Annotated in this window: 60 protein-coding genes, 1 pseudogene and 2 riboswitches (2 of these 63 running past the window's edge); of the genes and pseudogenes, 37 read left to right on the forward strand and 24 right to left on the reverse strand. The window is 58.1% G+C overall.

The window, feature by feature from the left end:
• The 3 genes and pseudogenes from TQ39_RS02475 to TQ39_RS02485 all read left to right on the forward strand — a co-directional run.
• On the forward strand, nt 1–650 hold the end of the coding sequence (locus TQ39_RS02475; RefSeq protein WP_270248419.1) for an aldehyde dehydrogenase. 781 nt of this gene lie to the left of the window's left edge; the window shows 650 of its 1431 coding nt (coding positions 782–1431); its start codon lies beyond the left edge, outside the window; it ends in the stop codon at nt 648–650.
• 182 nt (nt 651–832) lie between these two features.
• Nucleotides 833–1735 (forward strand): annotated as a pseudogene (gene pyrB, locus TQ39_RS02480) (aspartate carbamoyltransferase); the annotation flags it as partial.
• A 326-nt stretch (nt 1736–2061) separates the two neighbouring features.
• Nucleotides 2062–2634 carry a hydrolase gene (locus TQ39_RS02485; RefSeq protein ID WP_050004434.1) on the forward strand — a complete coding sequence of 191 codons (573 nt, stop codon included), beginning with the start codon at nt 2062–2064 and terminating at the stop codon, nt 2632–2634.
• Nucleotides 2635–2741: 107 nt separating this feature from the next.
• On the opposite strand, the gene TQ39_RS02490 is transcribed toward TQ39_RS02485, so the two are convergent.
• The 3 genes from TQ39_RS02490 to TQ39_RS02500 all read right to left on the reverse strand — a co-directional run bounded on the left by TQ39_RS02490 (nt 2742) and on the right by TQ39_RS02500 (nt 5284).
• Nucleotides 2742–4073: a redoxin domain-containing protein gene (locus TQ39_RS02490; protein ID WP_050004558.1), complete on the reverse strand. Its 1332-nt coding sequence runs from the start codon at nt 4071–4073 to the stop codon at nt 2742–2744.
• 189 nt (nt 4074–4262) lie between these two features.
• Nucleotides 4263–4745, reverse strand: coding sequence for an RrF2 family transcriptional regulator (locus tag TQ39_RS02495; RefSeq protein WP_009326032.1), 483 nt, complete (start codon nt 4743–4745; stop codon nt 4263–4265).
• Nucleotides 4746–4960: 215 nt separating this feature from the next.
• Complete coding sequence (locus TQ39_RS02500; RefSeq protein WP_009326033.1) at nt 4961–5284, reverse strand: winged helix-turn-helix transcriptional regulator; 324 nt, start codon at nt 5282–5284, stop codon at nt 4961–4963.
• Nucleotides 5285–5487: 203 nt separating this feature from the next.
• On the opposite strand from TQ39_RS02500, the gene acgA reads away from it, so the two are divergent.
• The 6 genes from acgA to TQ39_RS02530 all read left to right on the forward strand — a co-directional run bounded on the left by acgA (nt 5488) and on the right by TQ39_RS02530 (nt 9745).
• Nucleotides 5488–5682, forward strand: coding sequence for an ACGX-repeat peptide (gene acgA / locus TQ39_RS02505; RefSeq protein ID WP_050004435.1), 195 nt, complete (start codon nt 5488–5490; stop codon nt 5680–5682).
• Between the two features lie 98 nt (nt 5683–5780).
• The gene (gene acgM, locus TQ39_RS02510; RefSeq protein WP_050004436.1) at nt 5781–6812 is read left to right on the forward strand and encodes a radical SAM/SPASM domain protein, ACGX system; all 1032 of its coding nucleotides are present in this window, start codon (nt 5781–5783) and stop codon (nt 6810–6812) included.
• 2 nt (nt 6813–6814) lie between these two features.
• Complete coding sequence (locus tag TQ39_RS02515) at nt 6815–7393, forward strand: nitroreductase family protein (protein WP_050004437.1); 579 nt, start codon at nt 6815–6817, stop codon at nt 7391–7393.
• Nucleotides 7394–7402: 9 nt separating this feature from the next.
• Entirely contained in the window at nt 7403–8017 is a 615-nt protein-coding gene (locus tag TQ39_RS02520) for a 4Fe-4S binding protein (protein WP_050004438.1), read from the forward strand.
• A gap of 59 nt (nt 8018–8076) precedes the next feature.
• Nucleotides 8077–8961, forward strand: coding sequence for an SIR2 family NAD-dependent protein deacylase (locus TQ39_RS02525; protein WP_050004439.1), 885 nt, complete (start codon nt 8077–8079; stop codon nt 8959–8961).
• Nucleotides 8954–9745, forward strand: coding sequence for a protein-ADP-ribose hydrolase (locus TQ39_RS02530; protein WP_050004440.1), 792 nt, complete (start codon nt 8954–8956; stop codon nt 9743–9745). The genes TQ39_RS02525 and TQ39_RS02530 overlap by 8 nt, the downstream gene beginning before the upstream one ends.
• 62 nt (nt 9746–9807) lie before the next feature.
• On the opposite strand, the gene TQ39_RS02535 is transcribed toward TQ39_RS02530, so the two are convergent.
• Nucleotides 9808–10644 carry a deoxyribonuclease IV gene (locus TQ39_RS02535; protein ID WP_009326040.1) on the reverse strand — a complete coding sequence of 279 codons (837 nt, stop codon included), beginning with the start codon at nt 10642–10644 and terminating at the stop codon, nt 9808–9810.
• Between the two features lie 133 nt (nt 10645–10777).
• Between TQ39_RS02535 and TQ39_RS02540 the strand changes: the two genes are divergently transcribed.
• Nucleotides 10778–11470 carry a DNA alkylation repair protein gene (locus TQ39_RS02540; protein ID WP_050004441.1) on the forward strand — a complete coding sequence of 231 codons (693 nt, stop codon included), beginning with the start codon at nt 10778–10780 and terminating at the stop codon, nt 11468–11470.
• Nucleotides 11471–11536: 66 nt separating this feature from the next.
• On the opposite strand, the gene TQ39_RS02545 is transcribed toward TQ39_RS02540, so the two are convergent.
• Nucleotides 11537–12160, reverse strand: a complete 624-nt coding sequence (locus TQ39_RS02545; RefSeq protein ID WP_009326046.1) for a DUF6198 family protein — start codon at nt 12158–12160, stop codon at nt 11537–11539.
• A 143-nt stretch (nt 12161–12303) separates the two neighbouring features.
• Between TQ39_RS02545 and TQ39_RS02550 the strand changes: the two genes are divergently transcribed.
• From TQ39_RS02550 to TQ39_RS02565, 4 genes are all read left to right on the forward strand, one after another.
• Nucleotides 12304–13140: a MerR family transcriptional regulator gene (locus TQ39_RS02550; protein ID WP_050004442.1), complete on the forward strand. Its 837-nt coding sequence runs from the start codon at nt 12304–12306 to the stop codon at nt 13138–13140.
• Nucleotides 13130–13441, forward strand: coding sequence for an MGMT family protein (locus TQ39_RS02555; RefSeq protein ID WP_117472325.1), 312 nt, complete (start codon nt 13130–13132; stop codon nt 13439–13441). Before TQ39_RS02550 ends, TQ39_RS02555 begins: the two co-directional genes overlap by 11 nt.
• A gap of 105 nt (nt 13442–13546) precedes the next feature.
• On the forward strand, nt 13547–14422 hold the full coding sequence (locus TQ39_RS02560; protein WP_050004443.1) for an AraC family transcriptional regulator: 876 nt from the start codon (nt 13547–13549) through the stop codon (nt 14420–14422).
• The gene (locus TQ39_RS02565; protein ID WP_050004444.1) at nt 14419–14655 is read left to right on the forward strand and encodes a hypothetical protein; all 237 of its coding nucleotides are present in this window, start codon (nt 14419–14421) and stop codon (nt 14653–14655) included. The genes TQ39_RS02560 and TQ39_RS02565 overlap by 4 nt, the downstream gene beginning before the upstream one ends.
• Nucleotides 14656–15052: 397 nt before the next feature.
• On the opposite strand, the gene TQ39_RS02570 is transcribed toward TQ39_RS02565, so the two are convergent.
• Complete coding sequence (locus TQ39_RS02570; protein WP_050004560.1) at nt 15053–15985, reverse strand: DUF1848 domain-containing protein; 933 nt, start codon at nt 15983–15985, stop codon at nt 15053–15055.
• A 400-nt stretch (nt 15986–16385) separates the two neighbouring features.
• Between TQ39_RS02570 and TQ39_RS02575 the strand changes: the two genes are divergently transcribed.
• Nucleotides 16386–16949 carry an MntP/YtaF family protein gene (locus TQ39_RS02575; protein WP_050004445.1) on the forward strand — a complete coding sequence of 188 codons (564 nt, stop codon included), beginning with the start codon at nt 16386–16388 and terminating at the stop codon, nt 16947–16949.
• A gap of 103 nt (nt 16950–17052) precedes the next feature.
• Nucleotides 17053–18891 carry a 1,4-alpha-glucan branching protein GlgB gene (glgB, locus tag TQ39_RS02580; protein ID WP_050004446.1) on the forward strand — a complete coding sequence of 613 codons (1839 nt, stop codon included), beginning with the start codon at nt 17053–17055 and terminating at the stop codon, nt 18889–18891.
• Nucleotides 18892–18943: 52 nt separating this feature from the next.
• Here the strand turns inward: glgB and TQ39_RS02585 are convergent, their stop codons facing one another.
• The 3 genes from TQ39_RS02585 to TQ39_RS02595 all read right to left on the reverse strand — a co-directional run bounded on the left by TQ39_RS02585 (nt 18944) and on the right by TQ39_RS02595 (nt 22788).
• Complete coding sequence (locus TQ39_RS02585) at nt 18944–20179, reverse strand: BaiN/RdsA family NAD(P)/FAD-dependent oxidoreductase (RefSeq protein ID WP_050004447.1); 1236 nt, start codon at nt 20177–20179, stop codon at nt 18944–18946.
• A gap of 435 nt (nt 20180–20614) precedes the next feature.
• Nucleotides 20615–21775, reverse strand: a complete 1161-nt coding sequence (locus tag TQ39_RS02590; protein ID WP_050004448.1) for a tyrosine-type recombinase/integrase — start codon at nt 21773–21775, stop codon at nt 20615–20617.
• Nucleotides 21776–22377: 602 nt separating this feature from the next.
• Nucleotides 22378–22788: a helix-turn-helix transcriptional regulator gene (locus tag TQ39_RS02595; protein ID WP_050004449.1), complete on the reverse strand. Its 411-nt coding sequence runs from the start codon at nt 22786–22788 to the stop codon at nt 22378–22380.
• A gap of 139 nt (nt 22789–22927) precedes the next feature.
• Between TQ39_RS02595 and TQ39_RS02600 the strand changes: the two genes are divergently transcribed.
• From TQ39_RS02600 to ytvI, 15 genes are all read left to right on the forward strand, one after another.
• Nucleotides 22928–23128 carry a helix-turn-helix domain-containing protein gene (locus tag TQ39_RS02600; RefSeq protein WP_050004450.1) on the forward strand — a complete coding sequence of 67 codons (201 nt, stop codon included), beginning with the start codon at nt 22928–22930 and terminating at the stop codon, nt 23126–23128.
• 60 nt (nt 23129–23188) lie between these two features.
• Nucleotides 23189–23476, forward strand: coding sequence for a hypothetical protein (locus TQ39_RS02605; protein ID WP_050004451.1), 288 nt, complete (start codon nt 23189–23191; stop codon nt 23474–23476).
• Nucleotides 23473–24771, forward strand: coding sequence for an AAA family ATPase (locus tag TQ39_RS02610; RefSeq protein WP_050004452.1), 1299 nt, complete (start codon nt 23473–23475; stop codon nt 24769–24771). Before TQ39_RS02605 ends, TQ39_RS02610 begins: the two co-directional genes overlap by 4 nt.
• 469 nt (nt 24772–25240) lie before the next feature.
• A complete protein-coding gene (locus TQ39_RS02615) occupies nt 25241–25471 on the forward strand; it encodes a hypothetical protein (RefSeq protein ID WP_050004453.1) in 231 nt (76 codons plus the stop codon).
• 73 nt (nt 25472–25544) lie between these two features.
• Nucleotides 25545–25745: a hypothetical protein gene (locus TQ39_RS02620; protein ID WP_050004454.1), complete on the forward strand. Its 201-nt coding sequence runs from the start codon at nt 25545–25547 to the stop codon at nt 25743–25745.
• Complete coding sequence (locus TQ39_RS02625) at nt 25742–25948, forward strand: helix-turn-helix domain-containing protein (RefSeq protein ID WP_082052093.1); 207 nt, start codon at nt 25742–25744, stop codon at nt 25946–25948. Before TQ39_RS02620 ends, TQ39_RS02625 begins: the two co-directional genes overlap by 4 nt.
• A gap of 174 nt (nt 25949–26122) precedes the next feature.
• Entirely contained in the window at nt 26123–26326 is a 204-nt protein-coding gene (locus TQ39_RS02630) for a hypothetical protein (protein ID WP_050004456.1), read from the forward strand.
• A 1-nt stretch (nt 26327) separates the two neighbouring features.
• On the forward strand, nt 26328–26534 hold the full coding sequence (locus TQ39_RS02635) for a hypothetical protein (protein ID WP_050004457.1): 207 nt from the start codon (nt 26328–26330) through the stop codon (nt 26532–26534).
• Nucleotides 26535–26608: 74 nt separating this feature from the next.
• Entirely contained in the window at nt 26609–26872 is a 264-nt protein-coding gene (locus tag TQ39_RS02640; RefSeq protein ID WP_050004458.1) for a hypothetical protein, read from the forward strand.
• The gene (locus TQ39_RS02645; protein WP_050004459.1) at nt 26869–27279 is read left to right on the forward strand and encodes a sigma factor-like helix-turn-helix DNA-binding protein; all 411 of its coding nucleotides are present in this window, start codon (nt 26869–26871) and stop codon (nt 27277–27279) included. Before TQ39_RS02640 ends, TQ39_RS02645 begins: the two co-directional genes overlap by 4 nt.
• A gap of 64 nt (nt 27280–27343) precedes the next feature.
• A complete protein-coding gene (locus tag TQ39_RS02650; RefSeq protein ID WP_050004460.1) occupies nt 27344–27913 on the forward strand; it encodes a hypothetical protein in 570 nt (189 codons plus the stop codon).
• Nucleotides 27914–28025: 112 nt separating this feature from the next.
• The gene (locus TQ39_RS02655) at nt 28026–28613 is read left to right on the forward strand and encodes a phage scaffolding protein (protein ID WP_156146155.1); all 588 of its coding nucleotides are present in this window, start codon (nt 28026–28028) and stop codon (nt 28611–28613) included.
• 698 nt (nt 28614–29311) lie between these two features.
• Nucleotides 29312–30535 (forward strand): helix-turn-helix domain-containing protein, encoded by a 1224-nt coding sequence (locus TQ39_RS02660; protein ID WP_050004462.1) that lies wholly within the window; start codon nt 29312–29314, stop codon nt 30533–30535.
• A gap of 225 nt (nt 30536–30760) precedes the next feature.
• Complete coding sequence (locus TQ39_RS02665) at nt 30761–31972, forward strand: S1C family serine protease (protein WP_009326058.1); 1212 nt, start codon at nt 30761–30763, stop codon at nt 31970–31972.
• A 156-nt stretch (nt 31973–32128) separates the two neighbouring features.
• Nucleotides 32129–33202: a sporulation integral membrane protein YtvI gene (gene ytvI / locus TQ39_RS02670; RefSeq protein WP_009326059.1), complete on the forward strand. Its 1074-nt coding sequence runs from the start codon at nt 32129–32131 to the stop codon at nt 33200–33202.
• A gap of 74 nt (nt 33203–33276) precedes the next feature.
• Here the strand turns inward: ytvI and TQ39_RS02675 are convergent, their stop codons facing one another.
• From TQ39_RS02675 to TQ39_RS02705, 7 genes are all read right to left on the reverse strand, one after another.
• Nucleotides 33277–34161 (reverse strand): AraC family transcriptional regulator, encoded by an 885-nt coding sequence (locus TQ39_RS02675; protein ID WP_050004561.1) that lies wholly within the window; start codon nt 34159–34161, stop codon nt 33277–33279.
• Nucleotides 34162–34312: 151 nt separating this feature from the next.
• Complete coding sequence (locus tag TQ39_RS02680) at nt 34313–34990, reverse strand: ComF family protein (protein ID WP_050004463.1); 678 nt, start codon at nt 34988–34990, stop codon at nt 34313–34315.
• Between the two features lie 17 nt (nt 34991–35007).
• On the reverse strand, nt 35008–37218 hold the full coding sequence (gene recD2, locus TQ39_RS02685; RefSeq protein WP_050004562.1) for an SF1B family DNA helicase RecD2: 2211 nt from the start codon (nt 37216–37218) through the stop codon (nt 35008–35010).
• 253 nt (nt 37219–37471) lie between these two features.
• Nucleotides 37472–37792 carry a hypothetical protein gene (locus tag TQ39_RS02690; protein WP_050004464.1) on the reverse strand — a complete coding sequence of 107 codons (321 nt, stop codon included), beginning with the start codon at nt 37790–37792 and terminating at the stop codon, nt 37472–37474.
• Between the two features lie 75 nt (nt 37793–37867).
• A complete protein-coding gene (locus TQ39_RS02695) occupies nt 37868–39628 on the reverse strand; it encodes a glycosyltransferase family 2 protein (protein WP_117472339.1) in 1761 nt (586 codons plus the stop codon).
• A gap of 292 nt (nt 39629–39920) precedes the next feature.
• On the reverse strand, nt 39921–41063 hold the full coding sequence (metK, locus tag TQ39_RS02700; protein ID WP_050004466.1) for a methionine adenosyltransferase: 1143 nt from the start codon (nt 41061–41063) through the stop codon (nt 39921–39923).
• A 73-nt stretch (nt 41064–41136) separates the two neighbouring features.
• Nucleotides 41137–41236: riboswitch (SAM riboswitch) on the reverse strand.
• A gap of 44 nt (nt 41237–41280) precedes the next feature.
• The gene (locus tag TQ39_RS02705; protein ID WP_009326066.1) at nt 41281–41847 is read right to left on the reverse strand and encodes an ECF transporter S component; all 567 of its coding nucleotides are present in this window, start codon (nt 41845–41847) and stop codon (nt 41281–41283) included.
• Between the two features lie 110 nt (nt 41848–41957).
• Nucleotides 41958–42115, reverse strand: a riboswitch (FMN riboswitch).
• A gap of 152 nt (nt 42116–42267) precedes the next feature.
• On the opposite strand from TQ39_RS02705, the gene TQ39_RS02715 reads away from it, so the two are divergent.
• The 6 genes from TQ39_RS02715 (at nt 42268) to TQ39_RS02740 (ending at nt 46483) form a co-directional block, all read left to right on the forward strand.
• Nucleotides 42268–43386 (forward strand): mechanosensitive ion channel family protein, encoded by a 1119-nt coding sequence (locus tag TQ39_RS02715; protein ID WP_009326067.1) that lies wholly within the window; start codon nt 42268–42270, stop codon nt 43384–43386.
• On the forward strand, nt 43383–44111 hold the full coding sequence (locus TQ39_RS02720; protein ID WP_050004468.1) for a hypothetical protein: 729 nt from the start codon (nt 43383–43385) through the stop codon (nt 44109–44111). The genes TQ39_RS02715 and TQ39_RS02720 overlap by 4 nt, the downstream gene beginning before the upstream one ends.
• Before the next feature lie 269 nt (nt 44112–44380).
• Complete coding sequence (locus TQ39_RS02725) at nt 44381–44755, forward strand: GntR family transcriptional regulator (RefSeq protein ID WP_009326069.1); 375 nt, start codon at nt 44381–44383, stop codon at nt 44753–44755.
• Between the two features lie 3 nt (nt 44756–44758).
• The gene (locus TQ39_RS02730) at nt 44759–45622 is read left to right on the forward strand and encodes an ABC transporter ATP-binding protein (protein ID WP_050004469.1); all 864 of its coding nucleotides are present in this window, start codon (nt 44759–44761) and stop codon (nt 45620–45622) included.
• Nucleotides 45619–46260 (forward strand): ABC-2 transporter permease, encoded by a 642-nt coding sequence (locus TQ39_RS02735; protein ID WP_009326071.1) that lies wholly within the window; start codon nt 45619–45621, stop codon nt 46258–46260. The genes TQ39_RS02730 and TQ39_RS02735 overlap by 4 nt, the downstream gene beginning before the upstream one ends.
• Nucleotide 46261: 1 nt before the next feature.
• Nucleotides 46262–46483: a hypothetical protein gene (locus TQ39_RS02740; protein WP_009326072.1), complete on the forward strand. Its 222-nt coding sequence runs from the start codon at nt 46262–46264 to the stop codon at nt 46481–46483.
• 104 nt (nt 46484–46587) lie between these two features.
• On the opposite strand, the gene TQ39_RS02745 is transcribed toward TQ39_RS02740, so the two are convergent.
• The 8 genes from TQ39_RS02745 to TQ39_RS02780 form a co-directional block, all read right to left on the reverse strand.
• On the reverse strand, nt 46588–47289 hold the full coding sequence (locus TQ39_RS02745) for an L-ribulose-5-phosphate 4-epimerase (RefSeq protein ID WP_050004470.1): 702 nt from the start codon (nt 47287–47289) through the stop codon (nt 46588–46590).
• A 15-nt stretch (nt 47290–47304) separates the two neighbouring features.
• Complete coding sequence (locus TQ39_RS02750) at nt 47305–48888, reverse strand: xylulokinase (protein ID WP_117472347.1); 1584 nt, start codon at nt 48886–48888, stop codon at nt 47305–47307.
• A gap of 125 nt (nt 48889–49013) precedes the next feature.
• Complete coding sequence (locus TQ39_RS02755) at nt 49014–50489, reverse strand: L-fucose/L-arabinose isomerase family protein (RefSeq protein WP_050004472.1); 1476 nt, start codon at nt 50487–50489, stop codon at nt 49014–49016.
• Nucleotides 50490–50521: 32 nt separating this feature from the next.
• Complete coding sequence (locus TQ39_RS02760; RefSeq protein WP_009326076.1) at nt 50522–51157, reverse strand: DUF4867 family protein; 636 nt, start codon at nt 51155–51157, stop codon at nt 50522–50524.
• Nucleotides 51158–51202: 45 nt separating this feature from the next.
• On the reverse strand, nt 51203–52696 hold the full coding sequence (gene xylB, locus TQ39_RS02765; RefSeq protein WP_009326077.1) for a xylulokinase: 1494 nt from the start codon (nt 52694–52696) through the stop codon (nt 51203–51205).
• A 240-nt stretch (nt 52697–52936) separates the two neighbouring features.
• Nucleotides 52937–53887, reverse strand: coding sequence for a helix-turn-helix transcriptional regulator (locus TQ39_RS02770; protein ID WP_009326078.1), 951 nt, complete (start codon nt 53885–53887; stop codon nt 52937–52939).
• A gap of 152 nt (nt 53888–54039) precedes the next feature.
• Nucleotides 54040–54468, reverse strand: coding sequence for a PPC domain-containing DNA-binding protein (locus TQ39_RS02775; RefSeq protein ID WP_333492280.1), 429 nt, complete (start codon nt 54466–54468; stop codon nt 54040–54042).
• Between the two features lie 635 nt (nt 54469–55103).
• On the reverse strand, nt 55104–55878 hold the 3' portion of the coding sequence (locus TQ39_RS02780) for a LysR family transcriptional regulator (RefSeq protein ID WP_009326080.1). Its footprint extends 77 nt past the window's final position; the window shows 775 of its 852 coding nt (coding positions 78–852); its start codon lies beyond the right edge, outside the window; the stop codon is at nt 55104–55106.

Consider the following 55878-nt stretch of genomic DNA (forward strand, 5'->3'; position numbering starts at 1 on the left):
AGACCTGCGTCGCGCCGGATTATGTGCTCGTGCACAGGGACGTTCATGACGGGCTGCTGGCGCTTCTGGCCGGGGAGATTGCCGCCTTTTACGGCAGCGACCCGCTGGCCTGCCCGGATTACGGACGCATCGTGAACGAAAAGCATTTCCACCGCCTGATGGGCCTGATGGACAGCGGACGCGTGGTATGCGGCGGCACGGGCAGCGCCGAAACGCTGCAGATCGCGCCCACGGTGCTGGCGGACGTTTCACCCGACAGCCCGGTGATGAGCGAGGAAATTTTCGGGCCCGTCCTTCCCGTGCTGGCCTATGAAAGCCTGGATGAGGCCGTGGCGTTCGTGAACGCGCGGCCGAAGCCCCTGGCACTGTACCTGTTTACCACCGACAAAGCCGCAGAGCGCCGCGTGCTGCGGGACTGCAGCTTCGGCGGCGGATGCATCAACGACACCATCATCCACCTTGCCACCAGCGACATGGGCTTTGGAGGCGTGGGTGAAAGCGGCATGGGCAGTTACCACGGCAAGCTCAGCTTCGATACGTTCACACATTACAAAAGCATTGTCAAAAAATCAAACCGGCTCGATCTTCCCGTGCGTTACCAGCCCTATACAAAGGAAAAGGAGCGCATGCTGCGGCGTGTTTTAAAATAAGAAACGCCCTTTACAACCGCCGCCCGGCGCGGTATAATGTCCAAGAAATTGCCGCTGCACGGCAAACATGTCTGCCCGGTGAATGCGAGGTGCAGGCCGGGAAGCATGGCGTGTCACCGCGCGGCCTGCAGCAAGCCGGGCGCGGCTGCCGTGCCCGCAAGGGATTCTTGGAGGGAATGTATATGCGCCATTTGATCGACCCGCTGGACTTTACCGTGGAAGAGCTGGACAGGCTTCTGCGGCTGGGCGAAGATATCCGCCGTGAGCCGGGAGCCTACTCGGAAAGCTGCAAAGGCAAAAAGCTTGCCACTCTGTTTTACGAGCCAAGCACCCGCACCCGTCTTTCGTTTGAAGCCGCGATGCTCAATCTGGGCGGCAGCGTGCTGGGCTTCCCCAGTGCCAACGTATCCAGCGTTTCCAAGGGCGAAAGCGTGGCCGATACCATTCGTATCGTCTCCTGCTACGCGGACATTGCCGCCATGCGCCATCCCTTGGAGGGCGCGCCCATGCGCGCGGCACGCTTTTCGCGCATCCCCGTCATCAACGCGGGCGACGGCGGCCACCAGCATCCCACCCAGACACTGACGGACCTGCTCACCATCCTGACGCGCCGGGGCCGCCTGTCCCACCTGAAGATCGGCTTCTGCGGCGATTTGAAATACGGGCGCACCGTGCACTCGCTGGTGAATGCGCTGGCCCGTTACGAGGGCAATGAATTCGTGTTCATCAGTCCCGAGGAGCTGCGCGTGCCCGGCCACCTTATCGAAAACGTTGTCAAGCCCGCGCACATCCCCTATGCCGAGGTGACGGGACTGGAGGAAGCCATGGCGGACTTGGACATCCTGTATATGACGCGCATCCAAAAGGAGCGTTTTACCGACGCCGGCGAATATGAACGCCTGAAAGGCAGTTATGTGCTGGATATGCCCAAAATGGTGCTGGGCAAAGCAGACATGGCGGTGCTGCACCCGCTGCCCCGCGTAAATGAGATCGCGCTGGCGGTTGACGACGACCCTCGCGCCGCCTATTTTGAGCAGGCGCAGAACGGCGTGTATGTGCGTATGGCACTGATCCTGACGCTGCTGGGCCTGGCGCCCTCCGGCCCGCTGGCCGAGCAGGCTCTTTCCGCACAGCGCGCCGCCGAGGCAACGGGTGCGCCGTGCCGGAACCCCCGCTGTATCACGGTTGCCGAAGAAGAGCTTGTGCCCCTGTACGTCCCCGACGCTCACGGTGTGCCGCGCTGTGTGTACTGCGAGCACAAAATGCCGTGATCTCTCCTCTGCGCGCTGCGGCGTAGGACGCAAGGCCGTCCTCTCTGCGGCGCGTTTTGTTCAGTTCCCCTCTTTTGTTTTTGCGCAGTATCTGCTACAATAAAGCCAATTTCCAAATTTTTTGAAAAGGGGTCTTTTCCATGACGCGTGAAGAAGCGCTTGCACTTTTAAAAAAATACAACAAAGAACCGTTCCATTTGCAGCATGCTTTCACGGTGGAGGGCGTCATGCGCTGGTATGCGAACGAGCTGGGGCACGGCGACGAAGCGGATTTCTGGGCGCTGGTCGGCCTGCTGCACGACGTGGATTTTGAGCAGTGGCCGGAACAGCACTGCAAAAAAGCGCCCGAGCTGTTGGCTGAGATTGGCGCGGACGATGCGTTCGTACACGCGGTTTGCAGCCACGGCTACGGCCTGTGCAGCGATGTGGAGCCCGTGCTGGAAATGGAAAAAGTGTTATTTGCCGCGGACGAGCTGACGGGCCTTGTCGGCGCGGCCGCGCTGATGCGCCCCTCGAAGAGCGTGCAGGATATGGAGCTTTCCAGCCTGAAGAAAAAATTCAAAGACAAAAAATTCGCCGCGGGCTGCTCCCGCGACGTCATCCGCCAGGGCGCGGAACGCCTTGGCTGGGAGCTGGACAGGCTTCTGGACAGCACGCTGCAGGCCATGCGGGCCTGCGAGGATGATATTGCGGCACAGATGGCCTCTCTGTAAGCCTTTCCTGCGGGACATCCGTTCCCGGCCCACCAACCAGATGAAATCAAGCAAGGCGCCCCGGGCATTTTCCCGCCGGGGCGCCTGCTTATTTCCCGCCGGCTCCGTCAGCCCGCGCGTCTGCCGTCCAACGTCTTCTGAACGATGCTGTCCATGATGTCCCGCGTCAATGTGCTTTCCACGTAACCAAACACATTGCCCTCCCGGTCGATCATAAACGTTGTGGGAAAGGCCCGCACACCGTATGCCGCGAACACCTCGCCCGTGGTATCCATCGCCACGGGATAGGTATAGCCGTTTTCCTCCAGAAACCGCTTCACCTCGTCTTCGCTTACATCCTGATTATACGGATATTGATCGGACTTTGGGTTCGCCACGGCCAGAACGACCACGTCTTCCTCGTTCAGCCCCAGATCCTCATACATCGCCTGGATGTCCGGCATCTCCCGCTGGCAGGGGCCGCACCAGGTCGCCCAGAAGTTCAGGAATACGACCTGGCCCTGATAATCCGAAAGCGTGTGCGTCTTGCCGAACTGGTCCGTCAGCGTGAAATCCGGTGCGGGGATCTCCGGCTGCTCCGAGCTGGCTGCAGAGCCGGAAGACGCCGACGCATTATCCGGCCCGGACGATGCATCGCCTCCCTGTCCCGCCGCGCTGTCTGACGGCACGGAAGACGAAGGGGCGGCGGAAGACGCCGACGTCCCAGCGCCGCCCAAGCCGGAGAGATAGCTGGTAAAGCCGTTCATCCAGCCTGTCAGCATCATTACGCCCATCAGGATCATCAGCACACCGCCCGCCTTGACGGTATAACGCACCGCTTTCTGGTGTTTTTTGAAAAAATCCAGCAGCGAGCCCGTGAAAAGCCCTACCGCCAGGAACGGCAGCACGAACCCCAGCGTATATACGCCGATGAGCAAAAAGCCCTGTGCGGAAGAGCCAGCCGACGTTGCCATGATGAGCACGCTGCCCAGTGCCGGGCCGACGCACGGCGTCCACGCAAAACTGAACGTGAAGCCGAAAAGAAACGCCACCGCGGGATTCATTGAGAGACGGTCAAGACGGATGGGCAGGCGACGTTCGGTGCTGAGCGCGCGGGAACGGAACACGCCCAGCTGGTACAGGCCGAACAGAATGATCAGCACGCCGCCGATGCGCGCAAACAGCGCGCGGTTATCGGAGAAAAAGCGGCCCAGCGCCGTAAACCCCAGCCCCAGCGCAAAAAAGGTAAAGCTGACGCCCAGCACAAAAAACACCGTATTGCGCATTACACGGCCGCGTTTGTAGCGCACTGTGCCGTCGGCGTCCACACTTTTCGCGCCGCCCGCCAGATACCCGATGTACAGTGGTACCAGAGGCAGCACGCACGGGGAAAAGAAGCTGAGGATGCCCTGCAAAAATACCGCTGCGGCGGAAACGCCTGTTTCAAGAGTAAAACCCATAGAAGTCTCCTTTTTGTTATATTTAAAAAATTCCGCAATAAAAAGGTTCATCTTGATGGCCGCGGGCCGGGGACGGCCCTCATGGCCTAAAAAATAGCCTCCGGCCATTTTTTATTGTTTTTCAATAAAATCCTTTCCCGGCAGCCCTCTAAAAAAGACACCGGAATGAAAACCGCCTGCGGGAGCCTTTTACTTCGCCCCGCCGTGCGCCGCGGCAGCTTTTTCTTTTTTTGCCCGGCCGCACGGCCCGGCCAGCGGCTTGCCGTCGAACAGCCGCGCCTCCAGCGCGGCTACCGTGACGCTTTGCAGACGTTCCTTGCACAGCGCGTCCAGGCCTGTGTACACTTCGTCCATCAATGCGCCCATGCCGCTTGCCACAAGACAGGGCTTATCCACGTCGCCGCTGCGCCACGATGCCGAAACGAACGCAGCACCTACCGCCTGCGCAATGTCGCACAGGGTCACGGTATCCGCCGAGCCCGCAAAGCGGTAACCCCCCACAGCGCCCTCGTGCGTTTCCACCAGCCCCGCCCGCTTGAGCTGGGCCATCACCTTGCGCACCCGGGCCGGGTTTGTACAAATATTCTCCGCCAGCACCTCGCTGGATACCATATCCCCCTTGTGATGCAGAAATACCATCGCGTGTACCGCGATGCCGAATTCGCTTGTCATCTTTCCGCTCCTTTTTAATTCCGCTATAAGTGCTCCGCACGGCCATTGCCGCCGGACAACTGTAACTTTTGTTATCTCAGTTTAATTGTTATACTATCAGTTACAGTTTGATTTGTCAACTCCTTTCGGCGCACAGCCTTTCCCCTCGCGGCAGTTTTATAGAAAAGGAAAAGCCCGGATGTCCCACCTGCAAAGGCGGGTATCCGGGCTTTTTCTCATCCCTGGTTTTTGTAGTTGTTTCCCCACACTTCCATCGCGTCCATGATAGGCCGCATGGATTCTCCCAACGCACTCAAGGCATACTCCACGCGGGGCGGAACTTCGGGATAAACCGTTCGGGTAATGATGCCGTCCTCTTCCATAGAGCGAAGGCTGTCGGTGAGCACTTTCTGGCTGATGCCCTCCAAATTTTTCCGCAGTTCATTGAAACGCCACGGCCGCTGCAGCAGATTCCGCATGATCAGCAGCTTCCATTTGCTGCCGATCAGCTGCACGGTGGTCGCGACCGGACAGGCCGGCATTTCTTCCTTTGTCAACATCAGGGAGTGCTCCTTTCCAATGCTTTAAATATGAATATTGCATTCAAATTATAATACAAAGGTGCTTTCACCGCAAGCGAAGGTCACCAAAAGGTAACTATGTAATAAAAAAGTGCGTACTTTTTTTCTTTGCCGCCGGCTTTTACAATACAGTCAGAGGGACAAACAACATCCCTCAAATAAAAAAGACGGAGGTAACGATCATGGCACTATCCAATCTGTTTGGCTGGGCACAAAAAAATGGGGAGGCTGCCGCCTCGGCCTGCGGTTCAGCCTGCGGCGCCGGGGACAAGCCCGAAGAAAAGCCCGCGGCCTGCGGTTCAGCCTGCGGCGCCGGGGACAAGCCCGAAGAAAAGCCCGCGGCCTGCGGTTCGGCCTGCGGCGCCGGGGACAAATAACTTCCCTGTTTTCCCGGCCGGGTTTCGGCCGGGTTCCTGAAAGTATAACCGGCCCCGGCCGGAGCAATAGAATTCGCCGATGGAACGGAGAGATCAAGATGAAAGAATATTTTGCCTTTCAATGGCACATAACGGACGAATGCGACCAACGGTGCAAACACTGCTACATTTTCTCGGAAAACAACTGCAAGCACCTGGATGCCATGACCTGGGAGCAAATTCAGGAAACCTTTTACAACTGTATGGACTTCTGCGAGGTATACGGCAGGCTGCCGTACTTTTACATCACCGGCGGCGACCCTATCCTTCACCCGGACTTTTGGCGGCTGCTGGCACTTTTGAAGGAGCACGACATTTCTTTTGCCATCCTGGGCAATCCGTTCCACCTGACCGACGAGGTCTGCATGCGTCTGAAGGGATACGGCTGCCGGAAGTACCAACTTTCTCTGGACGGCATGCGGGAAACACACGACTGGTTCCGCAAGCCGGGCTCTTTTGACTGTACGCTGGAAAAGATCGGGTGCATCAACCGGGCGGGCATCCGTTCGGTGGTCATGACCACCGTTTCCGGCGCCAATATCAGCGAAGTGCCCGATATCATCGACACGGTGGTGAAAGCGGGCGCAGATGTGTACGCTTTCGCCCGCTACTGCCCTACCAGCGGCGAAAAGGACACCGGCATGACACCGCAGGACTACCGGCAGCTTTTGGATATCTGTTATCAGAAATATCAGAAATACGAGGCCGAAGGCTGCAAGACCTGCTTCAACAAAAAAGACCATCTTTGGACGCTTTACGAATATGAAAAAGGGATATTCAAAATCCCGGAGGATGCGCAGGACGGCATGATATACGGCGGCTGCAACTGCGGCAACTGCCATATGACCATTCTTCCGACCGGAGATATCTATGCCTGCCGCCGGGTCCAGAACAGCAAGGTGGGAAATGTTTTTTCGGACCGGATCGCAAACGTGTGGATCTGCCGGATGGAGGCCTATCGGGATTACAGCAAATTCGAAAAGTGCGCAAAATGCGAACTGCTGCCTTACTGCCGCGGCTGCCCCGCAGTGGCAAGCGGCAAGGACGGAAACTTTTATGCGGCTGACCCGCAATGCTGGAAAGAGGTGTAAGCATGGAATTTTTCGATCTGGTAAAACGCCGGCGTTCCATCCGAAAATATCAGGACCGGCAAATCGAACGCGGCGATTTGGAAAAAATCATTCAGGCGGGGCTTTGCGCGCCCAATGCCGGCGGCGGACAGCGCGCGATCATCGTCGCAGTGCGAAACCGCGCGCTTTGCGAAAAAATCGGGAGGCTGAATATCGCTAAATTCAACCGAAACAGCCTGGCCGGCTCTTACGTATCATCAGAACAGCCCAGCATCATCGACGACCCCTCGATCCGAAGCGGATTTTACGGCGCCCCCACGGTCTGCGCGGTTTTCGGGCCGAAGAATTTTCTGTACAGCGTTGCGGACGCCTTCTGCTGTGCCGAAAACATGGCTCTGGCCGCCACGGAACTGGGGCTTGCCTCCTGTCTGATCGCACGCGGCGAAGAAACCTTCGACAACGAACCGGGGGCCGCGCTTTTGAAGGAATGGCGGATCCCGGACGGATATGTTGCACGCTGCTTCGTGCTTTTGGGGTACCATGCGGGAGCTTATCCGCAGGACAAGCCCCGAAGGGCCGACCGCAGCCTGGTCGTAGAATGAGGTGGGCTTATGGATGCACAGACCTGTTTGAAAAAGCTGCAGTGTGTCGGGGTGCTGAATTTTTCCACCGTCGGCCTGGACGGAACACCGCAGGCGCGCTGTATCAGCGCCATCCATTATACTTCGGACGCGCTTTATTTTTTCACTGCGCGCGGAAAAGAATTTTGCCGTGAACTTCTTCACGACGGACAAGTACAGATACTGGCGTATACCCGGTATAAAGAGATGATCCGTGTATCCGCAAAGGCCGTTCCTGTACCAGAAGCGGAACAAAAACGCTGTATCGACCTTATTTTTCAGGAACAGCCTTATCTTTCCAATGTGTATCCGGGCGCCACGCGGGAAATCGGAATCGTCTTTGTTGTCCGGGATATGCGGATCGAGTATTTCCATTTGGGTGTGAAGCCCATTTTCCGGGAGACGTATACGCTTGGAAAGGGAAAACACACGCCAAAAGGTTACGAGATTACCGGGGAGTGCATCGGCTGCGGGAAATGCGTTCAGATCTGTCCGCAGCAATGCGTTGCACCGGGAACACCCTATCACATCGCACAGGAGCACTGCCTGCATTGCGGAAATTGCTTCGAGCAGTGTCCCGTACAGGCCGTCACGAAAAAAACTTGAGGTGCAGTATGAATGGCAAAGAAAAACAGCGGCTCCGGCGCGGAGGGAAGGCAGAGACAATGCTTAGGGCACGTACCCGGACAGAAAAAGACGTTTTTTCGAAAACGGAACGGCTGAAGCAGGCGCTTGAAACGGCCGACGCCGTTCTCATCGGTGCGGGTGCGGGGCTTTCCGCCTCTGCGGGATTTACATATTCCGGGGAACGCTTTCACCGGTATTTCAGTGATTTTGAAGCAAAGTACGGTTTTCATGATATGTATTCCGGCGGCTTTTATGCTTATCCCACTCCGGAAGAGCACTGGGCGTACTGGAGCCGGTATATCCAGGTCAACCGTTATGAAGATGCCCCAAGGCCCGTTTACGATTCGCTGTACCGGCTCATATCCGAAAAAGATTATTTTGTACTCACGACCAATGTGGACCACTGTTTTCAGAAAGCGGGTTTTGATAAAAAACGGCTGTTTTACACACAGGGCGATTACGGTTTGCTCCAGTGCTGCGAGCCGTGTCACCGGCAGACCTATGATAACCGGGCCCTTATCCTGCGCATGGTGGAAGAACAAAAAAACATGCGCATCCCCACCGCGCTGATCCCGCGGTGCCCGAAATGCGGAAAGCCCATGGCGGTGAACCTGCGTTCGGACGACCGTTTTGCCGAAGACGAAGGCTGGCGGAAAGCCGCTGGCCGGTATGCGGATTTTCTGCACCGCCACGATGGCATGCACATTCTCCTTTGGGAGATCGGCGTCGGATACAACACCCCGGGCATCATCAAATATCCTTTTTGGCAGATGACCGCGCAAAATCCAAACGCAGTATATGCCTGTTTGAACAGCGGGCAGGCTGTTTGCCCCGGGGCGATCCAACGGCAGTCCATCTGCATCGACGGCGACGCGGGCATGCTGCTGCAGGCGCTTCTCGCGCCGGAGGAGTCCTATGAATGAGCTGGAAAGCCTATTGCAATTGAATAAAATGCTTCTGGCCGAATCGCCCCAGTACCTGGCGCAGGCAGCCGCTTTCCCGCCGGATGCGGAAGCGCAGTGGCGGCTGTTCCGCTCGCTCGTCAATGTACGGGCACCGAGGCCGGCCGGCGGGGATTTCTTAGCGCTGCAGGACAGCTTGCTGCAAAAAATAACCGCCTGCAAGGGAGTCACCGCCTTTCATTCGCTGACGCCGATGCAGAAAGGCCTGTACCTGTGGCGGGGCGATATCACCACCCTGCAGACTGATGGGATCGTGAACGCCGCAAACAGCGGGCTGACAGGCTGTTATCACCCCTGCCACCAATGCATTGACAATGCGATCCATACGTTTTCCGGTGTTCAGCTTCGGCTCGCCTGCGCTTCCATAATAAAAGCGCAGGGCCGCCCGGAGCCTGCCGGACAGGCGAAAATAACAAGGGCTTACAACCTGCCTTGCCGTTATGTCCTGCATACGGTCGGGCCGGCTGTGGCGGGAGCCCCCTCGCAGAAGGACCGCGATTTACTGGCGTCCTGTTACCGTTCCTGTCTTGCGCTGGCGGAAAAGCACGGGCTGCGCTCCATCGCATTTTGCTGCATCTCTACCGGAGAATTTCATTTTCCCCGCCGGGAAGCAGCGGAAATCGCAGTCAAAACCGTAAAAGAATATTTAAATGCCTCTCCCGGGCTCCTGGTCGTTTTTAATGTTTTTACGGAGGAAGACCACAAGATCTACCATGATCTGCTCCGGCCGCTCAAGCACAGGTGAATCCTCTTCCGCAAAAAGCAGAGGCCGCTTTTTCAAGCGGCCTCTGCTTTTTGCCATAACGTCTATCCCTCGTACGCTTCGCGCAGCATGGCGATTTCCCGCGCCCAACCGGCGTCGTCGTTTGGCGTCTCTAAAATAAAAGGCAGTTCACGCAGCGCGGGATGGTTGATGATGCGCCGGAAAGCCTCGAAGCCGATGTGTCCCTCGCCGATCTTTGCATGTCTGTCCTTATGCGCGCCCAGCGGATTCATACTGTCGTTGATGTGCACCGCACGCAGGCGGGAAAGCCCCACCGTTTTGTCAAACTGTGTCAGAACGCCGTCCAGATCGTTGACAATGTCGTAGCCGCCGTCCCACACATGGCAGGTGTCCAGACACACGCCCATTTTTTCGTCAAGCGCAACGCCGTCCAGAATTGAACGCAGCTCCTCAAAGGTGCGCCCTACCTCGCTGCCCTTGCCCGCCATGGTCTCCAGCAGCACCATGGTGCGCTGCTCGGGCAGCAGCACGCTGTTGAGCTGTGCCGTAATGAGCGCCACGCCCGTCTGCACGCCCTGCTGTACATGGCTGCCCGGATGAAAATTGTAGTAGTTGCCGGGCGTATGCTCCAAGCGCGCAAGATCGTCCCGCATCATGTTCTGCGCAAATTCCCGCAGGCCCGGGTCCGCCGCACAGGCGTTCATCGTATAAGGCGCATGGGCCACGATGGGGCCTTCCACGCCGTTTTCCGCCGCTTTGTCCAAAAATTCCGCCACATCGGCCTCATCCAGCGCTTTTACGCTTCCGCCCCGTGGGTTGCGCGTGAAAAATGCAAATGTGTTCGCTCCCAATTTGCGCGCCTGCCGTCCCATGGCGGCATAGCCCTTGGAGGAAGAAATATGGCTCCCGATCTTCAGCATTCCATCGTCCTTTCCGCCGTCGCCCTGCGCGGCCCGGCGCTGTGTGCTTCTGTCACGCGCCCGTGTGGCGCGTCTCTGCACATATTGTAGCATATCCCGCCGGATTTTGGTAGAATGGACAGGGGTGATTTGTGTGGAGATCGACATAAAGGCTGAACTTGTCCGCCTGGCCGAACCGGAATACGCCGTTTTTTCCCGCAGGCTTTTGCCCGGCACGGAAAACGTGCTGGGCGTGCGCCTTCCCCTGCTGCGCCGCCTTGCGCGCCGCATTGCCAAGGGGGATTGGGCCGCCTATCTGGATACCGCAGGAGACGGCTCGTTTGAAGAAGTCATGCTGCAGGGAATGGTCATTGGTGCTATCTGCGCGCCGCCGCAGGAGGTTCTGGCCCGCACCGCTGCTTTCGTGCCGAAAATAGATAATTGGTCGGTGTGCGACAGCTTTTGCAGCGGACTGAAGCTGGCCCGCACGCATCCGGAGCCGGTGTGGGAATTTTTGCAGCCTTATTTTGAGGACCCCCGCCCCTTTGCCGTGCGTTTCGCCGTGGTGATGCTGCTGTTTTATTACATCGACGCGCAGCATCTGCCCCGCGTGCTTGCTCTGCTGGAGGAAGTACACAGCGACGAATACTATGTAAAAATGGCTGTTGCATGGGCTGCCTCCATGTGCTATGCCGCATTTCCCGACGAGACGCTGCCCTGGCTGCAAGCCGCGCGGCTGGACGAATTTACTTACCGCAGGACCATCCGGAAAATTTGTGAATCTCATCAGGTCAATGCAGAGCAGAAATCCCATTTGCGCGCACTGGAGCGGCGTCGGCAGGGTTGACGCACCATTGTCCTCAGCCAAAAATGGACGCGGTCAAAAGGCCGCGCCCGTTTTTTGTTTTTCGCCCTATGCTCCCTGCTCCGCCGCCGCGCACGGCGCGCCGATACGCTGGATGCGCTCGATGAGGAACGAGGACAGCGTCACCGTAATGAATGAGAATACGATGCGCCCTGCCGGAATGTACGTCAGCGACAGCGCCAGCACAATGGCGTCTGTCATAAAATAGGATTTGGAGAGCGTCAGCTTCGTAAACTTGTTCAGCAGCAGCGCCAGCACATCGTCGCCGCCGGACGCGCCGCCCGCACGTACAACAAGGCCCACGCCAACGCCCACGAACACTCCGCCCAGCAGCGCGGCAATCAGCGGTTGGCCGGAAAGGTCTGGCAAAACCGGGCCGACACGCTCCCACAGCATATAAAAGCAGGCGAAGCCCGCGCTCGCCGCGATGGCATATTTGAAAAACGCCTTGCCCAAAAAACGAAAGCCAAGCGCGTAGCAGATGACGTCAATGACAAATTCACTAACGCCCGGCGAAATGCCGAACCAGTGATGCAGCAGCAGCGTGGTGCCCAGCACACCGCCCTCGGTAACGCCGCTCTGGCTGTGGACATTGAACAAGCCGAAGCTGAGGATGGCCGCTCCCAGCAGCAGCACAGCATAGCGTGTCAGGGTTTCCTTTGCGGGTCTCATGGGTATCAAATCTCCTTCCAATGTTTGCAAAGCCATTATAAACCCTCGTATCGTCCTAAGGTCAAGCATCTTTTTCGCTTGTATTCTCCGCCCATGGACGGTATACTTTTTACAAAGCCTTTTACACCGCCGGGAGGAATTGGATGAAGGAATATTACAAGATCACCGAGGTGGCGCGGCTGTACGGCCTTTGCACGGACACGCTGCGTTATTATGAGGAACAGGGCCTGCTGCATCCCCATCGCAGCGAGGCGGGCTACCGCCTGTACAGCATCGACGATATCTGTAACCTGAACGTAATCCGCGCCCTGCGGGAGCTGGACATGCCCGTAGAGCACATGCGCCGTTATTTCGGGGAACGTACAGTGGCCTCCACACTGGACATGCTGGACGAGCAGGACGCTGCCATCCGGGCGCGCATTGCCGCCCTGCGGGACGCGCGTGCCGCCGTGGATGCGCGCCGGGCGCGTTTGGAGCGGTATGACGGGCAGGAACCGGGCCTGCTGCGCCTGCTGGAGCTGCCGGAACGTCCCTGTCTGCAATTGCAGGAGGACGTTATCCTGGAGCGCGAGATCGACTTCGCACTGAAAAAACTTGCCCACCGCCACGAGGAGGTCATTCGTGCGCTGGGTACCCAGTGCATGGGCGCGGTGCTGGACGAATCGCAGCGCGCCCGGGGGATCTACAACCATTTTTGCAGCGTGTTCTACCTGGGCTGCCGCAGGCGGGAAGCGGACGGCGCGCTGCCCGCGGGCGCTTACGCCAGCGTTTTTTACCGCGGTCCGTACAGCCAGCTTGCGGACGTATGCGCCGCGCTGTGGCCCCGTCTGGCCGCACAGGGCCTGCGGCAGGACGGGCCTGTGATGGAACTTTACCACATCGACGCCCACGACACCGCGCGGGTGGACGAGTATTTGACGGAGGTCCAGGTGCGCGTGGCGCGCGCGGGGCAGAAAGGGAGCGGGGAGCATGGCGTCTGAATTCACAAAACGCATTTATGAGGTCGTACGGCAGATCCCACGGGGCTGCGTGGCCTCTTACGGGCAGGTGGCGTTTCTTGCCGGGAATCCGCGCGGCGCGCGGGGCGTCGGCTTCGCGATGCACCGCAGCCCCGAGCCGGGCGGCATCCCGTGCCACCGCGTGGTATTTAAAGACGGCGGCCTGTGCGGCGGCCTTGCCTTTGGCGGCGAGGGCATACAGCGCGCACTGCTGGAGGAAGAAGGCGTGGTTTTCCTGCCGGACGGCCGCGTAGACATGGCCCGCTGCGGCTGGCTGAAATAAAATTCTTCCGCCGCTCCCCCTCCGCGTGACAGCGGACAGCACAGAATGTCAGGAACGGGAGCGCGGATTCCTTTATCATGGAATCACGCGGAAAGGGATGGCGCAATGAATTGGATCACCGGGATACAGCGGGCGCTGGACTACGTGGAAGCCCATTTGATGGAATCCGTTGACTATGAAGAAGCAGCGAAGCAGGCCTACTCGTCCAGCTTTCATTTTCAGCGGGTGTTCAGCATCCTGTGCGGCTTTACGCTGGGAGACTATATTCGAATGCGGCGGCTCACTCTGGCCGGCAGCGAACTTGCATCGTCGGACATTCGGGTAATCGACGCGGCTTTGAAATATGGCTATGATACGCCGGAGAGTTTCAGCCGTGCCTTTACCCGCTTTCACGGCGTGCCTCCCTCACAGGCAAAGCATGGCGCGGCGCTCAAAGCTTTTTCCCCTCTTTCCGTGAAACTTACTTTAGATGGAGGAAGCACAATGGATTACAGAATCGAAACAGTGGAAGCCTTCCGGCTCATCTGCCGAAAAAAGCAAATTCCCAGCCGGGCCGAATTGACGGAGGCGGTGATCTCCCCATTTTGGCGCGAATGCACCACCGACGGAACCATTGAGGCGCTGTGCCGCTATATCCCGGAACCCAATATCTTTGGCGACCGAATCGTGGGTGCCAGTTTCGGACGGGATGCCGCGGATGCGGAATTCCCCTACGCCATCGGCGCGCCTTACAACGGAGCACCCGTCACGGATGCGGGATTGACCGTAGAAGACATTCCGGCCCACACTTATGTTGTATTTCCCTGCACCGGGCGAATGCCGGAGGCACTTCAAAACCTTTACCAAAAGGTATGCAGCGAATTTTTCCCGGCCAGTGAATATCAGCCCTGCGGCGGAACGGATTTTGAGGCGTATCCCTCGGCAGATGTGGACGACCCCAACTACACCTGCGAAATCTGGGTGGCGGTTGAAAAGAAATGATTTTTCAGACGGTCGAAAAAGGCAAAGAAGGAAAAGAAACGTCCGAAAAAAAAGCTGGCGGTGGCAAAGCCATGCATCTTTGCGCAGCAAAGTGCAGGCCACGCGGCGAATGCCGCAAAAAAGGGGTGGTGACCGCGCCCGCAGGCGCGTATCGGAGCGGCACGAAGCCTCCCTTGCGGACCACCCCGCTGAAAGCGCGGCTCTTAGCGCGCAGACGCCCCTTTTTCATTTGAAGTAACCCCGCGATGCCCCGCAGGGCCAGTGCCGAGGCGTGTAGAGTGAAACGACCGCCGAGGGCCACCGTGTGCGGCGAACGGGCCGAAAGCCCTGTTCGCCGGCAGCCCGGCGCAAAAGCGCAGCTTTTTCGGCAAGCTGTCTGTCCACTTGAAAAAGAATAAAAATCGTTTGCCCGCCCGGACCTACGCCGGCCGGGCAAACACCTTGCAGCACAAAAGGGGTGATTTGTGTGCGAAGCGCTCAAGCTTCCCCCTTGTGCGCCGGAAAGGAGAACCGAGGAAAACAATGAGCGGCAGCGCCGTACAAAGCGTTTAGTATTCTCATAGGGCTGCGGCTTTGGCGGCCCCCTCAAAGGAAGGAGACCCATCTCCGGGTCTCCTTCCTTTTTGACTTTTAAAGGTTGTCAAACAACGACGTCTGTTCCGCACGCAGCGAAGGGCCCGTGCGGTCTGTGATCTGTTCGCCGCCCCGCGGCCATCCGGTGAGCATCGGCGCGTCCGGTGCATGGACGGCGCGGGCGCGCCGCAGCAGCGCCGGGCGTGTGGTGGCATAACAGTAGGTGCAGCCGTTGGGACAGGTATTGTATACGCCGACATCCACGGACGCCGCACAGCCGCAGGCCGGGCGCTGGCCGGGATCCCTTTCCACCCGGATTGGATACCCTGCGATACGCTCCACTTTCGCGCTGTCGATGCACGCCGCGTGCCGGATGCCGTATTCGGAAAGCTCCACAGCCTCGGCACAGGTGTACAGCGGCAGCCCATACTCTCCCGCAATGTCTGCAAACCCTTTCGCCAGCAAGCGCATCTGCGTTTCCTCCAACGGGGCGATGGACGGACGAATGCCCGGATATGGGTCCGCAAAGCTGAAAACACACCGCCGGGTGGCTCCGTGCAGCGCACAGCACAGCGCACCGAAACGCTCTAACTGCCACGCGGGAGTGATGGAGGAAGTAAGAAGCACCGGGTCGAACCGCCAGTCCACGCCCTCCGGGCCGAGGCGCTCGGACAGACGAAGAAACGTATCCACCGTGCGCTCTTTTTCAGGCAGGCCCGGCTCCAGTGCGGAGCCGTAGCCCGTTACTGTATATTCAAAATAGTATTTGTATCCAAGTGCGTCGAGCTCATCCAGCAGCGGCAGCATGGGCGCGGCGTTTTTCGTCCAAAAAACGATGCAGTCCACATTGCCTGGCGAAAGGGCCACGCGGCTGATACGCGACGCGTTATACGGGTTCGGCACAAGCACCTCTCCCGCCCTCAGGCGCGCCATCATCCACTGTCCGTAGCACGCTGGAATATCCGTGCGGCGGCTCGCGCTGATGATCATTTCGTCTTTCCCTTCCTTCTGCCGCGAAGCGGCCTCAACAAAACCGCACCTGCTGCGGTTTTGCATGGTTCAATGTTCTCAAAGCCCTGTGCGCCGGCACAGGGGCGTGTGCCTTGCACACGCGCGGCCGTGCAAGCGGCACCTTTGAGGTTATTATACCATGACGCCGCGAAGCGGCCTCAACAAAACCGCACCCGCTGCGGTTTTGCATGGTTCAATGTTCTCAAACCCATGCGCGAAAGCGCATCCGCGCGTGCAAAGCACGCGCACGGCCGCGACAGCGGCGGGTTTGAGGTTATTATACCACATACCTAAGCTTCCTGCCTCCCACCGCGCACCAAATCCCGGCCCGGCCATATACTGATGACAGGGGCTTTTTCCCGGAAAGGAGGCGTTATGCATGGCACAGTGGATTTCTGCGTGTCTTTTCGCGCTTTCAGCCAATATTGATAATTTCCCCATCGGCATTGCTTACGGGCTGCGTGGTATGCGCATCGGAGCGGGCGGCAACCTTCTCATCGCATGCCTTACCAGTCTCGGTACAGCGGCTGCAATGCTGCTGGGCGGAGGGCTGGCACGGCTGATCCCGCCGGACACGGCAAATGCATTGGGCTGCATGCTGCTGGTCCTGATGGGCCTGTGGATGCTGTACCGCGAGGCGCAGGGCGGAATAGGAGCGCCGGAACAGCCGCCTGCGGACGCCGGAACGCGGCTGGGCCTGCGGGAAAGTGCCGCTCTTGCCGCCGCACTGATGGTGAACAATATGGGGTTTGGCGTGGGTGCGCGCATCACAGGGCTTTCCATTGTCAAAACAACAGCATGCACGTTCGTGTGCAGCCTGATACTTCTTGCGGGCGGCGCCGCTGTGGGCAGGCGGTTCGGCGGCGGGCATCTGGGCAGGTATGCGGGAGTATGCTCGGCGGCGCTCATTGTGGCGCTGGGCGTTTACGAACTTTTTATTTGACGCGCCTTATACCCGACAACCTCCCTGCATTGTCGATTGACTTCCCGTTCCTTCACCGCCTATAATGAAAGAACAAAAAAGCATCATGGGGAGGCCGCCAGAAATGGACCTGCACGATTTTTACACCGGCCGTACATTCGACGCGCACCGTTTTTTCGGCGCGCATTTTGAGGGAGACTGCGTAACCTTCCGCACCTATGCGCCCGGCGCACAGGCTGTGGAGTTGATTGGAGAATTCAACGGCTGGCAGGGTATGCCCATGGCCCGGGAGGGACAGGGCGGCATATTTTCCTGCCGTATACAGGGCGCAAAGCCCGGCATGCTGTATAAATACAAAATCCGTCCCGCTGCGGGCGGTGAGGCGGACCATTGCGACCCCTATGGCTTTTGGATGGAACTTCGTCCGGGCAGCGCCTCCGCGCTCTGGCCTTTGGGCGGGTACCGTTTCACAGACGAAGCCTGGATGGCGGCGCGCAGCCGCGCTTTCGATGCGCCCGTCAATATTTATGAGATGCATTTCGGCTCCTGGAAAAAAGACGAGGCCCGCGAAAACGGATGGTACCGCTATGATGAAATCGCGGACAAGCTGATTGCCCACGTAAAAGAAAACGGCTATAACTATATTGAATTCATGCCCCTGAGCGAGCACCCGGCGGACTGCTCCTGGGGGTACCAGAACACCGGCTTTTTCGCGCCCACGAGCCGCTACGGCACGCCCGACCAGCTCAAGGAGCTCATCGACAAATGCCACGCCGCGGGCATAGGCGTGCTTCTGGATTTCGTACCCGTGCATTTTGCACTGGATGCATACGCACTGGCCAATTATGACGGCACAGCTCTGTATGAATATCCCCATTCGGATGTGGGCGTCAGCGAATGGGGCAGCTGTAATTTCATGCACTCCCGCGGAGAGGTGTGCAGCTTTTTGCAGTCTGCCGCACACTACTGGCTGGAGGAGTTCCACTTCGACGGCCTGCGCATGGACGCCATCAGCCGCATGATCTACTGGCAGGGCGACCCCGCCCGCGGTGTGAACGGGAATGCCGTTTCATTTTTGCAGACAATGAATGCCGGCCTGCGGCGTCTGCATCCCACAGCGATGCTCATCGCAGAGGATTCCACCAATTTCCCCAAGGTGACTGCTCCTGTGGAATACGGCGGGCTGGGCTTCGACTACAAGTGGGACCTGGGCTGGATGAACGACACGCTGGACTACTTCAAAAAAACGCCGGAGGAGCGCCGGGCACAGTACCACAAGCTGACGTTTTCCATGGCATACTTTCCGCAGGAACAGTATCTTCTCCCCCTCTCCCACGACGAGGTGGTCCACGGCAAAGCAGCCATCGTGCAGAAAATGTACGGAGATTACGAACAAAAATTTCCGCAGGCGCGGGCGCTGTACCTGTATATGATGGCGCATCCGGGTAAAAAGCTGAACTTTATGGGCAGCGAGCTTGGCCACATGCGCGAATGGGACGAAGCCCGGGAACTGGATTGGATGCTGCTGCAATACCCCATCCACGATGCGTTCCGCCATTTTACGGAAGAGCTGAACCGCCTGTATCTTTCCAACGACGCCTTTTGGCAGGGCGAGTATGATCCCGCACATTTTCAATGGTTGGACTGCCAAGCCGACGGGACCTGCCTGTATGCGTTCCTGCGCAGAGGCGGCACGCACACCGTGGCCGCAGCATTCAATTTCGGCGATACGCCCGCGCCCAGTTACCGCCTGCACATGCCCTTCGCCTGCCGTGCCCGGGTGCTTCTGCACACGGAGTGGCAGCGCTTTGGCGGCGCTCTGCCGGAGGAAACGCCTGCGGTGCGCTCGCGGGCCGCTCGAGAAGGCCACGTGCTGACATTTCCGGTGCCCGCGTTCAGCGGCCTTGTGCTGGAACTGGATGCGCCGGACGGTAGCCGCATGACGGGCAAACCGAATCAATGACCGAAACAAAACACACGGGGCTGTTTCCGTCAGCCCCGTGTGTTTTGTTTTTTTACAGCCCCCGCGCCGCGGCCCGGCCTGCTGCGATTCCCGTTGCCCAGGCCCATTGCAGGTTAAAGCCTCCGCAGTCCCCCGCCGCGTCCAGCACCTCGCCCGAAAGATACAGGCCCGGGCACCTGAGGGAGGCACAGCCTTCCGTCTTCACCTCGGCCAGCGGCACACCGCCGCCCGTCACCTGCGCCTGCGTCCAAGGCAGCGTGCCCTCTACGGCAAAGCGCCAGTTTTTAAGCGCACTGGCCAGAGCGTTCACTTCCCTGCGGGAAAGGCTGCCCGGCGCGCGCGAAAGCGGCTGCAGGCCGCAGCTTTTCAGTATCGCATGCCCCAGCTTTTTGGCCACGAGCCCCAGCAGAAGCGTCTCCAGCGAAGCAAACATGCCCGACGCGCAGCGCTGCTCCAGCATCCCGCGCAGGACAGGAAACGCCATCTCCGGAAAAAAATCCACGCTTGTCCCCGCCTTCTTCACGCCCGGGCCAAGCAGGCACGAAAGCTGCATGGCCGGGATTCCGGAGAGGCCGTATTCTGCGAACTGTACTTCTCCCCGTTCGGTTCCGGCGCACCGGCCATCCAGGTACAGCGAAAGCGCACAGTTGGCCCGCACTCCTTTCAATCCGACGGGAAACCCTGCGCACCGCAGCGGAACAAGGCATGGATACGGCTCCGCCACACTGTGGCCCAGCATGCGCGCCAAAGCAAAAGCGGAACCATCCGTGCCGAACTGCGGCCCGGCCTGACCGCCCGCAGCCAAAACCACACGCGCGGCCGAAAAGGCCCGGCCGTCCCGCGTACGCACCGAAAAACCGCCGGGCCCTTTTTCCACCTCCGCCACCTCGCAGCTGCACGCCACATCCACGCCTGCACGCTCCAGTGCCGCACGCAGTACATCCAGCACCATGGATGCCTGATAGCAGTAGGGATATACTCTTCCGTCGGCCTGGGTATCACACAAAAGGCCCATCTCCCCAAAAAAGTCCAGCACTGCGTCCGGAGGGGTTCGCTCCAATATATCCGCCAAACGGGCCGTATCCGCACTGTGATAATGTTCCGGCGCGGCGTTTCGGTTCGTCAGGTTGCAGCGGCCGTTGCCCGTGGCCAGCAGCTTTTTCCCCACACGGTCCAAGCGTTCCAAAACCGTCACGCACTGTCCTCCGCACTCCTTTGCAGCCGCCAGCGCAGCTGCAAGGCCGGACGCGCCGCCGCCGATGATGATGATCTTTCCGTTTTTGCTCATAACGTCTCCCCGTTTCCGCACGCAAACCGCGGCTTTACATGGTTCAATGTCCTCAAAGCTCTGTGCGCCAGCACAGGGGCGTGTGCCTTGCACACGTGCAGCCGCGCAAGCGGCGGGCTTGAGGATTATTATACCATATTTCTAAGCTCACACTTCGCGTACCGCTCGTGTTCACTAAGAAATATGGTATCTATGCCGCTAAGTTCATGCTTCGCCTGCGGCTCGCATTCACCAACCGGACATATTATACCACATCCCCCGGCAGGCTTTATACGTTCTTTTTCAAATCACCTGACAAACTTCGTCTCAACATGCTACAATAAGGCCATGGCAACCGCCGGTTGTATAGTAAAGAAGCCGCCCAACCCCTGAAAATACAGGGTTCAGGCGGCTTTTCATGCTCTTTGCGGGCGTGTTTTCCCTTAAGTTTTCCCTTTACAGATTCAAAACGCCCCTTATAAAGCCCTCCATGCGTGCGGCGCTGTCCTGCTTCATCCGCTCGGTGAAGTGGCCGTACCTGTCCAGCGTGAACGCCGCAGAGGCGTGCCCAAGGTTGCCTTGCACCGTTTTGATATCATCCCCGGCCCGGATAGCATTCACGGCATAGGTGTGCCGGAGGTCGTGAAAGCGGATGCCGTGCAGTTCGGCAGCAGCAAGAACAGATTTAAAGGCCGCTTCTGCCCGCCATTGGTCGAACGGCGCGCCCGTCTCCGTGGTGAATACCAGATTGTAGGAATTATCCCAAAGCGGCCCCGCTTTGATTCTGGCCGCAGTCTGCATGCGCTTTTGCGCCTTGAGCGCATCCAGCACCAAGGGCGCGGGCGTGAGCGTGCGGCTCTTGCCGTTCTTGGGAGAGATAAAAGGGCCGTCTGCCCGCTGCTCGGGCTGGGCAAGCTGCTTGCTGATGGTGATAGTATCACGGCCCACACAATCCCATGTAAGCCCCAGCAGCTCGGAAAGGCGGCAGCCGGTGAACAGGGCCGTTTTAATAAGCTGCTCCACTTCGGTTCCCTGTGCTGCATTCAGCAGTGCCGTGGTCTGCTCATCGTCAAGCGGGTGTATCTCCGCCTGTTCAAGCCGGGGCAACGTGCAGCCCTCGGCGGGATTCTGCGGGATGTAGTGCAGCGCGACGGCCTTTTTCAATGCCTGATACAGCACTTTGTAAGCCAGCCGCACGGATGCCGGGGCAAGCTCCAGCCGGTTGATAAAAGCCTGTATCATGTGTGGGCGCAGCTCCGGTAGGCGCACAGCGCCCAAAGCGGGCTTAATGTGCCTTTTCACGTTGTTGCGGTATATACGTGCTGTATTAGGCTTCACGCCGCCCAAATATTCAGCCGTCCAGATGTCAAGCCATTCGCTCACCGTCATGCGCTCCGGCTGTATATAGGTGCCGCTGTCCACGGCCACCGCAGCCGCCTGCATCTTCTCCCGCACTTCCTTTTGCGTTTTCCCGGTGATGGATATTTGCACTTGTTTGCCGGTGCCGGGGTCTCGGCCAGTGGTAACGCGGGCCTCCCAATAAGTATAGGTTTTCCCGCTGCGCGTCACCGTCTTTTTTCGGATGGTGCCCGCGCCTCTTGCCGCTTTTCCTGCCAAAATAAAAACCTCCTTGTGATACACTTTGACAAGCCCACACAAAGAGGTGTATAATCAAGCTGTTGGGCAGATTGCACCTTCCTGTGTAAGCTGTTCTATATAAGCCGTCGGTGTTAGCAGCATCGGCGGTTTATTTTATTTCTGCGCCCTGGGCTTCGGCTCGGGGCGTTTTTTCATTTTCTCATTTTTGAGAACGTAGTCGGATAGCAAAGCGGGGAGCCCGTTGTCCACATTGTGGACAACGGTGCCGCCCTTTGCAATTTGCGACGGCTCCGCTCCGAAGCTGTCCGAATTTCGGACAACTCCCCATGATGAGCTTATCGCAATTTGCGACAAGCGAACTAAAGGGCGTCTTTCAAGTTGCGACAATTTGTCGCAACTGGCGCCGTGCAGGGCGTCCGAATTTCGGACGAGCAAACCCAAGCGTAGCCGTCCGAATTTCGGACTTCTACCACAGTTCCGCAACTGTTGCGGAACTGAAAGGCGCTGCGTTACAGGCCTCTACAACGCGATTCCAGCCGCTTTGCGGGTGGGGTGGTATCTTTTATCGCCTTGAGGGGAAACGCGCTTGTCCGGGCGCTGGCGGGGCTACGCCGGATGTGTTAATCCTTTGGTGCACCCTTTCTGTATCTGGGAACTTCTAGCACCTCCGCAGCTCGTTCAGCAACTTTGTTTTGCCCCTCCTTTGTCATCTGGTCAAGCGCATAATTTATGAATTTACGGGGGTCTGTAGTGTGTATTACCGTCAAGCTTTCGCCGTTGGTATTTCTTGTCACTTCTTTCCACCGTTCCTCAAATTCTGCGCCAGTGTCGAAAGTCTCCAAACCCATTAAATCTTCTATGCGAACGCCTAGTGCTTCGGCTATTTTAATAATTGTGTCCAGTTTGGGATTCCGCTTTCCGCTTTCCCACTGCCCTATATTTTGATACGCGACACCGAGAATTTTTGCGAGGTCGGCTTGTGTCATGCGTGCAGCGATCCTTGCAGCTTTAATCTTTTCTCCTATAGGCATCCTTTTCACCTCATTTGTATCATATCACAAAGCAGACTTTAGCACAAGCAAAAACTTGCAAAAAATTATTGACACAAGTATTTGATTGTGATATAGTGACGATAAAGCAAGTTTTTGCTTGTGCAAGGAGGTGAACAAAATGAGAATCGACCGAGTAAAGCTAATTGCGGAAATGGCCCGGCAGGAAATCACGGTAAATGAACTTGCTGAAAAGGCGTGTGTATCCCGTGTGACGATTACCGCTGCACGCGGCGGGAAGTCATGCAGCCGTAATTCTGTGCTGCACATTGCTCACGGTTTGGGCGTGGAAGTAAGCGAACTTTTACCAAAGGAGGACTAACCAAGAATCTGATGTGCTACGAGAAGTAATACCAAATTGGTACAACTGGAGGATTAACACATGAAAACGACAATGAAAATCACGCTGCGGGCATTCCCCGTGAAAATCCAGGACACCCGCACAGGCAAAACCACGGAGGACAGAATTGTCCTGACGAAAGAGCAGCTGCACGCCGCCGATCTGGTGGGCCAGAGCAGCAAGGAGCTAATAACCCGGCTGTATAACCGCGAGGGCTACAAGGTGTTGGAGATTGGCAAGGCCGCAAAGCAAAGCGGGGAGCTTAACTTGGAAGCTGCGTACTTGATGTGCCACTTCATGGAGGACGGCGGCGCGGAGGCGGAGCTGTGACCGATGAAAACTATGAAAAGTATCTGCGGGGGCTGACGGCGGAAAACGTGCTGTCAATGGATTCTTTCGCCCTGGCTTACGCCGCTCCGGATGCAATAGCAGCCGCGCGGCGTTTGATGCTTGCAGACCGGGCCGGAGCGCTGGGAAAGAGCCTTGATGAGTTCAACGCGGCTCATGGTGAAGCGCTTGAATTGAGGCGCGCAGACAAGCTGATAGCCCCTGCAGACAGGGACGTTTTCGGACGGGCACGGGCGGCGCCGGATAAGAGCATCATTATTTCCAGATTCAAAACACTTGACGAATTTGAAGAACAGGAAGCGGCGTGGCTCGTTCCCGGATGGATACCGCAAGGCCAAATCACATTATTGGCAGCGGATGGCGGCGTAGGCAAAACGTCTTTATGGGTGAATATTGTTGCCAACCTTAGCGCCGGGCGGCCTTGCGTGCTCGACCCGCCCGGATATACTCGGGAGCCGCTGCGCGTGGCCTTTATGACCACAGAGGACAGCATACGGCAAAAGCTTAAAAAGAAGCTGCGCATTGCCGGGGCCAATATGCAGAACATCATCGCTCCGGACTTTCTAGGCGATACAACTGGCGTGCTGCGTGCCTTTAAATTCGGTTCGGAGGAAATGGCGGCAGCAATACGGTACTTCCGGCCTGCTTTATGTGTGTTTGACCCTGTACAAGGCTTTGTGCCGCCGCTCATCAACATGGGGAGCCGCAACGCAATGCGAGACTGTACCGCCCCGCTTATCACATTGGGCGAGGAATGTAATACAACATCCCTTATTGTAAGCCACACGAACAAGCGGAAAGGCGCGTCAGGCCGCGACCGCATAGCAGACAGTGCCGATTTATGGGACGTTTCCCGCTCTGTGATTATGGCCGGCTACACCGAGGAACAGGGCGCGCGGTATCTTTCCAACGAAAAGAACAACTATGCGCCGCTACATGAAACGCTGCTGTTTAGCATCGATGCAGACGGGCAAATCATCAAAGAGGGCACAACGTGGAAACGCGACCGCGATTTCATGCAGGCGGCAGCGGATTTCAAAGGCAATTCCAAGCGGGAAGATTGTAAGGAATGGATATTGCATGAATTGGACGAAGCGGGCGGCTCTGTCCCATCCAAATACCTTTCAGACAAAGCGCGTGCGGAGGGTTATAGCGCGGACGTGCTGCGCCGTGCAAAGGATGAATTGAAGAAAAGGCGAGAGATTCACTATTACCAGACAGGCAGCACAAAGGCCAAAACATGGCATGTCGGCCTTACCTCATGCAACGAATTTTAAGAATTGCCGCCGGATACAGAAACCCCATTTTAGCGTTGTGCCGGTCAGAGACACTAAAACCCTCAAATGAAGCTATAAACCCTTATAAATACTATGTTTTTTTCACTTGGCAACACCCTCAAATGAAAGGTTGAAACCCTCAAATGAGAAGCTTTCATTTGTGCATCCTGCCAAATGAAGAAATCTGCAGTACAAAGCCATTTTTCGCTTCACTTGAGTATTTGCGCCTTTGTAACGGTCGAGCACATAACATGAACAAGTAAGAAAACAGGAGGATGCAACAAAAATGCAAAATAAAATATGCCCTTTAGTGGTTATTTTGGATGAAACATCCGGTACGGTTGGGTGCTTATTCATGCCTCACCAGCGGGGAGGGATTCCGCAATGACCTATTACACAACGTGCCCACGGTGCGGGGCAAATTTAGACCCGGATGAAAAATGCGATTGCGAACAGGAGAACAACGAAGATGAAACGACAGCCATTGGAGGCGCTGGGCCTCACGCCGGAGCAGATCGGTGCGGTACTTAACATGTATCATGCGGACATGGATAAAGCCCGTGCGGAGCATTTTCGCACGCACAAGGCCACGGAGACGCGGGCGGCGATTGCACGCATGCTGCCATGCCTGCACTCGTTCAAGAGCCTGCGCACGGTGCTGGACGCGGTAAACAGCGCCTATCTGGATGAACGCCGCTAGGGCGTGTAGGTCTGCAATCTGGTTGCAACCCCTGACGCCGATGAAGAAAAAGAACAGGAGGCCGGGAACGAGCATGGAAGAGATTGATATTTTTCTGCAGGACAGCGCCCAGCAAATTGAAATGCTGCGCGAGAAGCTGCAGCACATGAGGGCCGAAAGTGCTATAAGGCAAGAGGCTTTCGACCGCCTTGAACAGAAACACCGGGAAAAGCTTGAACACTTAGAAGCTGAATACAACAGACTTTTAGCCTTGCAGGAGGGGCCGCAGCCATGACCGACCGAGTGGAACGTCTAACAATGAGCGTATCCGAAGCCGCCGCCGAGCTGGGCATAAGCCCCAAGAAAGCGTATGAGCTGGCGCACTCGGCAGAATTTCCGTCGTTCAAAATCGGCACGCGGACGGTTGTTTACCGCGACGGCCTGCGCGAATGGGTACGCAAGCGCAGCGAAAAAGAAAGCGCCCGTCCGTGCTACTAACACGGACAGGCGCAAAGGTGAAGCGGAAAGGAGCCCCGTTTCACCTGCATTTTACCAGAAAAATGGAGGATTTGCAATGATTACTTATCTCGGAGCCGTAGCCCTGGGCTTTGTGCTGGGCGCTGTATTCTCTGCTGTGGGCCTGCTGTCCGACCGAAAGGGGGCGCGGCGGTGATGGATACCGAAGCTTTGAGCATTCTTGTTAATCAAATTGAAAGGGGCACAAACGCGGCCCGCGCCATTCAAGAGGTTATGGCTTCTGGCGAATACTCTCCCACGGTATGGGTTGACGGCTTGGGCTATGTGCTCGATAGCTTAAATGCCGACACCAAGGCACTGCGGCGCTTTACAGACCTCAGCAGAAAGGGGGCGGGCTGATATGAATATCGTCATGCAAGAACTATTTGACCGTTTCCAAAAACTGCCCATCATGGAAAAAATAGAGTTTTTGGAGCTGCTGAAGCTTTTCCACGATAACCCCGAATTTCGCGCCGCCTATGACGCAGCGACGCCACCGGGCCATGAAACGCCACCGGGGGCAACGGTACACGGGTTGCTTACAGCTTGGAAAGCCGGAGCCCTATAGCCAACAAAAAAAGCCGCCCTCCCGGACGGCCCCAAACCTTGAGATTATTATACACCAGACGGGAGGGCAGCGCAATGAATGATGAAAACCTTATCACATTTAACCAGATGCAGCCGGAGAGGCACAAGGAGCTTTCACGGCTCGGCGGTATCGCCAGCGGCCAAACGCGTGCCCGGCGTGCCTATATGAAAACGGCAGCGCGTGAAATGCAATTGCGCATGGTCTATTTCAAAGATGCGGATGCTGATTTAAAAGCAGAGTGGGCAGAGTTCCAGCGCTGGCGGCGAAGCGAGAAAAAACGGAGAGTGAACGCCGGGAAACGAGGGCGTAAGGCATGAACGAAGCGCCCACAAATGAAGCCCTGGCCTTGCTGGATGAACGGCAGGCCACTGTACTGCGTGGCCGGTTCTACGAGGGCCGCACGCTGGAAAGTCTGGCCGTGCAGTTGGGCATATCGCGCGAACGTGTCCGGCAAACAGAATCAAAAGCAATTCGTGCAATGCGCTTTCCACGGATCCAGCGCAAGCTGGAAGCGTACCGGGAGAACATCCTCTCTGGCAGCTCATACCACGGTACAGGCTTCAGCGCATGGAAAGAGCGCGGCAGCGTAGAGGAACGACTTGCCGAGCGTATAGAAGCCTATGCGGAACGCGGCACAACAAATGCTTTTATATCCGATGTCATGCGCATACGCGGATGCAGCCGCGAAGAAGTGTTGCAGCGATACCCGGAGCTTAGCAGCTAAAAAGCAGTATTCCCGGCCCTGTGCCGGGTGCTGATATATCAACAAGAGAAAGGAAAGAAAAAACATGAACAATTACACCGCAAACAAAGAATTGAAAGCCGTACTCGACGATTTTGTAGCCCAGTATGCAGCCGCGTGCGAAGCCTCCCGCGTTGCCTTTATGAAGTCCTCCAAGGGCGGCGACAGAATCCCCGAGCCGGGCCACCTGTACGGGAACGATGCCAAAGAAGCCTTTGACCAGACATGCGCAGAGCTGCGCAGTCGGGCCGCTGCTGTGCTGGACACCATGACCGAAGAAGCGCGGGCGCAGCTGTATGCCGTACCCGACAGAGATTGCAGCGCGATAATTAACGCCGTAAACGGACGCACGAACCTGACCAGAGAAGAAGTTGACGGCCTGCTGACCAAGTACGGCTATAACGCGCTTACTTATCGCGCCATCGCCTCCGCTGCAAAGGCAAATGAAATCACGGTCAACGACTGCCCGCAGCAAGTCCTTTTTAACGACTTGGTAGAACTGCGCAGAGCCTTTGACGAGACACTCACGACCGCAAGTGCCGAGGCCGGGCACGCTGCGGAGGGCTTTGCCGAGTTGTTTAAAATGATGAATATTGACAGTGTTATCCCGGAGTGACGGAGCGGCGGCGGGCAAGGGTGGGGGGCCTCCCCCCTCCCTCCCTCAAGGCGACCCCATGCCGTCCAGCGCCGATTTACACACAGGGAATTTTCAACAGGGAGGTTATACAGTGAAAAGAGACGAACTAAAAAGCATTATACCAGATATTACCGATGACCAAGTAAACCAGCTTATGGCCATACACGGCGCAGACATTGAGCGCCACAAGCAACAGCTTGCCACACTGACCGCCGAGCTGGAAGAAGCAAAAGGCAAATACCACGAGACAGCCGACCGTCTCGCCGGGCTGGATGCCGAGTACAAGGCGAAAGCCGAAGCGGCTGAACAAGCCGCCGCCGAAAAACTAGACGGGATGCAAAGGGAATTTGAATTTCAGAGCGCGGCAATGATGGCAATGTCTGAAATCAAATTCACCAGCAAATCTGCAAAGAAAACATTTATGCGAGAGCTGCGGGAAAGAAACTTTCCAATTCAAGAGGGTAAAATTATCGGCTTTGATGAATTTTTTGCCGAAGCCCGGCAGGCAGACCCCGCCGCCTTTAGCTCGAGTGGATACCCTGTCATAAGAGACGGCGGCGAACCCATGCACCCGGTAACCGTTCCCGTAGATCCTGCGGAGGCTTTCGGGGAATTTGTCGAGAACAGCTTGTCAGGAAAGCCGTGGGCCGAGCCTGGCGGCTGGGAACGCATCGTTTAATACAGAGGGCCGGATATCCTCCGGCCCCATCATACCCCAAAGGCCGCACGAGGCCGGCAGAAGTGCCTCCTTCTGTTCGGCTTGAAAGCCTCTACCCTAGTGTTCTTTTATAGCCATGTTCCCCAAATTTGAAGACAAGCACCAACTATAATTAGAGCGAGCCCCCCTATTACTGACGGTCTATTATACAATGCTTTTTGCATTTTCCCTTCGTCCAATGCTTGGGCCGTCCGCATTTCTTCACATTGTTTCTTGCTTAGCCTTAGGGCAGACCATAAGGTCAGTATTGTGCCTCCTGTAGATAAAATGATTCCGAATGTTAAAAGAATACGTTCCATTTGAGATGAGCACTTCCCCTTCATTTTTATACCACTATAGGCCCTTTCCTGTACAATGTCAAAGGCCCCCGCTTTGACCCTTCCACGGGCTTCGGCGGGGGCAAAAGTTTTCCCTTATTTTTTCCCTTTATGGAGTACCAGCGCATGGAACGGGATTCCACGCCATACAAAACAAACCTTGATTTTATGCGGGTTTATGGTATCCTGTTCCATAGGATTCCACGCGGGAAAATAACAACCTGCAACCGCCGGTTGCCGAAATGGAACACCCAGTTGGTGGCCCCGCGCCCGCGCTTTTGTTAGGATGAAATCGGAGGGCGGGCCTGTTCCCGCCTCACTTTTCCTCAGGAGGACACAACTATGACGATCAACGAACGCATTCTTGCGCTGCGCCGGGCGGCAGGCCTTTCCCAGGAGGCTTTGGCCGAACAGGTGGGCGTCTCCCGTCAGGCCATCGGCAAATGGGAGAGCGGCGCTTCTCTGCCCGGGCTGGATAATCTGCAGGAGCTGGCCCGCGCGCTGGGCGTAAGCTGCGACGAACTGCTGACAGGAAAAGAGTCCGGAACGGAAAATACCGCCGGACAGGACGGTGTGGCGCTGGAAAGCGTAAAAGCCCTGCTGGACGCGCAAAATGCGGCGCAGGCCCATGCGGCCCACCGCCAGCGCATCCTTCTTGCGGGCCTTGCCGCCGCGCTCGCCTGCGTGGGTGCGGCGCTGGTGTACCTCGGTGTGTATTACGGGGGCCGCATGCGGGAGCTTTCCAGCCGTGTGGACGACATCGGCGCAAACGTGGCCGGCATCGAAGGCAGCATCGATATGCGTATCTCATCCATCCAGTCCAGCATAGAAGAGAGCCTGCGCCAGCAGGCCAGCATCGTGGCTGGTTTTGATTGGGACTACGGTGTCCCCGGTACAGAACGCCGCGTACCGTTGACGGTTACGGCCACACCCAAAAACTACCGCGACGGTCTTTCCGCCGTGTTCACTCTTACGCCGGAGAGCGGTGTGCCTCAGACAGCCGCCGGGACGCTGCTGGCGGGCAATGCGTTTTGTGCGGAGTTGGCCGTTCCCCTGGAAATGGAATACCAGGACTTTGCGGTATCCGTCAGCTTCACGCTGGATGGGGAGGCCCAAACGGAGGAGCTGTTCCGGGAATACGATTTTGTCTCGGGCTACCAGACGACGGTTTCGGTGACGCCCACGGAATTTAAAGCACAGCACTCCGGGCGCAGGACGGACGGTACCGCCGGAATGACGCTGGGCGGGGATTTTGAGCTTTCGGTAAATCGCGCTTACCGCGAGAACTCCGCCGTTCCCGCGCATGCGGTAATCGAGCTGGTGATCGACGGCGAGGCGGTACAGCGGCAGGAGATGGATCTTTCGGCTGATTTTCAGCTTGTCTCCGGCGGCGCCGGAACCGCCGATGAACAGGCGGAAGAGATCCTTTCCGGCATCACCTACTATCTTTCCTTCCCGGAAGAGGTCTACGCCGCACCGCAGAGGGAGGCGGAGCTTGTGGCCGCCGTCACCGACAGCAGCGGGCTTACCGTCACCGCACGGCGGGACCTGTATCGTGTTGGTTGAATCCTATACTCCAAACGCCGTGCGGCGGCATTCTGCCCGTTGCACGGCGTTTTCTGTCTCCGGCCGCATTTGTTTGCCTGTGCGTCCGTGTTTTGACAAAATTTACTTTTTGTCTCTTTTCTTCTTTGTGCGCAGCGGGTATCATAATAGCATACGTTGGGGCGGCACGTCTTTTCACCTCCGGTATGGCGGAGCACGCTCCATCCACAACAGGAGCGATGAAGTATGAGCGTTTATTCTTACGGCCCGCAGGGGCCGGACGGACAGGGGTATCATTCGCAGGGAAACCGGCGTGCGGACGAGCCGTTCGCTGCGCCGGGCGGCAGCGGGCCCGTGATCGACATGGTCCCCGCAAGGCAGAGAAAGCGCCACCCGTTTTTGTACGGGCTTGTGCTGGTGGCTCTGTGCGGCGCAGCGGCCTATTTCGGCACTGTATACGCCAACAGCCGTACCATGCCCGAACCGCAGAACGTCGTGGTGTATCAGGCGCCGTCCGGAAACGCGTCCGTGACCGGGGGCGCGCGCCTGGATGCGGCCAGTGTTGCCGCGGCGGCCAGCGATTCCGTGGTTGAGATCACAACGGAATCCGTGCAGACCGGCAGCTATTTCAACCAATATGTTGCCACAGGCGCAGGCAGCGGTGTGATCATCTCTGCCGACGGCTATATCGTCACAAACGACCACGTTATCAGCGGTGCAAACAGCATTGCGGTGCGCCTGCATGACGGCACCACCCTGGATGCCGCTTTGGTGGCCACCGACGCCAAGACCGACCTCGCTGTTATCCGCGTACAGGCACAGGGGCTCATTCCCGCCACACTGGGCACCTCGGCAGACCTTGTGGTGGGCCAGCCCGTGGTTGCCATCGGTAACCCGCTGGGCCGTTTGGGCGGCACGGTAACGGACGGTATCATCAGCGCCAAGGACCGGGTGATCAGCATTGACGGAGAGCATATGACGCTGCTGCAGACCAACGCAGCCGTCAACCCCGGCAACTCCGGCGGCGGACTGTTCGACGCGCAGGCGCGTCTGGTGGGCGTGGTGAACTCCAAATCCTCCGGCTCGGACGTGGAGGGCCTTGGCTTCGCCATTCCCATCGACACAGCGCGTCCCGTCATCGAGCAGCTCATCACCCAGGGCTATGTCAGCGGCAGGCCGTCGCTGGGCATGGAGCTGGTGGAGCTGACATCCTACCGCTCTGCGATTTTCGCAGGCACCGGACGGCTGGGCGTATATGTGAACAACGGCGGCAAAACGGGCCTGACGAACGGCGATTACCTTCTCTCCATCGACGGGCTTGCCATTGAAACGATGACCGACGTAAAGACCGCTCTGTCCGGGCACTCGCCCGGGGACACGGTGACGGTGCAGTACCTGCACAGCGGTGCGGTACGGGAAGCCGCCGTGGTACTTGTGGAGGATATTCCCGCTGCATGAGCTTTTTGCGCACTTTTTGAAAAAAACGTAAACTTTTGCGGATATCCTATATTTTCCGCACGGATAGGGGTATAATAAAGTATTATGGGTGCTGTATATTTTTCACGGTGCCCAATCACCGGCACGCGCTGCGCAGCCGGACATGGAGGTGGGCGCTTGCAAATCGAAAAGATGCGGGCCTTTATCATCAGGGTCCTGTTTTACTGCATCATCCTCGGGCTGGCCTACGCCGTGCTGAAATATGCGCTGCCGTTCCTGATGCCCTTTCTGGTAGCGTTTCTTATCGCCTTTATCCTGAAGCCCGTTATCAACTGGGTGACACAAAAAACAAAGCTTGGGCGCAAGCCCGTTTCGGTTTTGCTGCTCATTGCGTTTTATGTTCTGGCGGCCGCTCTCATCACGGTGCTGGGTACGCGGCTTGTGATTTTCTGCCGCGATATTTTCTACGCGCTGCCGCAGGTGTACGACACGGTTGTGGCCCCGGCGCTGAATTCGCTGCAGGACACACTGGAAAACTGGGTGATGGCCCTGAACCCCACGCTGACGGATTTTGTGGAAAGCGCCGGCAACAGCCTGTCGTCCTCGCTGTCCTCAATGGTCACCGCCATCTCCACAGGCGCTCTGAGCGCGGTAACGAATGTGGCCGGTTCCGTGCCGTCGTTCCTCGTTAAGTTCATCATCACCATCGTCGCGTCGTTTTTCTTCGTTTCGGATTATTATGCCATCACCTCTTTCCTGGCGCGTCAGCTGCCCCAAAAAGCACGGGACATGCTGTTCAAGGTGAAGGAAAAGGGCGTGGACGTTATTTTCAAATTCGGACGGGCCTACGCCATTTTGCTGAGCATCACCTTTGTGGAGCTTCTCATCGGTTTTTCTCTGTTGCGGGTGGACTACGCCCTGCTCATCGCGCTGCTCACCGCCATTGTGGACATCCTGCCTGTGCTCGGCACCGGCACGGTGCTCATCCCGTGGGCGGCGGCCATGCTGATTCTGGGCAACTTCCCGCTGGGCATCGGGCTTCTTATTTTATATGCCATCATCACCGTAGTGCGCCAGATGCTGGAGCCGCGCGTGGTAGGCAAGCAGATCGGCCTGTATCCGCTGGTAACGCTTGTGTGCATGTTTGTCGGCACCTATCTGTTCGGTTTTGTAGGGCTGTTCGGCCTGCCCATCATCGCCACGGTTCTGGTGCAGCTCAACCAAAGCGGAGACATCCACCTGTTCAAGTGAGCCTGTGCAGAGCATGAAAAAAAGCGTCGTTTGACTATTTGTACAACGCGCTTTTTTATTTTCCTCGGTATGGCTCAGCGCTCTGCGGGCCGCACGGGCAGCAGCTCAATATAGCCCCGGTCACCCACAGGCTCCAATTGTATGCGTGGGTTCGCGCCGTCCCACACATAGCCCAGACAGGCGGGGTCGTACTTCTCGATGGCGCCGCGCACCTGCCCAATGGCCTCGCAATAATCCGCCTCTGCAAACGGCTCGCCTTGAAACATCAAATATTCCGCCGCCGGCAGGCGAATCACATCAAAGCCCTCGGGCACGGGACCGTCATAATCCTCTGCGGTCTCCACACCCTGTACATATTCGGACGTACCCGGAGCGCGCTGCTCCGGCGTCAGCCACAGGCACACCGGCTCTCCGCAAAGGGACTTCATACTGGTGAGCGTGCCCCAAACATCGCAGCCGACCTCTTCACAGTAGGCGAAATAATCCCGCGCCTTTACTCCGCGCTTCAAAATGACCTTCCGAGCGGGCTTTTCCACACGCTGTACAAACACCGTTTTCACATTTTCCATTTTTTTCGGCTCCTTTCGCAATTCCCGGTATCTTACCCCGTAGGGAACAAAAAGGCACAGCGGAACAGGCTTTGCCGCGTATTCGCCCGGGTTGCAGCCGAACGCGCGAAAAAACGCCCGCTGATAACCGTCCACGCTGCCGAACCCCAGCTCGAACGCCACGTCTGTAATGCGGCAGCCTTCGTCCCGCAGGCGCAATGCGGAGCGGGACAGACGCAGCCGACGGATATAATCCGCCGGCGTCAGCCCTGTGTGCCGCCGGAACAGCCGGTACGCATACCAGGGCGAAAACAGCGCGGCCCGGGCCAGGTCCGCCGGAGTGATCTCCCCAGCCAGATGCTGTTCGATATAATCCTGCATGCGCTGTACCGCTTCGATCTGCTGCGTCATGCCGTTCCCTCCCGACACCGAGGCTTCCGTCCTGCCGCCAGACGCTTGCTTCGCCTTAAGCGCACCTCCGCCCGCGGCCTGCATCTGCCAGGCAGGCATAGGATACCACACCGCCTCCGGCCCGCGCTCGACCTTTTTTGCCTTTTCGGCCTCAGCGCGTCGCCGCCGCGCATACGCCCCGGCATTCCGCCGCGCCTGCCGCGCGCAGAGCTTTTGCACATTCGTTCAGCGTGGAGCCTGTGGTGAGCACATCATCCACCAGCAAAATCCGCTTTCCCTCCAGCGGCGCATCCGGCCGGGCTGAAAATGCATTCTTCAAATTTTTCCGGCGCTCCCCACCGGAAAGAGCCATCTGCCGGGGCGTTTCCCGTATTTTGCAAAGCGCCTGCATCACAGGCAGCCCCAGCTCCCGGCCCAGCGCGCGCGCCAGCATCAACGGCACGTCATAGCCGCGGCTCCGCCGTTCCCCTCTGCCGGAAGGCACCGGGACCAATACATCCACATTCCCCAGACACCCCGCCGCTTTCAACGCCTCTGCCTGCAGCAATGCCAACGGGCGTGCAAGATCGGTGCGCTTTTCAAATTTCAGCCGCAGAACCGCGTCCCGCACAGGCGGCTCATAGAAATACGGCGCATACGCCGCATCCAGATGCTCCAGCGCGTGCCCCTGCTTCGGTACCGGCTGCCTTAGAGGACGGCGTATGCACGCCAGCGCCGGCCCGCATACGGCACATGGACCGGAAAAGCCCAAAACCGCATCGCAGAAAGGGCAGCGGCGCGGGAACAGAATATCCGCGCACAGCTCAAACAGCCGCTTTGATTTTTTCAAAGAGCTATCCCCCCTGTTCACAGCGTTTCGTCCCGGATCAGATCGGCCAGACAGGAAAACCGTTTGTTCCTCCGCACGCTGCGCACCATCTGCGCCACCTCCGCGCTATGGCCCGCAAGGATACAAAGCGTTTTTGCACGTGTGACGCCTGTATACAGAAGATTGCGGTAGCACAGCTTGGGCGGCACGTCCATCACCGGAATGATGACAGCCGGGAATTCGCTGCCCTGGCTTTTGTGGATGGTGACGGCATAGGCCGGCTCCAGCTCCCGCACATGCTCGGCGGTGTATACCAGCAGCCTGTCCTCGCTGCGCACCGTCACACTGCCGCCGCGCACGTCCACATCGACGATCACGCCCATGTCGCCGTTAAACGCGCCCGCGCCCTCCTCGCCGCCGTCGGGCCGGGTATACGGAATGTCGTAATTGTTGCGCACCTGCATTACCTTATCGCCCACACGCAGGATCTTGTCGCGGATATTTAGCTGCGGGCGGCCCGGTGCGGGCGGGTTCAGCCGCTGCTGCAGCGCCGCGTTCAGTGCAACCGTGCCCAGCGGGCCAATTTTAGACGGACACAGCACCTGAATGTCTTCGAACGGGTCGAATCCATAGCTCTGAGGCAGGCGGCGGCACACAAGGTCGCACACCAGCTGCTGGCAGGCTTCGCCGTCGGATTCCAGCATGAAAAAATCACTGTCCCGCGAGCCCTTGCCGGGCAGCTGTCCTGTGACGATGCGGTGCGCGTTGGAGACGATCATGCTCTCGGCCGCCTGGCGGAAGATATCCCGCAGACGGATCGTAGGCACTACGCCGGAGGCGATAACGCCGCCCAGCACGTTGCCGGCGCCCACGCTGGGCAGCTGGTCCTCGTCTCCCACCATAATGATCTTGCATTGCGGCTTGAGCGCCAGCAGCAGGCTCTCAAACAGCATCACATCCACCATGCTCATCTCGTCAATCACCACAACGTCGCATTTCAGCAGGTTTTTTTCGTTGTGGATAAAGCGCACGGTGTCATTGTTCGTATAATCCACCTCCAAAAGGCGATGGATGGTCTTTGCCTTGCGGCCTGTCAGCTCCGACAGGCGTTTCGCAGCACGGCCTGTAGGCGCGGCCAGGGCCACACGGTCCCCATTCTGCTCAAACGCGGCCAGCATGCCGTTTACGGCCGTCGTTTTACCTGTGCCCGGCCCGCCTGTGAGCACCAGAGCATTGGCGCCAAGCGCCGCTGCGATTGCCTCCCGCTGCAAAGGCGCATAGGTGATGCCCTGCGCCGCTTCGATGCGGGCGATGGTCTTTTCCGCGTGCTCGCCCCCGGCGCAGGGATACTTGATCAGCCAGCGAAGGTGGCGGGCCACGGAAAGCTCCGCCCGCATATATTCAGGCAGGTATACCCATGCTTTTTCCCGGTATTCCACGGCGCATAAATCGTTGTTTTCCAGCATGAAGGCCAGCGTGGAAGCCACAGTCTCCGGCTCCACGCCCAAAAAACCGGAGGCCGCGCCGCACAGCTTGTCCTGCGGCAGGCAGGCGTGGCCGTTCTGCAGATTGTGGCGCAGCACGAACAAAAGCCCTGCGCACACGCGCTCCCGCGCGTCATACTCAAGGCTCATGCTCTGGGCAATGGCGTCCGCCACGCCGAAATCCTGATAAGCGGGATACCCGCACAGCACGTACGGATTGTGGGAGACGACCTCGACCGTATCAGGCCCGTACTGGCGGAACAGCGCGACAGCGGCGGAGGCCGGCAGGTTATATCGCGCCAGATATCCGATGGCCTCCCGCACGCCGAAGATACGCTTGAATTCGTTGGAAGCCGCCAGAGCCTTTTCCGGCGTGATGCCCTTAATCTTCGTCAGCGCCATGGGATCGCTGGCGATGACCTCCAGCGCATCCGCGCCGAAAACATCCACGATACGCCCTGCCAGTGCTTTGCCGATGTACGGCAGCGCGCCGCTGGCAAGGTAGCGCCGGATTGCCGTTGCGCTCTCCGGCATGCGCACCTCACACGCCTCCACGCGGAATTGTTCGCCGAAGCTGGGGTGTGTGACAAAGCGGCCGTGCAGCGTCACGTCTTCTCCCACATTCACATCCGAAAGCTCGCCCACCGCGGTGTAAAGGTCTCCCCCGCTGGAAAATTCCAGCACCGTGTAGCCGTTTTCCTCGTTGCAGTATACGATATTTTCAACTGTGCCCGAAAGGGTCTGCCATTCCTGTTCCTGCGCCATGCGCGTCTCCCTTTTATTCTTTCGCCTGTCGAAAAAGCCGGGCTTCTCCGCCATGCTGCCTGCGGACAGCGCTTCCGGCCCTGTTCGCCGTACAAGACGGCCCGGGGCGGCATTCGCCGTGTGGCTTGTACTTTGCTCCGCAAATGCATCCGGCTTTTCGGCTGCCGGCTTTTTCCCGGGTATTTCTTTTTCCTCTTTGTTTTCTTTGATGCACCGCGCTCTTCTCTGCTTCATGCCGGAGCTGCGCGGTGCGTTATTCCTGCACCTTGAGCTGAGCCTGCACCACTTGCGCCAGTGTGTCCGGCGTAGCGAAGGCCACACCCCGCATTCCCGCTCCCGGCGGCGTGAAAGCGTCCTCCTGCGGGCACAGCACCACCACCGCGGTGTCCGGCAAAGCCGCGCGTGCATCCAGCACGCCGGCCCACATCTGCTCGCTTGTGTCCGCCCGAAGCACCACCAACGCTTCCGCCGCTTTTCTGCGGCGGAACAGGCAGTTCGTCAGAAGGTCCGACAAATAATACGCGCCCAGCACCGCGAACATCGTCACGATGATCAGCATCACTCCGCTCAGCATTTCATGCACCTCCGTTTTCCCTGACACTACTCCCAGCATATGAAAAACAGGGCCGGACTGTGCGGCGCGGGCGGTTTATTCACCGCGCTTTGCCTGCTGCTCCAAAAATTCATGCAGCTCACCGCGCGCCTCCAGGCAGCGCATGTCCGCGATCATGTCATCATAATAGCGGCGCATATCCGCCAGCGTGACGTTGAAGCACAGCGAAGCATCACTGTAAAAATCCGCGTCGCTTTTGCGGTATGCCTCCATGCGCGCGGCCGCATCGCTTTGGGCCGCGGGCTGCACGAAAAGGCTGGTGGCCCGGCGCACGTCCGGCGCATGGGGGGTGATGCGGCGCCCGTGCTCCAGATATTTCAGCCACATCCCCCAATCCTCATGGGCTTCCAGCGTTTCGATGAGGCCGCCGTACCGCTCGAACAGACTGCGGCGGAACAGCACGGTCTGTATAGGAATGCGGCAGTTTTGACACATGGTAAAACGGTCGATGCGGTCGAATACCATGGGGCGTACCTCCGTGACGGTTCCGTCCTTCGCCACGAACATCGCCATGGCGCTGCCCAGCACGAGGTCCGCTTCCGGGTGCGCGCACAGCACACCCGCCAGCAGTTCCAGGTGATCGGGATAAAAGAAATCGTCATCGTCCAGAAAGTTGCACAGCGCTCCCCGCGCCGCCGCAAGCCCCCGGTTGCCGTTGGCTGCACGGCCGTGGAACCGGCCATCGTTCAGATAGCGTATGGGCAGCTCCGCAAAATCCCGCTCCACCATTTCCCGTGCCGCAGGCGGGCCGTCCTCCGCGACGATGATCTCAAAACTGCGGTATGTCTGCCAGCGCAGGCTCTCCAGCGTGCGCTTCAGTGTCTGCGGCCTGCCGCAGGTGCGCACAATGACAGAAATGAGCGGCGTTTCCTGCGGCGGCGTAAATTTCCACAGGCCTCTGTCCGGTGAAAAGCCGCCTTCGAAGCGTGCCGGACGCGCGCCGTATTCGGCACGGTGAGAAAAACGCCAGAACAGGAAAGGCCACAGCTTTATAAAATGACGCAGATAATTTTTTGCCAGAACGCGGCGCACACCGTTGAAATGCAGCGGACGGCGAAGCGCGCCCAAATACATTTTATGCCCGCGCCAGATATCCCGCCAGGAGCCGAACTTATAACGCAGCAGCAGATTGCCGTAGAAGCTGCCCGCATATTCTCCCAATTTGGGGCCGCCGTTCTCATAGGAATAATGGGTGACGCGCGCTGCGGGCACGTATTGCAGCCGGTATCCTCCGGCGCGCAGCCGCCAGGAGAGGTCCACATCCTCGCAGTACATGAACAGATGTTCGTCAAAACCGCCGACAGACGTAAAAGCGGCGCGCCGGACGGCCAGCGCCGCGCCGCTGGCCCAGCTTGTCTCCAACGTTACGGGATCGATGTGATGCCCTGTTTCATAGGGAAGCTGACGGCACTCAAACGCCGCCGTTTCCTGCGGCGCGCGCACGGCGGCCTCGTCCAGGCGGAGGAATACGTCGGGCCAGACTTCGGTGTCCAAATTCAAAAAAAACAGCAGCGGCGCGCTCCCTTTTGCCGCGCCGCGGTTGCATGCCGCGCCGAACCCAAGGTTCGCGCCGTTTTCCGCCACGGTAAAGCCGCCGAAAGCCGGGTATTCCCCTGCCATGCGCCGCAGCTCCTCCAATGTGCCGTCGGTGGAGCCGTTGTCGGCGAAAACAAGGTGCAGCTCCTCCAGCGGATACTGCACGGCGGCCAGCGCGGCCACACATGCGCGCAGCCATTTCATGCTGTTGTAGGTCACCATCACGATATCATAACGCACGGTGTTTTCTCCCTTTTTCATCGTTGTCACGGCTCCGCCGGCGGATGCATTCATTGCTCCCGACACCGCTGCAGCGGCGTGGCGGAACTATTTTATAGCTTTGCACAGCAAAGCCATAAAAAGCTCATCTTAATGGCCGCAGGCCAGGGACGGCCTGCATGGCCCCCAAAAATAGGCCGTGGCTATTTTTTATAGTATAACACAAACCGGAAGGCAAAAAAAGCGGCGCGCGCCCTTTCTGCCCTCCGGCTCCTTCTTTTTTATTTCCTCAGCATTTTATGCGCTGCGCCGTGGAAAACGATGCATTTTCCGTTTACAGGCCCATGGCCGCACGCAGGGCCCCCGCTTTATCCGTCTGCTCCCATGCAACGCCCAGCTCCTCACGTCCCATATGGCCGTAGGCCGCAAGCTGACGGTAAATAGGCCTGCGCAGGCCCAGCTGCTCGATGATGGACGCCGGCCGCAGATCAAACACCTGTTCCACCGCGGCTTCGATGGCAGCCTCATCCGCCGCGCCTGTGCCGAAGGTGTCCACGCGGATGCTCACCGGCTCGGCCACTCCGATGGCGTAGGCAAGCTGCACCTCACACTGCTCGGCCAGCCCCGCGGCCACCACATTTTTGGCTACCCAGCGCGCGGCATAAGCCGCGCTTCGGTCCACCTTCGTGGGGTCCTTGCCGCTGAACGCACCGCCGCCGTGGCGGCCATATCCGCCGTAGGTGTCCACGATGATCTTGCGGCCCGTCAGGCCCGAATCGCCCTGCGGCCCGCCCACAACAAAACGGCCCGTGGGGTTGACATAGTATTTCGTCTGTTCGTCCAGCAGCTCGGCGGGAACGACAGGGCGGATCACATGCTCCAGAATATCTTTGCGCAGCGCCTCCATCTCCACCTCCGGAGCGTGCTGAGTGGAAATGACCACAGCGTCCACACGCACGGGCCTGTTGCCCTCGTATTCCACAGTCACCTGGCTCTTGCCGTCCGGGCGCAGATAGTCCAGCGTACCGTTCTTGCGCACGTCCGTCAACCGCTTTGCCAGCTTGTGCGCCAGCGAAATGGGCAGCGGCATCAGCTCCGGCGTCTCGCGGCAGGCGTAGCCGAACATCATGCCCTGGTCGCCCGCGCCGCCCGGGTTCACGCCCATGGCGATATCGGGGCTCTGCTCGTCGACATTGGAAAGCACGGCGCATGTGTCCGCGTCAAAGCCGTATTTGGCGCGGGTATAACCGATGTCCCGCACAACGTCGCGCACAATCTTCTGGAAATCCACATATCCTTCCGTGGTGATCTCACCCATGATATGCACAAGGCCCGTACTGGCAGTCACCTCACAGGCCACACGGCTGTTCGGGTCTTTTTCCAGCAGCGCGTCCAGAATGGCGTCGGAGATCTGGTCGCAGATCTTATCGGGATGTCCCTCGGTGACGGATTCGGAGGTAAAAAGTTTTCTTGCCATTTTTGTTTTCCTTTCTTGTTTCCTGCAAAAGCGCGTAAAAAAGGCCCGGCAGACAACACCGGGCCTTTGCATCAGCTTATCTTTCGGTGTTACCCGCAGGATTTGGCACCTTGCTGTTACAGCAGGTTGCCGGACGTCACAGGGCCTGTTCCCTCAGTCGCTCTTGATAAGGTTTATTCATTTGTGTATAACAGTATAGCAGAACACCATGCGCCTGTCAAGAGGCGGCCGGTTCTTTTTCGCCGAACACCAGACGGCTGATGGGCTTATACACAAGATACGTAATGACGCTGTTGATGGCCGCCTTGGCCAGGTTGAACGGGATGATGGCCGGCAGCAGCAGCTTCACCACCTCGCCCACAGGCGAACCCATAAACAGCGGTGTGAACACCAGGTTGCACACACACATCACGGCCGTCATGGCCAGCGTGCCCGCGGCAAGGCCCAGCAGCGCGGCCTTGCGCGTACGATGCGCCCGGTACAAATTGCCTGCCAGAAGCACAAACGTGCCCGTGGCCAGAAAATGCATGATGATGCCGATGGGGCCGCTGGCCGCGCTGACCGTTACGCCCTGGATCACGCATACCACGGCTGTGAGCGCCAGCCCCGCGGCCGGGCCGAACAAAAAGGTTCCGATGAAAATGGGGATGTCCGCGGGGTCATATTCAAGGAAAGGCGCGGCAGGTACCAGCGGGAAATGGATGAGCGCCACCAGGACGATGGCCAGCGCGGCCAGCATGGCCAGCGTGGTGAGCTTGCGGGTATTGGCGGAAACATTGCGCATGGATAAAACCTCCAAAATAAAATTTCGAGGCCTGCTCGTGGGTGTCCGGGCCGCCGCCAAAACAAAAACGCCCTTCTGCGAAACGCAAAAGGGCGAAACATCTGGCACTGCCGCCGTTTCTTTCATCCGGACTCGACACACCGCGCAAAAACACGGCACGCACACCGTCGGCTTTGGAATTTCACCAAATCAGCGGTACATGCTGCGCATATACCGGTCGCGGGCTTTCACCGCCGGTGGGGAATCTCACCCCGCCCTGAAACAGACTTTCTGTACCATATTATAGCGCATTTTCGCGCGATTGCAATAGAATGGCCACAAATTTCCCGGCAAATATGTTATACTATGTATTATCTACTCAAACGGTTGGTTTTGCGTTCGGCACATCCGCGCGCGGAGCCGCAAAAGGAGGTACTGTTTTTGACCGAAACTGTGGAGACCATTGAAAATATTTCTCAAAACAGCAACACGCTGGTGCAGTGCCTTATCTGCGCCGCGTGGTTCGCCGGTTTTTTCATCGCCAGCCGTGTGTTCAAGCATGTGGTCGGCCCGCGCCTTACCCGAGCCGCGCAAAAAATTGAACGTCCCTATCTTTCCACGCTGCTGCAAAGCTTCATCCGGCCGTGCGCTCTGTTCATTGCGCTCATCGGCCTGTACATCGGCGTGCGGCTGCTGCCCTTTGATTTCATCCACACCGACGCATGGCGCACCGCGCAGAATCACGCCGTGCGTATCGCTTTCATCGTGCTGCTGGCCTGGGGACTGCTGGGGGCTTCCAAATGTGTAGAGCTGGCGCTTGTGGGCACGCGCAGCCGCTTTGACCTGGGCGCGGGCGATACCGTCATCCGGTTTCTGGAACGCATTTACAAGGCTGTGATCCTGCTGTTCGCAGGAGTACTCGTCGTCACCGAGATGGGCTACAATGTCAACAGCCTCATTGCCGGGCTGGGCCTGGGCGGCCTGACGTTTGCGCTGGCGGCCCAGGACTCCGCCAGCAACTTTTTCGGCGGCCTTGTCATTATTTTTGAAAAGCCCTTTGAACTGGGAGACTGGATCAGCACCGCATCTCTGGAGGGTTCGGTGGAGGACATCACCTTCCGCAGCACAAAGATCCGCACGCTGGCCAATGCCCTCACCGTTGTGCCCAACTCCAAGCTGTGCGGAGAGCCCATCACCAACTGGACACGTATGAAAATGCGGCTGGCGCAGTTTACGCTGGGCCTGACCTACGGAACGCCCAAGCGAACCGTGGAAGCCGTAACGAACCGGGTGCGCGCCATGCTGGAAAACCACCCCGGCGTACACAGCGAGACCGTGCAGGTACGCCTTTCCGAATTCGCAGACAGCAGCATCGACATTGCCGTGCAGTTCTACACCAAAACCACCGACATCGTGGAATACCGCGCGGTAAAAGAGGACGTCAATCTGCGCATCATGGACATCATGGCCGGGGAGGGCGCCTCTTTCGCGTTCCCCTCCCGCAGCATTTACATTGAAAACGCGCCGTCCCTGCCGGACGGCAAAGGAGGACTACAATGAAAAAAATAACAGCCTTTGCATTTTGTCTGACGCTGGCGTTTTTCCTCGCCGCCTGCGGTAAAGCTCCCGTTTCTTCCACGGGCGGCGCTTCCCTGCCGCCGTCTTCTTCCGGCAGCGCTGCATCCTCCGGCGCGTTATCCACAGCGGGCGGCGCTTCCTCCGCGCCCGCGTCTTCCAGCTCGTCCCCGAGCAGCGAATCCCCCTCTGTGGATACCTCCGGCTGGACGCGCCGCTTCATATCCCTGCCTGTCATGCATCCGGACGGCGGCGCCGGTGAAAAAGCCCTCGTCATCCTCAGCGCGCCCACGGACTGGGAGTACGACAATTACACAACCTTTACGCGGGACGGTATCAAGGTTGCCGAAGTTCTGAACCTGTGGCCCGCCACCTCCGGTGCGTCTCCGTTCACAGACGCCATGACGGAGCCGTATGCGGACAACAGCTTTTACCCCGAGGGATACGGCCTGCTTTCCACCGAAGACACGGAGCTGAACGGCAATGCGCTGCGCATCCTGCATATGAAGACCTGGCCCGATGACGCGGACAAGCCCTGGTATCCCCAGTATATGTTTTATGAACTGGACGGCTATGTGGTGGAGCTGCATTTCCTTACGGATGAAGAGAACGGCCGCAGCGCGGACATTTTCCGCGCCGTACTGGGCACGATGGAATTGCATTTCAGCGAAAAAGAGGCCGGCGGCAGTTCTTCTTCAGGCGGCGCCTGACCGGCTTTCTTCTTCATCCTCTTTTCTCATCCTTTGCGGGGCGGCTTCGGCCGCCCCGCTTTTTACAGCTTTGCAAAGCCAGACCAGCGGAGTGCTCCGGCCCACGGCCCTAAAATTACGGTGTGGGACGCAAAGTGGACGGATGCATATAAAAATATGCCGGATCGGCCGCGGCCATTTTTATAAAAATCCTGTTTTTCCTATTGACAGCGTGTGTATACAAGTATATATTGTATATACAGTATATATACAATATTTCGAGGTGCCTCATGGATATCATCATCAGCAATGCCAGTGGTAAGCCCATTTACGAGCAGATCACAGTGCAGATCAAAAGCCAGATCCTTTCCGGCGCGCTCACGGCGGGGGACGCCCTGCCCAGTATGCGCACGCTGGCCAAGGAACTGCGCATCAGTGTGATCACCACGAAACGCGCCTACGAAGACCTGGAGCGCGACGGCTTTATCGAAACCGTTGCGGGAAAGGGGAGCTTCGTGGCCTCAAAGAACGCAGAATTCCTGCGCGAAGAAGCGCTGCGGCGGGTGGAGGCTGCCTTACAGCAGGCTGTGGACACCGCGTCGCGCAGCGGCGTATCGCCGCAGGAGCTGCGCCAGATGCTGGAACTTTTATTGGAGGGAAATTAGAATATGAACAGCGCGATCGAAGTGCGCGGGCTTTGCAAGCATTACAGGGATTTCTCCCTGCGGGACGTCTCGTTTACCGTACCGGGCGGCTCTATCATGGGCTTTATCGGCGAGAACGGCGCGGGCAAAACCACTACAATCAAATCCATTCTGGGCCTGCTGCACACGGATGGAGGCTCCATCTCGGTACTGGGGCGCGACCCTGTCACGGACCGCCGCGCCATCGGGCAGGATATCGGCGTTGTGCTGGACGGCAGCTTTTTCTACGAGGGCATGCGCGCGAAGGATATCTCGGCCGTGATGAGCCGCCTGCACAGCCGATGGGACAAAGAGTCGTTCGCGTCGTACTGCAAGCGGTTCGCTCTGCCCATGGAAAAACCGTTTAAGGAATTCTCAAAGGGCATGCGCGCCAAGCTGGCGCTCACCACGGCGCTGGCGCACCATCCCAAACTGCTGGTGCTGGACGAGGCCACCAGCGGGCTGGACCCCGTAGTGCGCAGCGAAATGCTGGATCTGTTCCTGGAATTCATTCAGGATGAGGAGCACAGCATCCTGCTCTCCAGCCACATCACCAGCGACCTGGAAAAAGTGGCGGACTATATCACGTTCATCCACGCGGGAAAGATCGTGTTCAGCAAAACAAAGGACGATATCCTGGAGCAGTACGGCGTGGTGAAATGCGAAAAAGCGCGCGCCGCGGCCCTGGACGGCGCGCATATATTGGGCCGGCGCGACAGCAAATTCGACGCCGAGCTGCTGGTGGACAACCGGCCCGAAGTGGCCCGCCTGTACCCCGGCATACTGACGGAACAGGCCACCATTGACGATATCATGACTTTTTTTGCCAAAGGAGCGTACGACGCATGACCGGACTGATGCTGAAAGACATGTATTCTCTTCGCACTTATTTTCTCAAGCAGCTCGCGCTGATGACTGTGCTGTATTTGGCCATCTCCGTGGGCCTGATGAAAAACTTCTCTTTTCTTTCCCCGATGCTGACAATGAGCGTGGTGATGATGCTCATTTCCAGCTTCAGCGTGGACGAAGCATCCAGCTGGGATTCCTACGCGCTGACACTGCCCGTCACGCCCCGGGCCATCGTGGGCGCGAAATATCTGCTTTTTTACGGCGCCCTGCTGGGTACGGGCGTTATCGCATCTGTCCTGTGCGGCGTGCTGGACAGTTTTACCTACCGCAACGGCTTTCTTGAGATTGCGGCCAGCACCGGCGGCGTCATCGTCGTATACATGCTTGTCACCGTGTTCATGCTGCCGTTGTTTTTTAAGCTGGGTGCAGAAAAGGCCCGCGTTGCCATGACACTGTGCTTTATCCTCCCCTTTCTGCTCATCGTCTGGGGCTTCAGCTGGCTCGGTGACGGAGCCGCAGCTTTTGTTGAGAGCCTTCCCTGGCCGATGATCGCCACGGTGGGCGGCCTTATTCTGGTGCTGCTGTGCGCCGCCTCCTTTTTCGTGTCTGTGAAATTTTACGAGAGCAAGGAGTATTGAGATGAAAAACAGCCGTCGCTGCTCCAAATGCGGCGGTTCGGACATCGTCCGTATACCGGACCGCCGCGGCCGCTGCGCCAGCGGGAACAATATTTATACTTCCAACTTTGAAAACTTCGGCAAGATACCGGTCATCCGCTATGTGTGCTGCAGCTGCGGCTATGTGGAAAACTGGGTGGAAGATCCTGCCTCCCTGCAGGCCATCCGCACGCGCTTCGGTTGACTTGCAAATGGAAAACCGCTCCCGCCGCACGCCCATTGAATGGGCTGCAGGGAGCGGTTTTGTTTTATGGTTCAGCGGCGGCGCTCTGCGCGGGCCGTGCGGCTCTATCCGCGGGCCTGCCCGTAATATGCGCCCGGGCCGTGCTTTCGCAGGAAGTGCTTGTCCTGCACATATTGGGGCGCAGGAGCCGCGCCCGGGTCGATCTGAACCGTCAGAAGCGCCATTTTCGCCACTTCCTCCAGCACCGCGGCATGATATACAGCCTGAGCCGCGTCTTTGCCCCATGCGAAAGGCCCATGGCTGCGGCAGATGACACCGGGCACATGGACCGGATCAATGTCCCTCGCACGGAATGTCTCAACGATGACCGTTCCGGTATTTTTCTCGTAATCTTCTTCCACCTCCGCGCCCGTGAGAGCGCGCGCGCAGGGCACCGGCCCGTAGAAATAGTCCGCATGTGTTGTGCCGTAGCACGGGATATCCCGTCCGGCCTGTGCCCAGGCCACCGCATGGACGCTGTGAGTATGCACCACGCCTCCGATCTCAGGGAATGCCCGATACAGCTCCAGATGCGTTTTTGCGTCCGATGACGGATGGAGCGCCCCTTCCACGCTGTTTCCATTCATATCCAGCACCACGAGGTCTTCCGGGCGCAGCGCAGAATATTCCACCCCCGACGGCTTGATGACCATCAGGCCCTTGCTCCGGTCAATACCAGACACATTCCCCCATGTGTATGTGACAAGGCCCCGGCGAGGCAGCTCCAGATTGGCCTCATATACCACTTTGCGCAGTTCTTCCAGCATATGGCCTCCCCTCCCTTAGCGCAGCGCGGCCGCGGCGGCTTTTTCCACCGCCAGCCCGCTTTTGTAATCCGTCAGAAAGCGCGCGAAACCCGCCGTATCGGCAGCGTCCGGCTGCTGCACGCTGCCCTGCGCTCCCCGGAACACCGTGTCAGCCAGATATTCTTCCAGCGTTTGGCCTTCGGCCCGGCGCACGCAGTAAGCCGCCAGAAGCGCCATCCCCCAAGGGCCGCCCTCTCCCGCTGTTTCCATCACGGCCACAGGCACGCCCAGCGCGCCCGCCAGCAGCTTCTGCCCCGCCACCGGAGTCTTGAACAGCCCGCCGTGGCCCAGCAGCGTATCCAGCCGCACGCCTTCCTCCACCACCAGGATATCCATGCCCAGCTTCAGCGTTGCCATTGCCGCGTAAAGCTGCACACGGGCAAAATTGGCCAGTGTGAAGCGTGCATCCGGACGGCGCATAAACAGCGGCCGTCCGCTCTCCACACCTGTCACCGGTTCGCCGGAGTAATAGTTGTAGCTCACAAGGCCGCCGCAATCCGCTTCGCCTTCCAGCGCCTTTTGATAGAACAGGTCGTAAAGACGCGGCTTTTCCAGCTTCGCACCGGCGGCTCCGGCCATTTCGCCCAGCACGCGCACCCATGCGTCCAGATCAGATGTGCAGGTGTTACAGTGTACCATCGCCACCGGTCGCCCCGTGGGGGTGGTGACCATATCGATCTCCGGATACACCCTGGCGAGCGGGCGTTCCAGCACCGCCATGGCAAACACGCTGGTGCCCGCCGAAACATTGCCCGTGCGCACGCCCACGCTGTTGGTGGCGGCCATGCCCGTGCCCGCGTCCCCCTCCGGAGGGCACAGCGGCACACCGGGGCGCAGCACGCCGGTAGGATCCAGCAGACACGCGCCCTCCGCCGTCAGCGTGCCCGCGGCCGCGCCGGCGCAAAGCACCCGGGGCAGAATATCTGCAAGGCGGTAAGGCATACCTTCCTGCGCCAGAAGCGCGTCAAATGTTTTTTCCATTCCCGCGTCGTAACCGCATGCCACGCTGTCAATGGGGAACATGCCCGACGCTTCGCCCACGCCCAGCACCCTTTCCCCCGTCAGCCGCCAGTGCACATAGCCCGCCAGCGTGGTCAAGTATGCAATGTCCCGCACATGGGGCTCGCCGTCCAATATAGCTTGGTACAGATGCGCAACGCTCCACCGTTGTGGAACGTTGAACGCAAACCGCTCCGTCAGCAGCGCCGCGGCGCGTTCTGTTGTCGTGTTGCGCCAGGTGCGGAAGGCTGCAAGCTGCGCGCCGTCCCGCGCAAAGGGCAGGTATCCGTGCATCATACCGGAAACACCCATTGCGCCCACGGTATGCAGCGGCGTGCCGTACCGCTCCTGAACCTGCCGGGCCAGCCGGGCAAATGCATCCTGCACGCCCGCCCATACGTCATCCAGGGCATAGGTCCAGTATCCGTGCTCCAGACGGTTTTCCCAATCGTGCGCACCGCTGGCCAGCACAGCATGCTCCGGCCCAATGAGCACCGCTTTGATGCGCGTAGAGCCAAGCTCCAGCCCCAGCGCTGTTTTTTCAAGCTGTATTTCCGCCATGAATCTACTTCCTCTCATCTCCGACAATTCCAATCGAACGGCCGGGATGCGCGATGGCGCATCCCGGCCGTAGTTTTCCTTTACCGGCATCCGGGCAGTCCAGCCGCAAAACAAACCCGCAAATATTATACAAACGGATTCTCGCCGGGGTACGGCAGGCTCCTGGGCTGATTGTAGGCAATGCCCGTCACGCCCAGATACTTGAACACCTCAAACAGCGCCTTGCCCCAGTGCCCGAACGCCACCGCGCCGTGGTGTGGGTAACGCTTTGCAATCAGTACATGGCGGTAGAAGCGGTCCATCTCCGGAATGGCAAACGCTCCGATGGAGCCGAAGCTCTCGCAGTCCACGTCCAGCACCTGCCCCTGCGCGACGTATGCCTTCAGCTGTGTGTCCGCGGTGGACTGCAGACGGAAGAACGTGATATCGCCGGGCTTGATGTTGCCTTCCATGGTGCCGCGTGTGATGTCCGGCTCCGGCAGCTCCGGCTCCAGATCGCGTTTCATGATGAGCTGATAGCCCATGTGCGGGTCTTTCAGCATCGCACAGCTGGTGTTGCCGCAATGGAAGCCCATGAAGGTCTCGGGCAGGCGCACATCGTATCTGCCCCTGATGGCCTTGTCGTAAATGGATGCGGGCACGGTGTTGTTGATGTCCAGCAGCGTGGTGGGCGCGCCGGAAACGCACACGCCGATGTACTCGGACAGCGCGCCGTAAATATCCACCTCGCAGGAAACGGGAATTCCCATGGCCGCAAGGCGGCTGTTTACATAACAGGGCACAAATTTGAACTCCGTCTGGAACGCGGGCCAGCACTTGTTGGCAAACGCCACATACTGCCGCGCGCCTTTGTGAGCCTCGGCCCAGTCCAGCAGCGTCAGCTCGTACTGGGCCAGACGGGGCAGAACACCCGCATACTTGTTGTTTCCGCCCAGCTCCGCCTGCATCTCGGCCATTTTGGCCGGAATGCGCGGGTCGTCCGCATGCTTGTTGTAGGCGACCAGTAAATCCAGCTCGCTGTTTTCTTCCACCGCCACGCCCAGGTCGTACAACGCTTTGATCGGCCCGTTGCACGCCAGAAAATCATCGGGACGCGGGCCGAAGGTAATCAGCTTCAGCCCTCTCAGGCCCAGGATGGCCCGGGCGATTGGCACAAATTCCGCCACCTTTTCAGCCAGCTCCGGCGCCGTACCCACGGGATATTCGGGAATATACGCTGTTTTTCCCCGCAGGCCCAGATTGTAAGAGCAGTTGAGCATACCGCAGTAGGCGTCGCCGCGCCCGTCGTGCAGGTCTCCGTCGCCCTCGGCCGCGGCCGCATACATAATAGGCCCGCTGAACCATTCGGCAATCAGCGTTTCCGGCGTTTCCGGGCCGAAATTCCCCAGGAACACGACCAGCGCATTCACGCCCGCAGCCTGCACATCCTCCACGGCCCGTCTGGCGTCCAATTCATTTTCCACTGTGACGGGGCACTCGTACAGGCCCTCGCCATAGGCAGCCTTTATCGCTGCGCGGCGCCGCTCGGACAGCGCCATAGGGAAGCACCCGCGGCTCACCGCAATGATGCCCAGCTTTACTTCGGGAATATTTGCAAACATCTCCATCTCTCCTTTTCTGTTGTCCGGCCAGCTCACAGGCTGTCCGAAATATCGATATTTTCTCCTGCAAGGCCCACATAAGCGCCCTGCGCGGCTTCGTCCGACGCAGCGTGTGCCAGCAGCCATTTATTGCGCGCCCACAGCAAAGCATCCTCCCCGCCGCGCTGTACAACGGACGGCTTTTCGGTATTGGTGCCGCGCGGCAGCACAACGGCCGTGCAGAAGCCTTCCGCCGCATTTGTATGGCAGGGCGCATAGTGCAGCGTGGTGGCGTACACCTCCACGGCCATACCCGCCGGCACGCGGAACGCCTTTACTTTTCCGGTGTCCAGCACCCCGTTTTCGATCTCGTCCTGCTTTCCCAGCAGCAGGATAAAATCCCGCGCGCCCACATTCACCTCGCTGTCCCGGTGGTATTCCAGGCAGTTCAGCCTTGTGTTGTAGCCCCAGCACAGGCCCAGCTGTATGGGCATCCCTCCATAGGCGTTATTTTGCAGCGCGCCGTACAGCGCACATTCCTCCAGTACGGGGATGGAAGGTTCGTAGGCCGTGCCCTGCTCCGGCATGGGGATGGACCGCATGGCCGCACACAGAGGCGCGGTGTCGTAACCCTCCAGTATTTTGCCGTACGGGCGGAACGCCGCGTCTGTAACAGAATAAATTTTCATCGCACTTCTCTCCTTCGTCTTTGTAAACGCATACCGGGCCGCCGTTTACAGCAGCTTTGGAAACAACGCCCGGCATACCGGATAGATCTGTCGGAACTGTCGGTAGCGTTCCTCGTACAGCGCCGTCAGGGAAGCGTCCGGCTCCACGGTATCCACTGTGCGCACCAGCGCGGAACATGCCTGCGCCACGGTCTCATATTCTCCGCAGGCAACCATCGCCAGCAATGCCGCTCCGTAGCCCGGGCCTTCGGAGGTTTTCACCACATCCAGCGGAATTCCCAGCACATTGGCCAAAATGCGTTTCCATAGCATGGAGCGCGAACCGCCTCCGCAGATATTGGAGCGCGGAACGGAAAGCCCCAGCCCTTTCGCTACTTCAAAAGAATCCCGTATGGCGAACGCCACGCCCTCCAGCATGGCCTGCGTCATATCCGCACGGGCGGTGTCCATCGTCATTCCCACAAACATTGCGCGGGCGTTGGTGTCGTTGATAGGGCTGCGCTCGCCCATCAGGTATGGCAGGAAATACACATGATTCCTGCCCAGCATTTCGGGTGCGATCTTTGCTTCTTCGCCCTTGTAGTCATTCGTGCCGATGATCGCATCCTGCCACCATTTGTTGCAGCTGGCTGCGCTGAGCATACAGCCCATCAGATGCCAGCCGCCGTCCGCATGGGCAAAAGCGTGCAGGCCGTTGGTGGCGTCCACGCCAAACTTTTCCGAGGAAATAAAAATGGTGCCTGAAGTGCCCAAAGAGATATTGCACCTGCTGTCCGCATGGGCCGCTCCTGTGCTCACCGTCCCGGTGCCCACGGCCGCCGCCGCGTTGTCCCCCGCACCCGCGCATACCGTCACGCCCTGCGGCAGGCCCAATGCCGCAGCGGTCTCCGGAAGCAGCGTGCCCACGGGTGCAAAGCTTTCGTACAGGCGCGGCATCTGGCTTTCCGAAATGCCGCACAAAGCCAGCATGTCGCGGCTCCAGCACTTGTGCTCTACATCCAGCAGCAGCATACCGGATGCGTCGGAGTAATCCGTAGCATGCACACCAGTCAGGCAGTAGACAAGATAGTCCTTAGGCAGCATGATTTTCCGAATACGCGCGAACAGCTCCGGCTCATGCTTTTTCATCCAGAGCAGCTTGGGCGCTGTAAAGCCGGCAAACGCGATGTTTCCCGTGCGCGCGCTGAGCACCGGGCGCCCCACCGTATCGTTCAGCCAGGCTGTTTCTTCGGCGGTACGGCCGTCGTTCCACAAAATGGCCGGGCGCAGCACCGCGTCCGTTTCATCCAGCGCAACAAGGCCGTGCATCTGGCCGCCCACGCCCATGCCGCGCACCTCCCGCGCGTCAAAGCCGGCCAACAGCTCCGGCATGCCCTCCCGGCACGCCGTCCACCAATCCCCGGGGTCTTGCTCGCTCCAGCCCGGATGTGGGAAGCAGAGCGGATATTCTTTGGAAACGGTATTCCGCACACAGCCTTTTTCATCTACCAGAAGAAGCTTGCAGGCCGAAGTGCCAAGGTCGATACCAATATACAGCATAGACACACCTCCTGTTGTCTCTTTCAGTATACCGCTGCGGCGCCCTGCTCTCTTTGACGATTCCGCATTTTAAATTAGACAAATTAGCTGTTTTTGAACTTTTGCCATTCTGTCCAGACGGAAAGGTGTTTCTTTATTCAAAACAGCAAAACCCGCCGGAGGCAAACGCCCCGGCGGGTATCCGTTTCCGGCCTGATATCTGCCCGCATGCCTTCCGCACCGGTTTGCGCATCGTGCGGCTTATACGCCGGGAGCGTATTTCGCCTCGAAACGGTCCAGCAGTTCCAGGCTTTTTTCACGGGAATAAAACCGCTCCAGTGAATGGAGGCTGTGGTGTACCTGCATTTCATCCAGCACCGGGCTCTGGGGCTGGCGGCTGTACTCCTCCGGCGTCATACCCAGCCGCTTTTGAAACGCCGCTGAAAAATACCTGTAATCGGAAAAACCGGACGCTACGCATACATCCAGCATTCGCCGCTGTCCCGCGGCGATGAGCTTGCACGCGCAGTGAAAGCGTACCGTATTCACATACTCCTGAAAGCTCTGTCCCAGCGCCTCTTTTACAAAATGCGAAAGATAGCTCATGGAACGGCGTTCGGCCCGGGCAAAATCCGACAGGCGTATCTTGTGCATATAGTTCTGGTCCACAAAACGGATGAGCCGCAGCAGGCGCGCGTTCCGCCGCTCGCGTTCGGCATTTTCCTCTGCCGTGAGCAGAACATGCGGCGCCGCAGCCAGCAGGCGGTACATCAGCAGGTGCACGTGTCCGGCACAGCACAGCTCGTAACACGCGGGGCGCTCCAGATATGCGCGCATCACGTTCAGCAGGCCGCGCTGCACCTGCGCAAAAACGTCAGGAGACAAATATATGCCGGGGCACACGCCGCCTGTACGGATGTTCCGTATGGCGGGAAAGCATCCCGCAAGCATCGTGGGAGCAACCTGCAGGCATAAAAAGGTGCAGCTCTCCTCCACCTTATGGAATTCATGAGTCTGCTGCGGGTCGAACAGCACCATCTCACCGGACTGTGCCACATGCCGGAAGGGCCCCGCCTGCACGGAGAGTCTTCCCTCCATCAACCAGATCAGCTCGAATTCCTCATGAACATGCGGCGTGCGGTAATCCACTGTGTCAAAAAAAATCCGCAGCCCGTCGATCTGCGGGTGTTGAATAATCTCGGTTTCGTTCATGCGCTTCCCCTTCTTTCCACTTTTCGGGCCGCCGCACGCCGGCATTTGAAACAAGCCCGAAGAACAGCGGTCTCTGTCCTTCGGGCTTGTTTTGATTTTCCCATGTGCTTGCTTCATTGCTTCCGGTAAAAAAACTGCTGCCCTATACAGCCTTAAAACCGAAGCAGATTCAGCCCGATCTGTTCGTCGTAGTACCGGTCCACGGTTCCCTCCAGGATATTGACCACCATTTCACAGGTGGCGCTCACCACCGCTCTGTTCAGGTGTCCGCCAAAGACCTCTCCCTTATCATTGCCCGCGCTCATGTGCAAATGGCAATAAAACGCTCCATCCATGGTATTGATCGTTCCGGTCAGAGAAACGATTTCAAAGCTGCCGCTGAAATCATTTGCAAGATACTTCTTATCATCTGTTTTGAACACACCCACAGTAAAACGGTCGACTGCACCAAGCGCCTGAACGCTGGCCAGCTTTATCCGTTCCTTCAAGGCAAGCTCTTTTACCTGCTCCAGTATCTCCTCGCCCTTATCCAGCCGCACTATGATGGTTTTGTCAAATCTTCTGTATTCCAATATCTTCACTCCCACTCGTTGCTGAGTATCATATTCTAACGAATTTTGCTTTGGAAATAATTATTTGATATATCCATATCATCCAGCCTATAGTTATCAATTTGTTATCAGGTGTGATAACGGTAGACAGCGCACATCACCTTTTCTCTGGTAGTTTGCGACTCTATTATACCATGACGCCGCAAAGCGGCCCCAACAAAACCGCACCTGCTGCGGTTTTGCATGGTTCAATGTTCTCAAAGCCCTGTGTGCCAGCACAGGAGCGTGTGCAGCGCACACACTCAGCCGCGTAAGCGGCAACTTTGAGGTTATTATACCATGACGCCGCGAGGCGACCCCAACAAAACCGCACCTGCTGCGGTTTTGCATGGTTCAATGTTCTCGAAGTCCTGTGCGTTAGCACACAAGCGTGTGCCATGCACACGCGCAGCCGCGCAAGCGGCGGCTTTGAGGTTATTATGCCATATTTCTAAGCTCTCACTTCGCGTACCGCTCGTGTTCACTAAGAAACATGGTATCTATGCCGCTAAACTCATGCTTCGCCTGTGGCTCGCATGCGCTAACCGGATATATTATACCACAATTAGGCTGAAAAGGACCGCCCGCATTTAAATAGGCCCGACCGGTGCAAGGAACAGCACTTTTCATTTCATTTTTTCCAACGCACGAAATACTTGTCGATATCTGTCTCTGCTCTCCGCTCTGCACACACAGTAGTAGGTCGCCTCTGCCTGTTCGTCAATAATGGGAATTACAACTCGATTTTGAGGAACGCCGTCCCGCTCCATGTGAGCGTCCGTAATAAAAGAGGGAAACGCTCCTGTTCCCGCCACTTCTCCAAACGCGTCCCATTCGTTCATCATAAGGAAATGTGCATTCGGCAGCTTTTCCCGACAGAAGCTGTGCCAGAAGCCAATATCTGTATACAGGAGAAGATTTTGCCCATCAATGTCCGCCGGGGTAAGCGCCTTTCGGTTCGCTAAAGGGTGCTCCAGAGGGACCGAAAGGAACAGACGCTCTGTTCGGAATGGTTGCCCATACAGATCAATATCCGGGGGACTATGGGTAACAATGAGTTGGTACATCTCTTTATTCAGACCAGCCAGCAATTCTTCATCTGAGTTTTTCATCTCCGTGGAAACGTTCATTTGAGGATAGAGCCTGGAGAGCAGCGGCAACAAGTCCCAGAGAGGCACCGGGGCGCAGCCCCCCACAGAGAGAGTGCGGCGGCTTCGGTCAAAAAGGCGCAGCCTCTCCTCCATCTCCCTACTCTGCTCCAGCAATTTTTCTCCTAACTGAACAGCCATGATGCCATTCTCATTAAGAGCAATCTTGTTCTTTGATCGTTCAAACAAAGATACCCCAAGACTTTCCTCCAGTTTTTTCATGGATTGGCTTAAAGCAGGCTGGGAGATATGC

This window comes from Ruthenibacterium lactatiformans, assembly GCF_000949455.1.
Classification (GTDB): Bacteria; Bacillota; Clostridia; order Oscillospirales; family Ruminococcaceae; genus Ruthenibacterium; species Ruthenibacterium lactatiformans.

Coding starts and splice junctions, on each gene's coding strand:
- TQ39_RS02545 (WP_009326046.1), bottom strand. CDS start 12,160: ATGAGACCCGCAAAGGAAACCCTGACACGCTATGCTGTGCTGCTGCTG.
- metK (WP_050004466.1), bottom strand. CDS start 41,063: ATGGCAAGAAAACTTTTTACCTCCGAATCCGTCACCGAGGGACATCCC.
- TQ39_RS02520 (WP_050004438.1), top strand. CDS start 7,403: ATGGATGCACAGACCTGTTTGAAAAAGCTGCAGTGTGTCGGGGTGCTG.
- TQ39_RS02695 (WP_117472339.1), bottom strand. CDS start 39,628: ATGAAAAAGGGAGAAAACACCGTGCGTTATGATATCGTGATGGTGACC.
- TQ39_RS02600 (WP_050004450.1), top strand. CDS start 22,928: ATGAGAATCGACCGAGTAAAGCTAATTGCGGAAATGGCCCGGCAGGAA.
- TQ39_RS02515 (WP_050004437.1), top strand. CDS start 6,815: ATGGAATTTTTCGATCTGGTAAAACGCCGGCGTTCCATCCGAAAATAT.
- glgB (WP_050004446.1), top strand. CDS start 17,053: ATGGACCTGCACGATTTTTACACCGGCCGTACATTCGACGCGCACCGT.
- TQ39_RS02525 (WP_050004439.1), top strand. CDS start 8,077: ATGCTTAGGGCACGTACCCGGACAGAAAAAGACGTTTTTTCGAAAACG.
- TQ39_RS02740 (WP_009326072.1), top strand. CDS start 46,262: ATGAAAAACAGCCGTCGCTGCTCCAAATGCGGCGGTTCGGACATCGTC.
- TQ39_RS02750 (WP_117472347.1), bottom strand. CDS start 48,888: ATGGCGGAAATACAGCTTGAAAAAACAGCGCTGGGGCTGGAGCTTGGC.
- TQ39_RS02495 (WP_009326032.1), bottom strand. CDS start 4,745: ATGACAAGCGAATTCGGCATCGCGGTACACGCGATGGTATTTCTGCAT.
- TQ39_RS02595 (WP_050004449.1), bottom strand. CDS start 22,788: ATGCCTATAGGAGAAAAGATTAAAGCTGCAAGGATCGCTGCACGCATG.
- TQ39_RS02530 (WP_050004440.1), top strand. CDS start 8,954: ATGAATGAGCTGGAAAGCCTATTGCAATTGAATAAAATGCTTCTGGCC.
- TQ39_RS02675 (WP_050004561.1), bottom strand. CDS start 34,161: ATGACGCAGCAGATCGAAGCGGTACAGCGCATGCAGGATTATATCGAA.
- TQ39_RS02605 (WP_050004451.1), top strand. CDS start 23,189: ATGAAAACGACAATGAAAATCACGCTGCGGGCATTCCCCGTGAAAATC.
- TQ39_RS02725 (WP_009326069.1), top strand. CDS start 44,381: ATGGATATCATCATCAGCAATGCCAGTGGTAAGCCCATTTACGAGCAG.
- TQ39_RS02535 (WP_009326040.1), bottom strand. CDS start 10,644: ATGCTGAAGATCGGGAGCCATATTTCTTCCTCCAAGGGCTATGCCGCC.
- TQ39_RS02720 (WP_050004468.1), top strand. CDS start 43,383: ATGAAAAAAATAACAGCCTTTGCATTTTGTCTGACGCTGGCGTTTTTC.
- xylB (WP_009326077.1), bottom strand. CDS start 52,696: ATGCTGTATATTGGTATCGACCTTGGCACTTCGGCCTGCAAGCTTCTT.
- TQ39_RS02570 (WP_050004560.1), bottom strand. CDS start 15,985: ATGATCATCAGCGCGAGCCGCCGCACGGATATTCCAGCGTGCTACGGA.
- TQ39_RS02630 (WP_050004456.1), top strand. CDS start 26,123: ATGGATACCGAAGCTTTGAGCATTCTTGTTAATCAAATTGAAAGGGGC.
- TQ39_RS02560 (WP_050004443.1), top strand. CDS start 13,547: ATGAATTGGATCACCGGGATACAGCGGGCGCTGGACTACGTGGAAGCC.
- TQ39_RS02635 (WP_050004457.1), top strand. CDS start 26,328: ATGAATATCGTCATGCAAGAACTATTTGACCGTTTCCAAAAACTGCCC.
- TQ39_RS02645 (WP_050004459.1), top strand. CDS start 26,869: ATGAACGAAGCGCCCACAAATGAAGCCCTGGCCTTGCTGGATGAACGG.
- acgA (WP_050004435.1), top strand. CDS start 5,488: ATGGCACTATCCAATCTGTTTGGCTGGGCACAAAAAAATGGGGAGGCT.
- TQ39_RS02490 (WP_050004558.1), bottom strand. CDS start 4,073: ATGGGTTTTACTCTTGAAACAGGCGTTTCCGCCGCAGCGGTATTTTTG.
- TQ39_RS02500 (WP_009326033.1), bottom strand. CDS start 5,284: ATGTTGACAAAGGAAGAAATGCCGGCCTGTCCGGTCGCGACCACCGTG.
- TQ39_RS02565 (WP_050004444.1), top strand. CDS start 14,419: ATGATTTTTCAGACGGTCGAAAAAGGCAAAGAAGGAAAAGAAACGTCC.
- TQ39_RS02665 (WP_009326058.1), top strand. CDS start 30,761: ATGAGCGTTTATTCTTACGGCCCGCAGGGGCCGGACGGACAGGGGTAT.
- TQ39_RS02575 (WP_050004445.1), top strand. CDS start 16,386: ATGGCACAGTGGATTTCTGCGTGTCTTTTCGCGCTTTCAGCCAATATT.
- TQ39_RS02690 (WP_050004464.1), bottom strand. CDS start 37,792: ATGCTGAGCGGAGTGATGCTGATCATCGTGACGATGTTCGCGGTGCTG.
- TQ39_RS02650 (WP_050004460.1), top strand. CDS start 27,344: ATGAACAATTACACCGCAAACAAAGAATTGAAAGCCGTACTCGACGAT.
- TQ39_RS02760 (WP_009326076.1), bottom strand. CDS start 51,157: ATGAAAATTTATTCTGTTACAGACGCGGCGTTCCGCCCGTACGGCAAA.
- TQ39_RS02660 (WP_050004462.1), top strand. CDS start 29,312: ATGACGATCAACGAACGCATTCTTGCGCTGCGCCGGGCGGCAGGCCTT.
- TQ39_RS02730 (WP_050004469.1), top strand. CDS start 44,759: ATGAACAGCGCGATCGAAGTGCGCGGGCTTTGCAAGCATTACAGGGAT.
- TQ39_RS02735 (WP_009326071.1), top strand. CDS start 45,619: ATGACCGGACTGATGCTGAAAGACATGTATTCTCTTCGCACTTATTTT.
- recD2 (WP_050004562.1), bottom strand. CDS start 37,218: ATGGCGCAGGAACAGGAATGGCAGACCCTTTCGGGCACAGTTGAAAAT.
- TQ39_RS02615 (WP_050004453.1), top strand. CDS start 25,241: ATGAAACGACAGCCATTGGAGGCGCTGGGCCTCACGCCGGAGCAGATC.
- TQ39_RS02640 (WP_050004458.1), top strand. CDS start 26,609: ATGAATGATGAAAACCTTATCACATTTAACCAGATGCAGCCGGAGAGG.
- TQ39_RS02555 (WP_117472325.1), top strand. CDS start 13,130: ATGGCGTCTGAATTCACAAAACGCATTTATGAGGTCGTACGGCAGATC.
- TQ39_RS02585 (WP_050004447.1), bottom strand. CDS start 20,179: ATGAGCAAAAACGGAAAGATCATCATCATCGGCGGCGGCGCGTCCGGC.
- TQ39_RS02625 (WP_082052093.1), top strand. CDS start 25,742: ATGACCGACCGAGTGGAACGTCTAACAATGAGCGTATCCGAAGCCGCC.
- TQ39_RS02770 (WP_009326078.1), bottom strand. CDS start 53,887: ATGAACGAAACCGAGATTATTCAACACCCGCAGATCGACGGGCTGCGG.
- acgM (WP_050004436.1), top strand. CDS start 5,781: ATGAAAGAATATTTTGCCTTTCAATGGCACATAACGGACGAATGCGAC.
- TQ39_RS02620 (WP_050004454.1), top strand. CDS start 25,545: ATGGAAGAGATTGATATTTTTCTGCAGGACAGCGCCCAGCAAATTGAA.
- TQ39_RS02755 (WP_050004472.1), bottom strand. CDS start 50,489: ATGTTTGCAAATATTCCCGAAGTAAAGCTGGGCATCATTGCGGTGAGC.
- TQ39_RS02550 (WP_050004442.1), top strand. CDS start 12,304: ATGAAGGAATATTACAAGATCACCGAGGTGGCGCGGCTGTACGGCCTT.
- TQ39_RS02745 (WP_050004470.1), bottom strand. CDS start 47,289: ATGCTGGAAGAACTGCGCAAAGTGGTATATGAGGCCAATCTGGAGCTG.
- TQ39_RS02485 (WP_050004434.1), top strand. CDS start 2,062: ATGACGCGTGAAGAAGCGCTTGCACTTTTAAAAAAATACAACAAAGAA.
- TQ39_RS02705 (WP_009326066.1), bottom strand. CDS start 41,847: ATGCGCAATGTTTCCGCCAATACCCGCAAGCTCACCACGCTGGCCATG.